Annotated in this window: 38 protein-coding genes and 1 pseudogene (1 of these 39 only partly in view); 11 read left to right on the forward strand and 28 right to left on the reverse strand. The window is 37.4% G+C overall.

Features of this window, described 5'->3' with window-relative positions; all coding sequences use genetic code 11:
* From AC6CHU_RS16530 to AC6CHU_RS16550, 5 genes are all read right to left on the reverse strand, one after another.
* Positions 1-3,005: the 5' portion of a beta-ketoacyl synthase N-terminal-like domain-containing protein gene (locus tag AC6CHU_RS16530; RefSeq protein WP_498122371.1), read on the reverse strand. Its footprint begins 1,231 nt before the window's first position; 3,005 of the gene's 4,236 nt are visible here — the first part of the coding sequence; it begins with the start codon at positions 3,003-3,005; its stop codon lies beyond the left edge, outside the window.
* A complete protein-coding gene (locus AC6CHU_RS16535; RefSeq protein ID WP_498122372.1) occupies positions 3,002-8,758 on the reverse strand; it encodes an amino acid adenylation domain-containing protein in 5,757 nt (1,918 codons plus the stop codon). The genes AC6CHU_RS16530 and AC6CHU_RS16535 overlap by 4 nt, the downstream gene beginning before the upstream one ends.
* A complete protein-coding gene (locus AC6CHU_RS16540; protein ID WP_498122374.1) occupies positions 8,742-9,467 on the reverse strand; it encodes a thioesterase II family protein in 726 nt (241 codons plus the stop codon). The genes AC6CHU_RS16535 and AC6CHU_RS16540 overlap by 17 nt, the downstream gene beginning before the upstream one ends.
* A 67-nt stretch (positions 9,468-9,534) precedes the next feature.
* A complete protein-coding gene (locus AC6CHU_RS16545; RefSeq protein ID WP_236566207.1) occupies positions 9,535-10,548 on the reverse strand; it encodes a fatty acid desaturase family protein in 1,014 nt (337 codons plus the stop codon).
* Positions 10,549-10,723: 175 nt separating this feature from the next.
* Entirely contained in the window at positions 10,724-11,749 is a 1,026-nt protein-coding gene (locus AC6CHU_RS16550) for a serine hydrolase domain-containing protein (protein ID WP_498122376.1), read from the reverse strand.
* Between the two features lie 272 nt (positions 11,750-12,021).
* Between AC6CHU_RS16550 and AC6CHU_RS16555 the strand changes: the two genes are divergently transcribed.
* The 5 genes and pseudogenes from AC6CHU_RS16555 (at position 12,022) to AC6CHU_RS16575 (ending at position 15,256) form a co-directional block, all read left to right on the forward strand.
* Positions 12,022-12,741 carry a 4'-phosphopantetheinyl transferase family protein gene (locus tag AC6CHU_RS16555; protein ID WP_498122378.1) on the forward strand — a complete coding sequence of 240 codons (720 nt, stop codon included), beginning with the start codon at positions 12,022-12,024 and terminating at the stop codon, positions 12,739-12,741.
* Between the two features lie 68 nt (positions 12,742-12,809).
* Positions 12,810-13,670 (forward strand): dimethylarginine dimethylaminohydrolase family protein, encoded by an 861-nt coding sequence (locus AC6CHU_RS16560; protein WP_498122380.1) that lies wholly within the window; start codon positions 12,810-12,812, stop codon positions 13,668-13,670.
* Positions 13,671-14,066: 396 nt separating this feature from the next.
* A pseudogene (locus tag AC6CHU_RS16565) lies at positions 14,067-14,308 on the forward strand (sigma factor); the annotation flags it as partial.
* 274 nt (positions 14,309-14,582) lie between these two features.
* Complete coding sequence (locus AC6CHU_RS16570) at positions 14,583-15,029, forward strand: YaiI/YqxD family protein (protein WP_159864551.1); 447 nt, start codon at positions 14,583-14,585, stop codon at positions 15,027-15,029.
* Positions 15,030-15,064: 35 nt separating this feature from the next.
* Entirely contained in the window at positions 15,065-15,256 is a 192-nt protein-coding gene (locus tag AC6CHU_RS16575; protein WP_159864554.1) for a hypothetical protein, read from the forward strand.
* Between the two features lie 505 nt (positions 15,257-15,761).
* On the opposite strand, the gene purU is transcribed toward AC6CHU_RS16575, so the two are convergent.
* Entirely contained in the window at positions 15,762-16,661 is a 900-nt protein-coding gene (gene purU, locus AC6CHU_RS16580; protein ID WP_251284122.1) for a formyltetrahydrofolate deformylase, read from the reverse strand.
* 920 nt (positions 16,662-17,581) lie between these two features.
* Here purU and sigJ point away from each other — a divergent pair.
* Complete coding sequence (gene sigJ / locus AC6CHU_RS16585) at positions 17,582-18,451, forward strand: RNA polymerase sigma factor SigJ (RefSeq protein ID WP_251284178.1); 870 nt, start codon at positions 17,582-17,584, stop codon at positions 18,449-18,451.
* A gap of 86 nt (positions 18,452-18,537) precedes the next feature.
* On the opposite strand, the gene AC6CHU_RS16590 is transcribed toward sigJ, so the two are convergent.
* The 7 genes from AC6CHU_RS16590 to AC6CHU_RS16620 form a co-directional block, all read right to left on the reverse strand.
* The gene (locus AC6CHU_RS16590) at positions 18,538-19,014 is read right to left on the reverse strand and encodes a carboxymuconolactone decarboxylase family protein (RefSeq protein ID WP_251284402.1); all 477 of its coding nucleotides are present in this window, start codon (positions 19,012-19,014) and stop codon (positions 18,538-18,540) included.
* A 350-nt stretch (positions 19,015-19,364) separates the two neighbouring features.
* Positions 19,365-20,306, reverse strand: coding sequence for a hydroxymethylglutaryl-CoA lyase (locus tag AC6CHU_RS16595; RefSeq protein ID WP_159864563.1), 942 nt, complete (start codon positions 20,304-20,306; stop codon positions 19,365-19,367).
* A 30-nt stretch (positions 20,307-20,336) separates the two neighbouring features.
* On the reverse strand, positions 20,337-21,545 hold the full coding sequence (locus AC6CHU_RS16600; protein WP_498122384.1) for a CaiB/BaiF CoA transferase family protein: 1,209 nt from the start codon (positions 21,543-21,545) through the stop codon (positions 20,337-20,339).
* Positions 21,546-21,621: 76 nt separating this feature from the next.
* Positions 21,622-23,559 carry a TRAP transporter permease gene (locus tag AC6CHU_RS16605; protein WP_498122386.1) on the reverse strand — a complete coding sequence of 646 codons (1,938 nt, stop codon included), beginning with the start codon at positions 23,557-23,559 and terminating at the stop codon, positions 21,622-21,624.
* A 15-nt stretch (positions 23,560-23,574) separates the two neighbouring features.
* Positions 23,575-24,552 (reverse strand): TAXI family TRAP transporter solute-binding subunit, encoded by a 978-nt coding sequence (locus AC6CHU_RS16610; RefSeq protein ID WP_498122388.1) that lies wholly within the window; start codon positions 24,550-24,552, stop codon positions 23,575-23,577.
* A 20-nt stretch (positions 24,553-24,572) separates the two neighbouring features.
* A complete protein-coding gene (locus AC6CHU_RS16615; protein ID WP_498122390.1) occupies positions 24,573-26,240 on the reverse strand; it encodes an L-aspartate oxidase in 1,668 nt (555 codons plus the stop codon).
* Positions 26,241-26,265: 25 nt separating this feature from the next.
* A complete protein-coding gene (locus tag AC6CHU_RS16620) occupies positions 26,266-27,039 on the reverse strand; it encodes an IclR family transcriptional regulator (RefSeq protein ID WP_159864578.1) in 774 nt (257 codons plus the stop codon).
* A gap of 352 nt (positions 27,040-27,391) precedes the next feature.
* Here AC6CHU_RS16620 and AC6CHU_RS16625 point away from each other — a divergent pair, with 352 nt between their 5' ends.
* From AC6CHU_RS16625 to AC6CHU_RS16635, 3 genes are read left to right on the forward strand one after another with little or no spacing between them, the layout of a single operon-like run.
* The gene (locus tag AC6CHU_RS16625; RefSeq protein WP_498122392.1) at positions 27,392-28,639 is read left to right on the forward strand and encodes a 3-isopropylmalate dehydratase large subunit; all 1,248 of its coding nucleotides are present in this window, start codon (positions 27,392-27,394) and stop codon (positions 28,637-28,639) included.
* A complete protein-coding gene (locus AC6CHU_RS16630; RefSeq protein WP_498122394.1) occupies positions 28,636-29,133 on the forward strand; it encodes a 3-isopropylmalate dehydratase small subunit in 498 nt (165 codons plus the stop codon). The genes AC6CHU_RS16625 and AC6CHU_RS16630 overlap by 4 nt, the downstream gene beginning before the upstream one ends.
* 27 nt (positions 29,134-29,160) lie before the next feature.
* Positions 29,161-30,339: an MFS transporter gene (locus AC6CHU_RS16635; RefSeq protein WP_498122396.1), complete on the forward strand. Its 1,179-nt coding sequence runs from the start codon at positions 29,161-29,163 to the stop codon at positions 30,337-30,339.
* A 71-nt stretch (positions 30,340-30,410) separates the two neighbouring features.
* On the opposite strand, the gene AC6CHU_RS16640 is transcribed toward AC6CHU_RS16635, so the two are convergent.
* The 12 genes from AC6CHU_RS16640 to AC6CHU_RS16695 all read right to left on the reverse strand — a co-directional run bounded on the left by AC6CHU_RS16640 (position 30,411) and on the right by AC6CHU_RS16695 (position 43,992).
* Positions 30,411-31,760, reverse strand: a complete 1,350-nt coding sequence (locus AC6CHU_RS16640; protein ID WP_498122398.1) for a purine-cytosine permease family protein — start codon at positions 31,758-31,760, stop codon at positions 30,411-30,413.
* Between the two features lie 96 nt (positions 31,761-31,856).
* Positions 31,857-32,186 carry a cupin domain-containing protein gene (locus AC6CHU_RS16645; protein ID WP_498122399.1) on the reverse strand — a complete coding sequence of 110 codons (330 nt, stop codon included), beginning with the start codon at positions 32,184-32,186 and terminating at the stop codon, positions 31,857-31,859.
* A gap of 1 nt (position 32,187) precedes the next feature.
* A complete protein-coding gene (locus tag AC6CHU_RS16650) occupies positions 32,188-33,936 on the reverse strand; it encodes a hydantoinase B/oxoprolinase family protein (protein ID WP_498122401.1) in 1,749 nt (582 codons plus the stop codon).
* Positions 33,937-35,982: a hydantoinase/oxoprolinase family protein gene (locus AC6CHU_RS16655; protein ID WP_498122403.1), complete on the reverse strand. Its 2,046-nt coding sequence runs from the start codon at positions 35,980-35,982 to the stop codon at positions 33,937-33,939.
* Between the two features lie 45 nt (positions 35,983-36,027).
* Positions 36,028-36,573 carry a helix-turn-helix domain-containing protein gene (locus tag AC6CHU_RS16660; protein ID WP_498122405.1) on the reverse strand — a complete coding sequence of 182 codons (546 nt, stop codon included), beginning with the start codon at positions 36,571-36,573 and terminating at the stop codon, positions 36,028-36,030.
* Positions 36,574-36,898: 325 nt separating this feature from the next.
* Positions 36,899-37,864, reverse strand: a complete 966-nt coding sequence (locus tag AC6CHU_RS16665; RefSeq protein ID WP_498122407.1) for an ABC transporter ATP-binding protein — start codon at positions 37,862-37,864, stop codon at positions 36,899-36,901.
* Positions 37,865-37,877: 13 nt separating this feature from the next.
* Positions 37,878-38,861 carry an ABC transporter ATP-binding protein gene (locus tag AC6CHU_RS16670; RefSeq protein WP_498122409.1) on the reverse strand — a complete coding sequence of 328 codons (984 nt, stop codon included), beginning with the start codon at positions 38,859-38,861 and terminating at the stop codon, positions 37,878-37,880.
* A 13-nt stretch (positions 38,862-38,874) separates the two neighbouring features.
* Positions 38,875-39,693: a creatininase family protein gene (locus AC6CHU_RS16675; RefSeq protein ID WP_498122410.1), complete on the reverse strand. Its 819-nt coding sequence runs from the start codon at positions 39,691-39,693 to the stop codon at positions 38,875-38,877.
* A gap of 20 nt (positions 39,694-39,713) precedes the next feature.
* A complete protein-coding gene (locus AC6CHU_RS16680; protein ID WP_498122412.1) occupies positions 39,714-40,589 on the reverse strand; it encodes an ABC transporter permease in 876 nt (291 codons plus the stop codon).
* 5 nt (positions 40,590-40,594) lie between these two features.
* A complete protein-coding gene (locus tag AC6CHU_RS16685) occupies positions 40,595-41,545 on the reverse strand; it encodes an ABC transporter permease (protein WP_498122414.1) in 951 nt (316 codons plus the stop codon).
* A gap of 46 nt (positions 41,546-41,591) precedes the next feature.
* Complete coding sequence (locus AC6CHU_RS16690; protein ID WP_498122416.1) at positions 41,592-43,241, reverse strand: ABC transporter substrate-binding protein; 1,650 nt, start codon at positions 43,239-43,241, stop codon at positions 41,592-41,594.
* Complete coding sequence (locus AC6CHU_RS16695) at positions 43,213-43,992, reverse strand: IclR family transcriptional regulator (protein WP_498122418.1); 780 nt, start codon at positions 43,990-43,992, stop codon at positions 43,213-43,215. The genes AC6CHU_RS16690 and AC6CHU_RS16695 overlap by 29 nt, the downstream gene beginning before the upstream one ends.
* Positions 43,993-44,229: 237 nt before the next feature.
* Between AC6CHU_RS16695 and AC6CHU_RS16700 the strand changes: the two genes are divergently transcribed.
* A complete protein-coding gene (locus AC6CHU_RS16700; protein ID WP_498122420.1) occupies positions 44,230-46,026 on the forward strand; it encodes a GmrSD restriction endonuclease domain-containing protein in 1,797 nt (598 codons plus the stop codon).
* Positions 46,027-46,146: 120 nt separating this feature from the next.
* Here AC6CHU_RS16700 and AC6CHU_RS16705 read toward each other — a convergent pair whose 3' ends face one another.
* The 3 genes from AC6CHU_RS16705 to AC6CHU_RS16715 are packed head-to-tail and all read right to left on the reverse strand — an operon-like array spanning position 46,147 to position 51,549.
* Positions 46,147-46,470 (reverse strand): pyrophosphohydrolase domain-containing protein, encoded by a 324-nt coding sequence (locus tag AC6CHU_RS16705; RefSeq protein ID WP_498122422.1) that lies wholly within the window; start codon positions 46,468-46,470, stop codon positions 46,147-46,149.
* A 41-nt stretch (positions 46,471-46,511) separates the two neighbouring features.
* Positions 46,512-48,992, reverse strand: a complete 2,481-nt coding sequence (locus AC6CHU_RS16710; RefSeq protein ID WP_498122424.1) for a DUF2357 domain-containing protein — start codon at positions 48,990-48,992, stop codon at positions 46,512-46,514.
* Positions 48,964-51,549 carry an MrcB family domain-containing protein gene (locus AC6CHU_RS16715; protein ID WP_498122426.1) on the reverse strand — a complete coding sequence of 862 codons (2,586 nt, stop codon included), beginning with the start codon at positions 51,547-51,549 and terminating at the stop codon, positions 48,964-48,966. The genes AC6CHU_RS16710 and AC6CHU_RS16715 overlap by 29 nt, the downstream gene beginning before the upstream one ends.
* A 1,285-nt stretch (positions 51,550-52,834) precedes the next feature.
* Here AC6CHU_RS16715 and AC6CHU_RS16720 point away from each other — a divergent pair.
* On the forward strand, positions 52,835-53,047 hold the full coding sequence (locus AC6CHU_RS16720; RefSeq protein WP_498122428.1) for a hypothetical protein: 213 nt from the start codon (positions 52,835-52,837) through the stop codon (positions 53,045-53,047).
* Positions 53,048-53,219: the final 172 nt, after the last annotated feature.

The following is a 53,219-nucleotide window of genomic DNA, read 5'->3' on the forward strand; positions in this document are numbered from 1 at the left end:
CCCTTAAGCATTTGATGTCGCTTTCCTCTATATGTCAAAAATTCAGCCAATTCCTTTTTGCTAAATTGTTTATCTTTTATATGGTTAATGCTTTTTGCAAGCTCATATGCAGTAGGAAATTCAAATAAATGATTGATTGTTATATCAAACTCTTTCTGCAGCCGTGTTACAACATTTACAGCGGTTAAGGAATCCCCGCCTTTTTCAAAGAAATTATCGAAGTAGTCAATATTCACTAACCCAGTTACATCCTTAAACGTTTGTAACACAATTTCTTCTTTACTGAATTTTGATCTAGTCACAGAGGATATGTTAATTTCACTGATGCTTTTAGAAACGACATCTGAATCAACATTTTTCTCCTTGCCTAAAACACTATAGTGAGTCCTATCAAAAGGATAGGTAGGTAAAGGGATTCTTGTTCGCTTCTCAGAACCGAAGAGTCTCATCCAATCTATCTTAATACCATTCACGAATAATTTCCCTAAATTTTGCAATAAAAAGGAGTCATCTGCCATTTTCATCTTTGAGTGACGTACAGTATTAATTATGAGAGGATGCAGCTCTTCAACTATATTTTGCATAAGCAAAGTGCTTAGTGTTCTTCCTGGGCCGACTTCAAGGTAAACATTTTCCTTTTCTTTCAATAAGACGCGAATGCCATCAGAAAAGAGGACTGTATGCCGCAAATGGTCAACCCAATATCTTGCGCTAGTCGCCTGTTGAACTGTAATCCAGTCACCAGTAACATTAGAAAGATAAGGTATTACCGGACTATTTAATTCAACCCTCTCCACAAAATCAGCAAATTCGCTTAAGATAGGCTCCATCATAGGAGAATGAAAAGCATGTGAGGCTGGCAAATCTTTATATTCGCAGCCCATTTCACGTAATAGATTTTTAAAAATGCTCATTGAATCGAAATTCCCTGAAACTACACAAGATACTCTGCTATTAACTGCCGCAATAGCTAATCCTGGTGTCAATAAGGGCTTGATCTGATCCGCGGAAGCTAAAACACTTACCATACTGCCCTGTGATAAACTTTGCATTAATGTTGCACGTTTGTGCACTAGCTTTAACGCGTCTTTTAAAGAAAGAACACCAGATAAGCAGGAAGCAACATATTCACCCAGACTGTGGCCAATCATTTTCTGGGGTTGTATTCCCCAATGCATTAACAATTTAGCTGTTGCATACTCAAAGCTAAACATAATTGGCTGAGTGTTTAATGTTTGATTTAATTCTTCACTGTCTATGGCTTTTTGGGCTGAAGGGTATAAGAATTTTTTAAAGTCAGTACCACTAATCTCTTGGAGAAGATGAAAACACCTATCTATTTCATTACGAAACACACTATATTGCTTATATAAATCCAGCCCCATATTTATATATTGTGACCCCTGACCGGGAAACATAAAGACAGTTTGTGAGCCGTTCCCCTTAGAACTGCCATTCATAACTCTTAGCGGGTCAAGAGTTTCAAGTACTTCACTGGCATCTTTCGCATCTGATGCAACAACTGCTCTTTTATACTTTAATTTTTTTCTGCCATTTAAAAGTGTATAAGAAACATCAGCCAGATTGACGTCTTGGTTATTCTTTAAATATATTGCAAGACGTTTTGTCTGACTTTCGAGTGATTCTTTTGTTTGTGCAGACAGACAAAGGAGTTGATCCTTTTTAATCTCGAGTTCAGACTCTTTTTTCGGTGCCTCTTCAAGTACAATATGAGCATTAGTCCCCCCCATTCCAAATGAGCTTACTCCCGCCCTTAATGGAGAAGGGCTATTCCATTCTATTAATTCCGAATTAACATAGAATGGGCTAGACTCAAAATTAATGTTTTTATTTGCTTTCTTGTAATTAATACTTGGTGGAATCATTTTATGCTTTATAGCTTGTACAGTCTTTATTACACCCGCTATACCCGCTGCATTATCCAGATGCCCTATATTTGCTTTAACTGATCCTAGCCCGCAAAAATCTTTTTCTTTAGAATTGAATGCAAGTTTTAGTGCTTCAACCTCTATCGGATCACCTAACTTAGTTCCTGTTCCATGAGCCTCTACATATGATATCGTTTCAGGTTCAACATCTGCCATTCTATGTGCAGCTTTAATAACATTTGCCTGTCCTTCTACACTAGGGGCTGTAAAACTGACCTTATCAGCCCCATCATTATTTATTGCAGACCCTTTAATCACTGCATGTATAGAGTCTCCATCATTAATAGCATCCTCTAGCCGCTTCAAGACAATGAATCCAGCCCCATTTCCGTTAACTGTACCATTTGCATCCTCATCAAACGGTCTGCATTGTCCATCTGGAGACAGAATCATTCCATCCTGATACATGTGCCCCCTTTTCTCGGGTAACGTTAGAGAGACACCACCTGCCAAAGATATATCACAATCTCCACTTAATAAAGCCTGGCAAGCCAAGTGAATTGCTACCAAAGAAGAAGAACATGCAGTTTGAACAGTATAGCTGGGTCCTTTCAAATTTAATTTGTGTGCAATCCTCGTACTAAAGAATTGAGATCCATTTAATAACTCTGCTTCCTTTAAATAATCTTTAGCATTATTAAAAACTGTACCCATCCAGTACAAATTCGTAGAAGCGCCTATATAAGTACCTATCAGGAACTGATGGTCGGCCGTTAAATACCCACTATGTTCCAATGCCTCCCATGCGCACTCGTGCAGTACTTTTAATTGCGGATCCATAACTTCTGCTTCGCGTGGTGAATATTCAAAAACATTTAAATCAAAGCTTTCAGTCCCTTCAATGGCTCCACCAGCCTTAACATATCTAGGGTCCTTTATAGTCTCTTCACTTATCCCTGAGTGAAGTAATTCCTCATCGGTAAATTTAGAAACAGAAGCTTTCCCAGCCTTTAAATTTTCCCAGAAAACATCAACATTTTCAGCTTCCGGAAACCTGCACGACATACCTATAATGGCAATTTCCAGGCCAGTTTGATCATTATTGGTTTGTATCATCTTCCCCCCCCCTTTCTTTGCCTTCTTTCCAATAATCTATTTCGGGCATTCATTCTGCCCTGCTCTCTATTCTTTATTTCATTCTCTGCATTAACATCAAATACATCATCTTTGTTTAACTCATTAGCAAGTGTGTGAATAGTGGTAAATCGGAACAATGTCACTACACTAATTTCTGTATTTAACTTTTTGTTTAGCTTTTCCGCAACCTGCACTATGGTTAAAGAATTTCCCCCTATTTCAAAAAAATGATCATTTACGCCAACTTCGGACAAGTTCAATACTTCTTTCCATATATCCGCAATCTCTTTTTCTAAGTTTGTTGCAGGTGCTTCATATGGTGTACCGGAAAAAAGGTACTCATTGTCCTCTAATTGCATTAAAAAGTTAATATCTACCTTATCGCTGCTTGTTAAAGGAATCCTTTCCAGCCTCACAAAGTGGGAAGGAATCATGTATTCCGGCAAATTTCTCATGAGATGCTGCCTTAGTTCCGTACTGGTCAATTTACGGTGAGATGTTAAATAAGCACATAGATATTCTTTATCTTCTCCACTTCTCTTAACCACCGCTACAGCATCGGTAATGTCCTCGTGCTGAAGAAGTTCGTCCTTAATTTCTTCTGGGTTCAGTCGCACTCCATTTAAATTCACCTGGTGATCTGCTCTTCCTATATAATCAACTTCTCCATTCAGCAGCCATCTTGCTAAATCTCCTGTTCTATACATCCTTGTATAGCCTTCAGAGCCAAATGGATTACATACGAATCTTTCTTGAGTTAAAGCTTCATTATTAAGATACCCTCTCCCTACCCCTTCACCCGCTATACATAACTCGCCAGTGACTCCAATTGGGACAGGCTTTAAATTTTGATCTAAGAGGTAAACCTTATAATTATTTAGCGGCCTTCCAATCGGTATAGAACTATAATAGCTGCCTTCACAAATATGGTAAGTTGTATTAATCGTTGTTTCTGTTGGCCCGTAAAAGTTTACGACCATTTCAACATCAGATGTCTTCACCAAAGCATTATAAAGACTCTTCGGTAATACCTCCCCACCTAAAAAGATAAATCGAAACTTATGCATTTTATCCATTTTGCTCATTAACATTTTTAAATGTGTTGGTGCAATATCCAATACCTTAATATTATTGCTGACTATATATTCCCAGATCTTATCAGGATCAAAGGTATGTTCCACTTTAGGAATATATAATGTACCACCTGTTGTTAATGGAAGGAAAATTTGTTGGACTGAAGCATCAAATGTAAATTTAGCTAGTAATATATGATGTAATCCGCTTTCTACATTAAAAGTATCTCTTAATCCAACTAACTGATTTACTACATTTTTGTGTTCGATCATCACGCCTTTTGGTTTGCCAGTTGTACCAGACGTATATATAACATAGGCTAAATCTTCAGGCTGGTTTATGTTTTCAATATAGTGGGAGAGTTCTTCTTTATAGGTAGTATGATTTAACAGCACAGTTCTAACTCTATCATCAAATTTATGTTCATTTTCCTGGTCTGTTAACACTATACTGCACTGACTATCTTTAATAAGATAATTGATTCTCTGTTGAGGGAATATTGGGTCTATAGGCAGGTATGCACCTCCAGCTTTTAAAATACCAAGCATCCCGACTGCCATATTTACAGAAGGTTCAGCCATTATCCCGACTACAGTATTCCGTTTAACTCCTGTTTTCCTCAAAAAACGTGATAACTGATTTGACCTCTTGTCTAATTCCTCATAACTAACAATGGAATTGTTATCCACAAGACTAGCCTCTGTATTACAAATGATAGCCTGAGAGATAAATAAATCTTGTATAGTTGTTCCTTCTTTAGTAAATGTTTTTGTATGATTAAAATCTGCTAATAATTGCTCTGTTTCCTCACGAGATAATATCTCAACATCCTTTATTGAGCTCTCAGTGTTATTAGAAATAAAAGATAGTATTTGCAAGTAATGCTGTGCCATTCTCTTTATTGTTTCTTTTTTAAAAAGTTGTTTAGCATATTTAAATTTCAGTTCTACCTTATTTTTTTGAACAAAGGTGTCTATTGAGATGTCAAACTGCGTCATATTACTTTCAAATGGATATTTGTAATAGGTTAATTCCTCATTTTCGCTTATAATATTTTCATTTTCTTCTATATTTTGAAGAGAGAACATTATATCAAAAAGAGGATTTCTTTCTGAATTACGTTCAACATCTATTTGGTCCACTAATTCCTCAAATGGATAATCTTCATGGTCAAGGCTTTCAACTACACAATTATTTACTTCTTCTAAAAATTCTCCGACGCTTTTTTCAGGATTAGGAAAATTCCTCATTACTATAGTGTTTACAAACATGCCAACAGCATTGTCCAAACCGGTATGAAATCTGCCGGAAGAAGGAGTGCCAATGGAAATATCGTCTTGTCCTGTGTATTTATTTAGTAATATATTTAATGCAGTTAACATTAAAGTGTAAAGCGTACTGCCGTTTTCAGCTGCCGTTCCTCTTAATTTAGCTGCCAAATGCGGTTCCAGAGTTAGGGTCATTTGATCAGAATATATATTCTGTTCTGTATTTCTGGGGTAATCAGTATTTAATTCAAGACGAGCACCTCCGTCTATGAACTTGTTCAACCAATATTCTTCACTGCTTTTAAAATTTTCAGAATTAAAAAAGCTTTCCTGCCATACTGCATAATCTTTATAGTGGATATTATTTTCTTCCAGTTTTTTATTGTTATATAAATTTATAAAATCATCCATGATTATATCCATGGATATGCCGTCAAAAATAATATGATGGAAGTCTGTCAATAACAAATGTTTGTTGTTTTCTATTTTTACTAACTTCACTCTGAATAACGGGGGTGTGTATAAATTAAATGGATTCATGAAACTTTTTAATTCTTCTTCTATATCACTATTTAGATTTTCAATAAATTCGACTTTTACTTGCATTTCTGGGTGAACCTTCTGAACTAAATCATTATTGACAAAAGAGAAGGAAGTTCGAAGTGATTCATGCCTTCGGACTAGTTCTTGAAATACGTTATCAATACGCCCGTAATCAAGTGGACCGTCCAGCATAGTCGCTGCAGGCAAGTTATAAGCTACAGATTCTTTATTTATTTGCCACATAATGAATTGTCTTTTCTGCTGGGAAGTTGCAGGATAATACTCCCTTGATTCCACAGGCTGGATAGCAGCACCAACATTCCTTTGCTGTCTATTTACTATTGTTGCAAGTTCCTTGATCGTCGGGTGTTTAAATAAGTCGCTTATCTGTAACCCTGCATTAAATGAATGATTTACCTTTAAAATAATGGCAGCGGCTTTTAAAGAATGTCCTCCAATTTCAAAAAAGTCATCGTTTATTCCTATAGGATTGATATTCAATATTTCTTCCCAAAGTTGAACGATGTACTTTTCTGCTTCTGTCTCAGGTGCAACATAATTAAAGTCTGAAGTGGGGTGATATTCCAATTTTGTCAGTGCTTTTCGATCAATCTTTTTATTTTGATTTAAAGGAAACTTTTCTAATTGAATAAAGTTATTTGGGATCATGAATTCAGGAAGCAGATCCAGTAAAAACTTTCTCAGTTCAGAAGCTGGGATTTTAAAATCCGATGAAAAAAATGCAGATAATGTTTTAGATCCAACTTCATCGGCAAGTGCAATCACCACTGCTTCATCAACATTTTGATGTTTTAACAATGCATTTTCAATTTCTCCTATCTCAACCCGATAACCTCTGACTTTTGTGAGATTATCTTTTCTGCCTATAAACTCAATATTGCCATCTGGCATCCATCGAGCTAAATCGCCAGTTCTATAAACTTTATTACTGTTACTGAATGGTACTTTAATAAACTTCTCGTCAGAAAGTCCTGGGTCATTGATGTATCCTTTTGATACTCCCGCTCCACCTATACATAATTCCCCTACAACCCCAATAGGTACCATGTTCATATTGTGATCAACTATATACAATTCTGTGTTATCTAAGGGCTTACCTATAGGAATACTTTCCCCTTTAGTAAAATCATGATCATTTATACGATAGAAGGATGCTAAATCCGTACATTCAGTAGGTCCATACGTATTTATCACTTCACAATTCAAGGCTGTAGAATCCATCAACGGTTTTATTTTTTTATTATTTATTGGCTCCCCACCGAGAAATATATACTTAAGTGCAGTCAATCTGTGGAAATCCGAACCCTCGTTATATGAAACAAGAGGATAAAAACCACTCGGTGTACTATTAAATACGGTAATTTTCCTGGAGTATATATAATCGGACATTTGGTTATAGTCATACACACCTGATTCATAAATATGTAATTTACCTCCGATAATTAAAGGGGCAAATATATTTTTATGGGCTGTGTCGAAACTTATTGGAGCTACTAATAAAACATGATCTGTACAATCCAGTTTAAATTCTGTCGTGTACCAATTCACCAAATTTACAAATGAATTCCTTTTAACCATCACACCCTTAGGCTCACCGGTACTTCCTGATGTATATAAGACATACATTAAACTCTCAGGTGATACCTCTAAATTAGGGTTTTCATGTGATTCATCACATTCCATAAAATGATCCATGTTAACAGTAGTCTGATCCGATATAATGTCTAACGAAATTTTATTATCTTTCAGTATGTAATGTATATTAGAATTCTGCAGTAAATACTTAATGCGTTCTTTAGGGTAGCTCGGGTCTAAGGGCATGTAAGCAGCACCGGCTTTTAATATTCCTAATGCAGCTACTGGTAATTCTAAAGAACGATCAATCATCAGTGCCACTACTTCACCTTCTGTAACACCGTTCTTTATAAAATGCTTAGCCAGCTTATTGGCCTTACTATTCAATTCCTGATAAGTTAGCTCTTGGCTTTGATAAACGACAGCTGTGTCATCTGGTGTTCTTAAAACTTGTTTTTCAAATAATTCAACAACAGAAGACCCTTTAGGATAAGGCTTAGATGAGTTATTAAAGTCATGCTCAATTAAGCGGCGTTCTTCATTAGATACAATTTCTATGTTTTGAAGCTTCTGATTTGGATCTTGAATCACTCTGGTAAAAAAACGATTCATCTGTTCCATTAAACGCTGTACAAACTCATCTGTATGCTTGTTATAGGTAACGTTGCAATGTATCCCGCTTTCATCCCAACAAAATTGGAATACGGCATCTGCGTACTCCTTATAACTGGAAACAGGGGCATTGATGTTTGATAGCTGGACAATTGTGCGGGGTCTGAAGATAGATCCTTCTTCTGTGCCGCTGCCATGTAATTTTTCTAAGGTATATTTGGATATTTGCTGGTTTTTATTGGATAATACCACATCTTCTTTAACTGAAAGGAGGAACTCTTTAAAACTCATGTTTTCTTTTATGCAGCTTTTAATTATAAGCGGATTGTCTTGATATGCGGCGCCTGCAGGAGATTTTATTACCGGCGTTCCAATTGAGATATCACTTGAACGTGTATATACAGAAAGGAGGTATTTTACACCAGTTATTAAAATAAGATATAACCCATACTCAGATTGATTACTCATAGCACACAATCCAGATGAGGTTTCATCTGGTAATTTATACGTAAGATACCCTTTTGAACGAATATTTCTACTTGAGTCAAATTGAGCAAAACTGCTTATTTCCAAACCCTTCGAAAATTTTGCAGCCCAATAATTCTCTTCTTCCGTTTTAAAACTATTCGTAGTAACCATAATATACCCCTCTTCTTAACAATGTTTTGTTCATCTTATTTACTATTTCCTTATAATGTTCGCTAATGAAGAAATGGTCACCTGGATATTTTAATACCTCCGTGTCATGATGAGTATAGTCAGACCACTTACTCATTTCTTGATCAGACATATTTTCATCACAACCATACATTACAGTGATTCCACTATTTAATTTCTTTATTTCGGAATTACAAACATACTCCTCCATCAACTTAAAATCAGCTCGAAGAATAGGAATAAAAATCTCCATTAACTGTTCATTATTAATAACCTCTAAAGGTGTGCCGTTAAATTTGTATAATTCTTCTTTGAACTCTTGATCAGGCAACTGATGAATTTTTTTTGTCCGGATTTTATTTGGCGGTTTAATACCTGACATGAACAAATGAACAGGAGGCTTATATCCTTTCTCCAATAGGCAGACACATACCTCATAGGCAATTAACCCACCCATACTATGACCAAAGAAAGCATAATCCCTTTCTTTTATCACAGGAATTATCTGTTCACATATATCCTTCACAGCTTCATTAAAATTGGAATAACACTTTTCATTGAACCTTTTTCCTCGCCCTGCATAGTGTATCGGCTGTAAATCAATGTTGGGTGAAAGGTGTTTTTTCCAGTTATAAAAGACCGCCTCAGATCCCCCTGCATACGGGAAACAAAATAAAACTACTTTACTCAAATTTATAACCCCTTCATTTTAGTGTTTAATTACACCATGTTCGTTAGATTAAATGTAATCTAGCATTCTATTGTTTATCTTTTAATTTATTCCAAAAAGGTATGTGCCCTTGAATATCATCTATAACAGAGGAGAAACCAGGGGCAAATGATAAAAAGAATCCTGTACAGTGATGAGCGTTACGGTAATCGGGATCTTCCAGTAATATCATGTGAGCCTTCTTAATATTGTAGTGTGGAACAGCGGGAAACAAATGATGAACTAAGTGGTATGAATTTCTATGAGGATGTAGTAACAAACGTTCGAGCCAATTTCCAAAGGAGTTTCTGGATGCAAAGATTTCTTTATCAGATTCAAGCCCTGCATGCTCAGCCATTTCAGCCCAATATTTCAAAATTTGAAAAGTAGTTATAAAAGGGACAAACCAGTATAAAATTAACTCTTGCCAAAAACCAAAGTAAATAGAACTCGCTAGAATTACACACCAAAACGAAATTCTAACAATTTGATCTATAAGCGGTTCACCTTTTGAATAAGCTGTAACCTTTATCATGCCTATTAAATAATTAGGAACGTGAACCAAAAAAACCGGCTTAACACAGTGACTTATAAAAAAAGAAATTTTATTCTTTGAAGGATTATCTAAGCCTACAATTTTGTATCTTTGTTTGTCAGGATCTATTTCACTCCATAAAAACCTGTGATGATTCATATGACTGCTGCAATAAGCCTTATAAGAAATGAATATAGGGTAAGCAGCAAAAATACTAGCCACCCATTTATTTAGTTTTTGATTTTTAAAAAGCATTCGATGACTCGCTTCGTGCATCATTATATCGAGCCCTCGCATTCTGCTGCCTATGATAAGAATTGCCAGCAAATACACCCAAATATTAGTGATGTATTGGTGGAGGGTAATGACTGAAGAAATAATTAACCAGTCAAGACCAATCGCAAAAAAGTTATACCAGTTATTTTTTTGTTGAAGTTCAAAAATCCTTAAAGTGATATCCTTAGTAAAACGGTGCTTCTCCAAGCCTTGATGAGGAATTCCATCTAAAACTCCAGCCTCTTTATTCAATTTTCTGACTCCTTTTTATATATTTTTACATTTCTAATGCATTTATATTTCACTAGGATTCAAGCTTGACAATCTTAAACTCCGAGATTCTTGATAAGAATCATAAAAAAGGGGGATTCGTCAATGACTAATCCCTTCTTCTGAATTTATATTACTTAAAATAAAGCTATCTCATTTATTTAGCAATTTGCTGAAAAAGGTCATCAATTTCTTTTACTATTGGATAGACACTTTGATCAATATTAGACAATATATGTGTTTGAATTTTAGATTTCATATTAACTGATGAATGCATTCTGACTCCAGGATCGAAGCCTAATACAAAATATTTCAATACATCATTTTGCTCCATAGAAATCCATACTCCATAACCATAAAAGATATTGTCATTACTGTTCACATAAGGTGTTAATAAGATTTTTCTATATTTCTCACTTAAGATTTTGTCATTCAAAAGCCCATTCCAGAATTTTTCTAAGTCGTTAACTGTAGAAAAAGCTCCACCATCGGGTCCACCTTTTACCGGAACAGAGTATATATTCGTTTTCCAGCCATCTTTATCATCTATGTACCCCAGCGCGACTCTATCTGGCAGTTGATCCATTCTGAAAAAACCAGAGTCTGTCATTCCACAAGGTTTGAAAATATGGTTCTCTACATATTCAGTAAAAGCCATTCCTGTAGTCTGTTCAACTATGAGTCCCAAAATAATATAACCCGAGTTACTATATGAGAACTTTGTTCCAGGGATGAACTTCATTTTTTCATTTTGAAATAGTGGTACGAAATCAACAGGTGATTGAACAGAATACATAGGCTTCTCGTTCCATATGCCTTCATAATCATCTGTGACTTCTTCATCAAAATAATCCGGTGCCCCAGATGTGTGAGTTAACAAATGATGAATTGTAATGTCCTCACTAAAGTTAGGGAATTGTATATCTAAACAATCCTTTAAACGTGTTTGAAAATCCAGCACACCTTTTTCTGCAAGCTGACAAATCGCTATAGACGTAAATATTTTACATCCCGATGCCATACCAAACCTTGTGTTCACATTGTTAGGAATACCCTCGCTGCGATTAGCTTGTCCATATCCTTCCTTTAGAAGAGTGTCTTGGTCATCCCGAACTAAGACAGCTCCTGAGAATTCTACCTCAGTATTCGAAACAATACGTCGCAGTTCATCGGTTTTGTTCATCCCCCATTCCCCTCCATTCATTTTTTGTAATATATGCAAAATAATGTTAACGCAAATTTCTCTTTAATATCAACAAAATTTAGAAAAATTTATCAATACCATTAAAAATGGTTATTTGTGCTTATATAGTTATAAAATTGTAGAAATAGTTAAAGAAAAGGTAAAGATTATTCAAAGTAAATTTTAATGTTGCAATTTCTTGACATCATTTCTTACAAAATATAGGCTGTATATGTATTTGTTAAAAAATTCAAAATTTTTGTGAGGTCTATATGGATTTAACAAATGAGAATGCAGAGGTTTATATTTTTAAAATAGGTCCCTTATTAACACCGGATGATATGCAAAAACAATTAGAGCAATTGCCATTATCTGAACAAAATAGAATAAATAAATATCATCACCAGGCAGACCGGCAAAGATCCTTGGCTGCTCAGGTTTTTATTCGAAAGAAACTAAAAAGGGCACTAAATTGTAACCTTGTAAATATTAAAAGATCTAGTAATGGCCGACCTTATTTGTGTCCATCCACCCATACATTTTCAGGAGATTTTAACCTTTCTCACTCTGAAGACAAGATCATATGCGGCTTTTCCTCAAATGGTAAGATTGGTGTAGACATCGAATCTATCAGGCCATTAGACCTGTCTATTATTGATTACTGTTTCACACAAGAAGAGAGGAAGTATTTTAACAGCCTGCAAGATCAAGAACGCCTTTTGTTTTTTTATAAAATCTGGACACTGAAGGAAGCTTATGTGAAGGCTATAGGGACAGGTATTACAGATTCTTTTTCACACTTTGGTTTTGATATGGATATGTGGAGATTAGGTGCCGTGGAAATGAGAGTTCATATGGAAGATGCTTCGGGATATCATTTTAAAATTATAGAACATTCGAATTACGCAGCTGCAATTTGCAGTGAACAGCCGTATACAAAAATTAGATTTATTGACGATAATCCATTAAATTGCATAGTGGATTTATCCTAACTAAATACAATACATAATACCCATAAAGCCAAAAAATCACAAAATCATATACAAAGTGAGGGATAATGATGAATGCAGATGCTGAACTTCTAAGATCTTGTTGTAATAATGAATACGATACTTTAAAGGAAGTTATTGTTTGTGAACCTAAAAATATAAACATAAATAGTTTAATAAATGAGACTCAAAAGCATTACATTTCTACAGGAGTAGATGTGCAAAAGGCTCGTATACAATTCGATCATTTCACAAAGATACTAAGGTCTAATGGTATAGTAACGCTTGAATTACCAACTAAAAGACTATTGAACGAACAGGTCTTCACCAGGGATATTGGCTTTACTATAGGAAATATGCTATTAGTTGGCAAGATGGCAAGTGAAGTAAGAAGAGAAGAGACATCAGTACTACAAAATTTTTTATCGAGCAACGACATCCCTTATTACAATATATTTAATCATTCTATTGAAGGCGGGGATGTGATTATTGATAATGAAATTGTATATGTAGGAATCAGTCAGCGAACAGATTGGAGTTCATATCTTGAACTTAAACATTTATTAAATGAACACACAGTAACCCCCCTACCCTTCTCACATCAATATTTACATCTGGATTGTGTATTTAATATCTTGTCGGAAAATCTAGCTTTAATCTATTCACCTGCCTTCTCAAGGCAAGAAATAAATCTCCTATCTGAAAAATATGATCTAATTGAAGTTGATCAAGAAGAGCAATTTTCTCTCGGCACCAATATCTTATCTTTAGGTAACCGCAGAATTGTGAGTTTGCCAAATAACAAAAAAGTAAATAACCAACTAAAACTCCACAGGTATGAAGTCATTGAAGTTGAATTTGATGAAATCATTAAATCTGGTGGTTCTTTCCGTTGCTGTACATTACCAATAAGAAGAGAAATGTCGTCCTAACTTCTCTATTTTGGAATACATAAGGGATTTTTATCCTATTAAACTCAGATAAATTTAGAGAGTTACCGAAGAAGATAGTAACACTCTTCCTTTTTTCATTTTTTTATAAATTTCCCACATCCTTTTGATTCTAAAAAATAGCGTCGGCCCTGTGGGCTGACGCTGAAAGCAATATTGTAATGTATTTCCTACAGAACTCCTAAAATACTCCCCATGCAGCCATTAACAATATCACTTCTAAACGGCTTTTTTTTCTTTCCTTTTTTAAGCAATTCCAGGTAATGATCAGCGTCATGTTACTGTAATGTTTTCTTTATAATGTCAATAATAAAATGTGAATGCTTTTTGTAAAAATCCCATGCTAACTTAACTGCTTGGATTTAATAGAAAGGATTCCTGTTTAAACTGGCCTATCAATTAACAGGTTATACCTCTGATGCAGAGGATGTTGTACATGATGTTTTTTAAAGTTATATGATGTCCCAAAGGAGAAGCTGAGTGATCCTAAAGCCTATCTTTGTAAAATGGTCACGAATCGGTGTTATGATATACAAAAATCGGCTCGCATAAAACGGGAGCAATATTTTGAGGAATGGCTGCCTGAACTGCTGTTTCATTCAAGTACTTGCGATAATACTGAACTGCAGATTCAGTGGACTTTTCAACTATCTCTTCTTTTTCTTCCTTAGACATATCATTACACCCCTGCAAAATTAATGCTGCCAAAACCAGTACCAGGATTCTCCTTTAATGCGCAATTGAACCACCATTTGCCAACACAATCTATAAAGTATAATATGAGGAAAGAAATTATAGCAAAAGAAAGAACTCTTGATCATTTCAAACAAAGTCACAAATCCCTTTGAAAAGGTAAAGTTTTATTAAGTAGAACTTCTTAACAGGAGGGAAAAGATGAAAATTTATGTGGATGCAGATGCTTGTCCGGTGAAAGAAGTTATTATTTCTGAAGCAAGGACTTTTGAAATTCCGGTTATCCTTGTTACAAGCTTTTCTCATTTTTCTAATGCAAAACAGCCATCCGGAGTGGAAACTATTTATGTTGATTCTGGAGCAGAAGCTGCAGATTATCGAATTGTGAAGTTAGTGGAAAAAGGAGATATTATCGTCACGCAAGATTATGGCCTTGCTTCACTAGGTTTAGCAAAAGGAGTGATCGTACTTCACCATAAAGGATTTAGATATACAAATGAAAATATTGACCAATTATTACAAACACGTTATTTAAGTGCAATGGCTAGAAAAGGCGGACAGCGAACAAAGGGACCAAAGCCTTTTACAGCAGAAGACCGGGAGCAATTTAGGGATCTTTTTAGACAGGTTATTTCTATTAAAAGTTAGGCTAAACTCAGAGATTCAGAAAGGAGATAAATATTTTGAAGTATATAAAATCGCAAATGCAACAACTAATTAAGGAAAATAAAGAATTGCATACACGCTTTAAAGAACTGAAGGTTGAGCATGGTCTTGAAAAAAACAATGCCCTAAAGGCCTTGTACCATTCAGAAGTTACGGATGGTGGAAAGTATCAGGCAGCTTACCAAGCACTTGAGCAGCCCAAGAAGTAATCACTTATATCTTATTTAGACTACTAAAAATTCCTCAAAAAAGAGGAGCTGTCCCTTCTTGAAATAACGTATTAACTTAACGCAACCGGCGTCAGGCCCTTTATACTTTGATAAATATCAACATTACCATATATTAACATATATAGTTTATCTGTCCAATTTGGTAAATGTTATTTCTGCTCAAATTTGATAACTCCCCCCACCAAAGCGCATCTAAAGGAAAATGGGGGATTTGTTCATGCACTTTTGATTCCATGGCTGCCTCAATCTCATTTTGCCTCTAAGCTATTCCTATTCAAATCGTTGTACACCTTTTTCCCACTACATTTCGGTAAAAATCTTCAGCAGAAAACAAAAAACACTTAAAAGTCCTTAGCCCTATGGGATATAGAGCTAAGGCTGCCTAAGGCTTTTTTATTATTTCCACTGTCTGCTTGACATGGGCAGATCACAAGAAAATGCATTACTAAACTGAGAGACAGGCGCTCATTACAGATCCTTTTTCTTAAAAAACAATTGTTTTATTTTCATGAACAATAATCCGGTCTTCTAAATGCCATTTAACCGCTCTGGCAAGAACACTTCGTTCAATAGAACGTCCGCTCTTTTTTAGATCATCTATATGATCCCGGTGGTCGACACGCTTGATATCTTGTTCAATGATTGGTCCTTCGTCAAGATCGTTTGTAACATAATGAGACGTTGCCCCAATTATTTTTACTCCGCGCTGATGGGCTCGATCATATGGCCTCGCACCAACAAATGCAGGAAGGAAAGAGTGATGAATATTAATGATCTTGAATGGATGAGCCTCTACAAAAACCGGCGTCAAAATCTGCATATATCTGGCTAAGATGATTAAGTCAATATCAAATTCTTTTAAAAGCTGCAGCTGTCTTTCTTCCACTTCCTCTCTATTTTCTTTGCTTGCTGGTATGTAAAAGAATGGAATATGCAAGGATTCTGCAATTTGTCTTGCTTCCTCGTGATTACTCACAATAAGAGCGATGTCGGTAAGCAAATCACCACTTTGCCATTCCCATAACAGCTCACGTAAACAATGAAGTTCTTTTGATACGAAAATAGCTGTCTTCTTCAATTCATAAACAAATGCTAATTTCCATTCCATTGAAAATGTTTCTGCGATTTCCTTAAATTGACTCTTCAACTCTTCTTCCTTCGACTGTAAACCAGGACATTCAAACTCGATTCGGATAAAAAAGGTGCCACCCTCTGGATTTGTCGAATATTGACTCGATTCGATAATATTAGCATCATACTGGAACAGAAACTGGGAAACAGCAGCCACAATACCCGGTTGATCAGGACAATTGATAAGCAGCCGCCCCCTGTTTTTTTGACTTTCTCTAAATACTTGAAGTTGATCTTGAATAGATGAAATCATATGAATCTCCTTTTTTAATTTTAATTACTATAATAGACTTATTGTTCTGGATTTAAAAGCATATTTTTTATAAAGTTATTTATTTGGGTTTATGGAATAGTTTAACATTGAGGAATGCTGAAACTTGGTGCCAGCCCTTTCAATGGAATGGACAGACAGGCACTTCTTCGAGTGAAATGTATACGAGAAAGAGCTGCTCGAATAAGCGGCATCGTTTTTATTTTACTTACATATGTTTTTTACTATTGGCCGTTGTCACTGGCTATGTAAGAAATTTTTGTAAATAAACAATTTAAAAAGTTGCCTGTCCCCAAGTATAGTAATGCCTATATAATTAGGGGACAGGCACACACCTTTATCATGATGTAAGATGTGTATGAAAAGAGCCTGCACTCAACTCGTCTCAGTGATTTATAAATTCTAAAAAATTCGTACACATTCTTATACCTGCTGGGCTTATTAGTTATTCTCTAATGCTGGAACTTATAGGTGATTTTTTTGGAAATGCATCTTAAGACAGCAAGCTCTTAGTCAAGAAATTTCCATCATACAGACGCATGTCAAAAACGGTTCCCTTAATTTTTCACCGAAAGCAAAAAAGTTCTATCAAGCAACGTGCCCCAGATATAATATATATAAAATCCCAAGTTTAAAATGAAATACATCTGTTTTTCAAAAAGTTTCCTTTGATTTTCTGCTATATAATTTGTTAAAATGCGGTACTTTAACTCCAAAGCTGTTTATAGTTAGTTAAAAAATAAACTCTTCCTAAGCCAACACTCATGTTAAGTAAAAAGAAGTTTGTGTAATAATTCTTGAACACCTCTCCTCTTTGTCACAAAAACTCTCCTTTACTCGTTTTATTTTTGGAGCCTTTGCTTTGTATCAGCATTTGGCCGAATAAGATTGGAAGTGAAATGATGCAGGAAATGTACATGCAATATAAAGGATTGCTGTTTAAACTGGCCTATCAATTGACAGGTTCTGCCTCTGATGCAGAGGATGTTGTACATGATGTTTTTTTGAAAATATATGATGTGCCAAAGGAGAAGCTGACGGATCCTAAAGCCTATCTTTGTAAAATGGTCACAAATCGGTGTTATGATATACAAAAATCGGCCCGCAAAAAGCGGGAGCAATATTATGGGGAATGGCTGCCGGAACCGCTGTTTCATTCGAATACTGGTGATGATTCCATCGAATCGGTTGAACGTGGTGATTTATTGTCTTATGCCATGATCGTACTGCTTGAACGGCTTACGCCAGCGGAGCGTGTTGTTTTTGTCCTGTGTGAAGCACTGGGCTTTGATTATAGGGAAATTGCAGAGCTCATCGAAAAAAGCGAGGCGAATTGCCGTAAACTATTCAGTCGTGCCCGTGCAAAAATGGGGATTTCCTCTGAAGAGCTTGATCATACGGAAACAGCCCCTAATGAACTGGTTACGGACTTTCTGGCAGCACTCAAACAAGGGAACATGAAGCGAATGGTATCCATGCTTGATCCTAATGTAATATTGGTCTCTGATGGCGGAGGAAAAGCAAAAGCTGCTATATTTCCTATTAAAACAAGTGATCATGTTGCCCGCTTTCTCATGGGAACTGTACACAAAGCATCAAGAGATGAAAGAGCAATGCCAATTGAAATCAGCATAATCAATGAACAGCCTGCTTTTATTCAGCGTTCTGATGATGGGATTCAGACGGTGGGCATCATTCATACTGAGGGAAATAGGATTCGGAATATATACATTGTCCGAAACCCGGACAAATTGAAGCCTACAGAGGTTTAATTCTTGAGACCGATAAGATGATTTCTTCCATCTTACCGGTCTTTTTTGTATGTTTAAGGTGAATGAGCTTTTCGTTGTTCTGCCACTCACAGTCCTGCTTTAGTTAATCCAAAAGCAGCGTCAGCAGAACCCGGCACATTTTTGAAAGCTATGCTGATACGGTTCCAGGCATTGATTGCCATTATGGAAAAGGTAAGATCAGATAATTCTTTTTCAGAAAGATGTTCACGAACACTGTCATAAACTTCATCAGGAACACCGTGTTCAGGCAGCTTAGTCAAAATCTCAGTCCATTCCAGCGCTGCTCGTTCGCGAGGGCTAAATAAAGTGGATTCGCGCCAAATCGGTATATGATAAAGACGAAGCTCACCCTCGCCATGAATCTTTGCCTGCTTGATATGCATATCCACGCAAAAGGCACATCCATTCATTTGTGAAGCTCTAATGTGAACGAGGTGTAGAATTTTCTCCTCAATGGAACTTTCCTTCTCAGCATTAGTCAGTGCCATCATCTTATTGAGGAATTCTGGTGAATGTTGCATGTAATTAATTCGTTGTGTCATTTTGGTTACCCCTTTTCTTTTATGAATTAGCAATGATTCTTGATCTAACGTTGAAATGTTTACTGTTTTTTAGCACTATCTTGGTTGAATCACCCTCCCTTGGCTGTGTTCATAAATAAAACGATGCAGGGGTTCTTTTTGTGACGCTTATAATTAAATTAGTTTATATCTTAAGTAAACGATTGGTTAAAGAGAGTTGGTGTAAGTATAGGGGCACCATAAAATAAGGGGAAAAAATAAGATTGAGGAACTATCAAAATGTTAATCCATCTGGTTACCCGATTTTAAATACCGGGTAACCGATAAAGAAATAACAAATTCGAGGATATTCTATTAATATGCTTTCTTGTTTATTCTCCAATTTTTACTTGTTCATTCGGTGATCTACTAAGGTCGGAACATTTCCCTGCTTTTAAGATGAAGCTGTTTGATTCATCCGGAAATCTTTCTTTTAACTCACTTCCAATTTTCATCACATTATCAAGCTGAATGCCTGTTCTGATTCCCATTTCCTCAAATCCGTGAACCAGATCTTCAGTAGCAATATTTCCGCTTGCATTTGGTGCATAGGGACACCCACCAAGACCTGCAGCAGAACTATCAAAATCCTTGATCCCTGTTTCCAGTCCGGCAACTGCATTAGCAAATGCCATACCTCTAGTATTATGCAGGTGCAGCGAAAAATGAAAATCTGGGAACTGAGACTTTAGTGTTGAAACAACGGTTTTTATTTTCACCGGATTTGCCATCCCGGTTGTATCCGCTAATGAGATATCCTTAATACCCAGTTCTTCGTATCGCCTGCAAATTTCAAGATGCCTCTCAATTGGGACATTTCCTTCATAAGGACATCCGAATGCAACAGAGATGGATCCGCCAATTTGAACAAGTGAATCTTCAGCAGATTTGACGAGACTTTCAAACGCCTTCATTGCTTCAAAGGTTGTGGTATTGGCATTGCTTAAACTATGAGAGTCTGTAGCAGACAGCATTAACTTCACTTTGTCAACATTGGCCGCTATGGCTCTTTCCATCCCTTTTACGTTTGGTACGAGAGCTCTTAATTTAACTCCTTGGACTCGTTTAATTTTAGTTAAAACGGCACTCGCATCGCTTAATTGCGGAATTGCCTTCGGGTGAACAAATGAAGTTACCTCGATTTGCCTAAAGCCGCAATCAATTAATCTATTTATATATTCAACTTTTTCTTCTGTCGGAATGACTTCTGACAAACTTTGAAACCCATCTCTAGGACATACTTCTGTAATGGTCACTTCATTTGGATATGACATTGTATAACCATTTCTCCTTTTTCTCTTTTATTAAATAACCTTCTTTTCTTTAAGTTCTCGAACTCTGTTTTCATCCAATTCTAAAATGCCCTTGAGAATTTCCTCTGTATGTTCCCCTAAATCAGGTGCAATCCGATAGACTGATCCAGGAGTCTCAGAAAACTTAGGAACAATACCTGGCATTTTGATTTTCCCTAAACGAGGATGGGCAACTTCGATAATATTTTCGCGTTCCTTTATATGCTCATCATTAAAAATATCCTCAATAGATTGGATTGGGCTTACTGGAACTCCATGCTCATCGAGCAGTACCTGCAGTTCTTTTCGGGTCATGGTCTTTACCCAATCGGCAACAATTCCATTCGTTTCTTCAAATCGTTTAAGGCGCTCTGAATTTGTATAATATCTCTCATCTTCGAGCATATCCTCCCGTCCCATTGCTTTAGCGAGACGATTAAATGTACGGTCCGAACTTGTTACGAGCACGAGCCAGTGGCCATCCTTAGTTTGAAAGGTTCCGGCAGGACTTGAATGTCCGCTTAATCCAGGTGATCTTTCTTTTATAACTCCATTTTGATCATAATCAGCGACAAGGAATTCCATCATTCTAAACATCGCTTCATAAAGTCCTATATCTGCATATTGCCCCGTACCGCTTTCTTGACTGTCACGGTAATACAACGCTGTAGTTGTAGCAAAAGCTACGTAAATGCCTGTAATATAGTCTAATAATGAAAATGAGGGACTGATTGGAGGGCGATCAGGATACCCATGAAGATACGTAAATCCGCTATAAGCGGTTGCTGGTGTGCCAAACCCTGCTTTACTTGAGTTTGGACCAGTCTGTCCAAATCCTGTTACTCGAATCATGACTAATTCAGGATTTACTTTTTTAAGCTGCTCATATCCTAAATTCCATTTTTCAAGGGTTTTTGGCCTGAAGTTTTCAATAATAACATCTGATTTCATTGCCAATTCTTTTAAGATTTGCTGACCCTCTTCTGTATGCAAATCTAAAGTAATGGATTTTTTATTTCTTGCAAGACCAGGCCAGCGAAGTGGTTCATCCCCATGGAATGGGCCCATTTGGCGAAGAGAATCTCCCTTGCCGGGCATTTCCACTTTTATTACTTCTGCACCAAAATCCCCTAGCAAAGTTGCCCCAAAAGGAGCTGCAATCATAGTTGAGAGATCTAATATTCTGATGCCCGCTAACGGACCATTTGAGTTTATACTCATAGAAAAACTCCTTTAAGAATGTAATTTATAGGGAGACTAATGGAGTTTGTTGACTCTATTAGTCTCACCATCCCGTTTAAACAACTAATTCCTGATCCATTTCTGCCCTTTTTTTGCTTTTTATAAGCCTAAATTGATTGGCCGCAACCAGTGCAAATAATGAGATCCCGATAATATCTGTTACTAAACCACTTTTAATAAGGCATAATGCTGAAACTGCCATAATGACTTGCTCTAGAATCGTCATTCGGAGCAGCAAATATTTTTCCATTACAGATCCCACACATAAAACTCCGATCAAGGCTGTTATTAATGAAGGCAAGAGCTCCAATAGGGTTGAATCTGGTGACCATAACAAGCTGGGAGAATAAATAAACATGTAAGGAATAATAAACCCGACGATCGCAAGCTTTAAAGCTGAGAATCCTGTCTTATTCGGGTCACTGCCTGCTATTCCTGCAGCAGCAAACGCTCCTATTGCGACAGGCGGCGTGACTGTAGAAAGAATTCCATAATAGAAGACAAACATATGGGCATAAATTGGCTCAATTCCCAAAGAAACTATGGCCGGAGCCGCAATGGCACTAGTCAAAATATAATTAGCTGTTGTAGGAAGCTCCATCCCAATTAATATGGCAAGGATCATCGTAAGGATTAAAGTGGTAACTAAATATCCGCCGCTCATTTTTAAGACGGCTGCTCCCATTGCCAAAATAGCACCGGAGAGGGATGATACACCGATAACAATCCCTATAACTGCACAAGCTGCGGCTACCGGAATCGCATTCAACGCACCCGATTGTAAAGCTTCTATTAATTTCTTTAGATTAATTCGGGTGCTTTTCCTGAATGAACTAAACACTATGGCCAACACAATTCCCCATACCCCGGCATACAAAGCGTCATATCCTTCAATTAAGAGATACACCAGCCCAACGATCGGGAAAAATAAATGCCCCTGCTCTTTCATGACACCCTTTAATCTTGGAAGCTCACTTTTTTCCAGCCCTTTTAAGCCAATCTTAGAAGATCTTAAATGAAGAATGACTAAGATACCTGAAAAATAAAGGATCGCTGGGATTAGCGCGTACCCAAGAATATGAACAAACGGTATTCCCAGGCTATCAGCCATTATAAAAGCGGCCGCGCCCATAACTGGCGGCATGATTTGTCCGCCTGCTGATGCTGCTGCTTCCACTCCGCCTGCAAAATGAGGTTTAAACCCGATCTTTTTCATCAAAGGAATCGTAAAAGTACCAGTGGTCACGACATTTGCAGAGGTGCTGCCGCTAATTGTTCCCATAAACGCACTTGAGATGACAGATACCTTAGCAGGGCCCCCTTTTGTGTGTCCTGCAATCGCCATGGAGACATCATTGAATAACTTTGACATTCCTGTTACTGATAGAAACGCGCCGAATAAGATAAAAAGGAAAATATACGTGGCAGAAACACCTAAAATCTGCCCATAAATGCCTTCACTTGTTAAGTAGAGATGCTGAACAATACGATCCAGTGAAAACCCGCTATGCCTTAGTGGCCCAGGAATCATAGGTCCCATAAAGATGTAGGCGATAAATATAAACGCAATAATAGGCAGTGCCTTCCCAATTGCCCTTCTGGCAGCTTCAATGACCATCAGGATATTGACTATCCCTATATAAGTATCAAGGGGGTTATGAAGCCCTCCTGTACTAATGTATTGAGGGTATCTCCAAACGAGATAAAGAGTACTGCCTGTGGCCAATAAGAGTAAAACCATATCAAAGAAAGTGATTCTGTGTTTAGGAGAGTTCTTGGTTGCAGGGAATAAAAGGAAGACTAAGGATAGAATAAAGCTTAAGTGAATACTGCGCTGGATTAATGGAGCGAACGTGCCAAATGCTGCTGTATAAAGCTGAAAAAGAGATAACAATATGGTCAATATAGTGATGGAGACTTTCCACTTTCCAGTGAATTTCCTTCTCTTGCCAGTTAACGTTTGAACTGTCTTTTCCGTATTTCCTTTTTGCATTTACTGCACCTCCGATCACTTAATCGCGCCAACTTCCTTCAAATACTTCTCAGCTCCTGGATGCAGATCCACTACCATTCCGTTTGCAGCCGTTTCTGTATTCATCTGCTTAAAATATTGGTGGGCACTAATTAAGTCTTCTTTATTTTCATATAATTGTTTCATTACACTATAAACGACCTCTTCATCTACTTCATCATGTGCGACAAGAACAGATGCACCTGCAACGGTTGGAATCTCTTCCTCTTGATTTTCATACGTACCTGCAGGAATTGCAGCTGGTCCAAAGTCAGGGTATGCTTCAACCATCTTGTCAATAGCTTCCTGGCTCATAGGCAATAATTTAACATCACCTGTACGAAGCAGTTCCGATACTTGAGCACTTCCTACCCCAGTTCCATAAATGTGAACGTCAACCTGGCCAGTTTGTAAACCATCAGTAGCCTCCTGTCTAGTGCCATGGACGGCTTTATAATCATCTGGCGTAATACCATATTGTTCTAACAGCTGATTCGTATTAATCTCAATGCCGCTTGCAGCAGGTCCTACCGCTACCTTTTTACCTTTAATATCTTCAATGCTATCAATGCCGGCATCCTTTCTCACTAAAATATGAAACTCATTAAAATAGATGGAGGTAAGGCCTCTCATATTTTCTATTTTCCGCCCCTCAAAAGCTCCCGTACCTGTAGTGGCTTCTCTTAAAGTCCCAGACTGGACTAAGGCTAATTCTACTTCTTTCGTTCCTAGGAAATTTGCATTTTCAGCGGAACCACCTGTTGCTTGTGCGCTTCCAACAAACCCATCAACATGATCAGAAATAATGGTTGAAATAGCACTTCCTAGAGGAAAGAAATTTCCTCCCATACTAGCAGTGCCAATTCTTAAAAACTTTTCTCCAGATCCATTCGCTTCAGAAGAAGATGAACAGGCAGATAGGAAAAGTGACATGACTACTACAAGGACAAGACCAATAAGTGAGCTTTTTTTCATTAATTATGTACCTCCTAATGTTAATTATTTATTAATAATCCATCCAAAGGACGGTAATTGATTACATCTCCATCTGATGATTTCGAATATTCAAAATTCCCAAGGAAGACTTCCCTCTCATTTGGATAATCTCTTCTCCAATGAGATCCTCTGCTTTCCTTTCTCTCGAGTGCCCCTTTGATGGTCAGCTTACCCACTGTAACCATATTGGATAATTCCTGATAGGAAACAACTTCCTTGAAGTTTCGAACAGCGATATTATCCAGGCTGGATTCTACTTTACAAAGCGATTTAAGTCCTGATCGAAGTGCCGATTCTTCCCTAACTACCGACGCACATCTCCACATGATGGTTCTCACTAATTCTTTCATTTCAGATAGGGGCACGTCGCCATGAGGATGAAGCTTTAATTCTTCCAATTTGCTGGTCAGATCCTGCGGGTTTATTTTTTCATGCTGGGTAACTGCTGCATATTCAGCTGCCGATTTACCAGCAATTCTCCCAAAAACAACAGTGTCAGCAATAGAGCTTCCGGAAAGTCTATTAGCACCATGTGTGCCTGTTGCAGCCTCTCCAGCTGCATAGAGGCCTGGTATACTGCTCTCGCAACTAGTATTAATTTTTACCCCGCCTAAAAAGTAATGAGTGGTCGGCGAAACGATCACCATATCTTTTTTAGGGTCTACACCTTTTTTCTTAAGCTGATTACAGAAATGAGTATACTTTGAATCCAGTACTTCTTCCGGAATGCCAGTGCAATCAAAATACACTCCCCCTTCGATTCCATAGCCCCTCTCTACTTCCTGAAATATAGCCTGGGCCATTTTATCCCTCGTCGCCGCCTTATCACCGCCTTCTACATACTTGTGAATAAATAATTCCTTATCTTTATTTCTTAATACTGCACCATCACCAAAAAGCGGGTTGGATGCAGGCATCTTCATAGGCTTAATCATCTGGGTAGGGTAAAATTGGACAAATTCCATATCCTTTAAGACAGCACCGGCTTCATAGGCAAGGGCATAGGAATCTCCGGTAATCCCAACCGTATTATTATTATGAGCGAACATGCCTCCTGCTCCTCCATTTGCTAAGATAATAGCTTTACAGGAGATCTCTATGAATTCGCTTTCATTTACATCAATGGCAATTGCTCCAGCAATCCTGCCATTTGCTGTAAGTAAATGAGTTACAGCTGTTTGTTCCAAAACTCTTATGCGCCTCTTGTTCACACTTTCGGATAAAGGTTTCATAAACGATAAGCCTCTAGCTAAATAGGAGTATCCATCCCATATTGTTGGGACAGAACGGGGATGAGAATGTCCTGGCGGCTGTCTTTTTACATACTGGCTATTTGTTTTAAAAAATTCCATGCCGCAGCTCTCCAGCCATTTTATCGTTCCCCCAGATAGAGAGGCCAATGTTCTCGTTAATTCCTTTTGATTTATGCCTTTTCCAGAGCGAATTAAATCATTAAAATAAGTTTCTTCAGAATCAGGGTTGCCCTCTTCTGGGACAACAACGGAAAAAGCGGATCCCGAAACGATTGTATTTCCGCTTCTTCCAGCCTTTTGTTTGCAAATAATCGTAATATCTGAACAGTGATTCGCTGCTTCAAGTGCAGCAATCAGCCCTGTTGAGCCTCCGCCTATAATGAGAACATCTGTAACTAGCTTCTTTCGTTCCATTCTCTCCCCCCTATGAATGTGGATATTAAAGCAGCTTATTCTTTAATTTGCCTTTCATAAATCCCATTTCTCTTGAAATCTTTTCACTTGCATCCAGAATGTCATGAATAAACTGTTCAACCTTTATTTCTGTAAATCTTACTAGAGGACCAGAGATCGTAATGCCTGCAATAACTTCTCCCGTGTAGTCCCTAATGGGTGCAGATATAGAGGCAGTTCCTTCCAGCCGCTCACTGAAGCTTGCGGCATAACCTTTTTCTCTAATATCAAAAAGCTCCAGTTTTAGATTATTTAAAGCAGATTCTTCCATTAATTCTTTTTGCTCTTTTAGTACATGTGTGATTATTTCGGGATCTGAAAAAGCCAATAATAGTTTACCTGATGCCCCTGCATGTAATGGAAGCAGTTTACCTACTTCAGATACTTTTCTAAGTGCCTGATTTCCATCAATCCGGTCAACACAGACCCGGTTCGTTCCATGAACAATATTAATATTGACCGTTTCCTGTGTTTTTTCAGAAAGTCCCTTCATTATTGGCTTCGCAACATCAACCAGCTCCAAAGAACTTTGTACGACATTGCCAAGTGATAATATTCGAATCCCAAGCCTGTATTCATGCGTATACGGGTTTTTTTCCACCATCCCTTTTGCCTCTAAGGAAGCCAATAACCTGAAAACAGTTGATTTGGTTAAGCCCGTTTTTTGGCTTAACTCAGGAACGGTTAAAGCGGGATTCTCCATTGTAAAGCTGGTAAGGATATCAATGGCTCTTTCTACAGAACGGACTGTTTCACTCATTTTCTATTTCTCCTCTATTGTTCAAAATGGAAAGGTGTATAGGATTTCAATCCATTGTACGAAATTGAAAATAAAAATTGTATATATTCAAACCGCTATACGGATTACAAATCCAAATTTATTTGATTTCATCGTAAAGGAGTTCAAGAAGACTGTCAATAAAAAATTCTGAAAAATCTAATATATATCTGCACAAACCTTGATATATCAATATTTGTAGAATGTATATTTTTCTAAATAATTTAAATAATCAAATATTATGTGTTGACTAACCGTTTTTCTATCCCGTAGAATGAACTTGCATTCCATTATACGGTTTGATTTGTTTTTATATTACAAAGGAGGGTTTATAATGGGTCAAACACTAATCGAGAAAATTGTTTCAGCACATGCTGATCAGCCCGTTTTCCAAAATGATATTGCGATCGTTGATGTCGATGCTGTAATGGCCTCAGACACCACAGCTCCCTTAACCATTAGGGGTTTTCGCGAAATGGGAGGATCGAAAGTCTGGGATTCCTCAAAAGTGGTTTTCGTCATTGATCATGCAGCACCGGCTCCAAATGAGCGGATTGCCAATCTACATAGTTTTATGCGTGATTTTGCGAAAGAACAAGGAATTACCCTATATGATGCCGGCAGCGGGATCTGTCACCAGCTAATGGTAGAGAACGGCCACGTAAAGCCCGGACAATTGGTGCTTGGAGCAGATTCTCACACATGCACCTATGGAGCTCTAGGGGCTTTTGCTACAGGAGTTGGCTCTACAGATCTTGCGGCAGTTTTACTGACGGGAAAGACATGGATTAAAGTACCTGAGACGATTAAAATTGAATTATCAGGGAAACTGCAGCCTGGAGTATCCGCTAAAGATTTAATTCTATTTTTGGTAGGACAGCTAGGAATTGACGGGGCCACTTATAAAGCCATTGAATTTACAGGGGAAGCTTTAACGAATCTAAGCCTGGACAGCCGTCTTACGGTTGCTAATATGGCAATCGAAATGGGAGCAAAGGCTGGGTTTGTTGATACCGAAGGATTGAACCTTCCATATGAATACAACGATATTAAGCCGGACAATGACGCCATTTATGAAAAAATCTATTCTTTTAATCTTTCAGAACTTGAACCTCAGATTTCCATTCCACACTCACCAGATAATGTAAAATCCATCTCAGAAGTTGAAGGAATTGCCATACAGCAAGCGTTTCTCGGAAGCTGCACAAATGGCCGGTTAGAAGATTTACATGCAGCGGCAAATATTCTAAACGGAAAAACCATTCATCCAGAAGTCCGTTTTATGATAGCTGCCGCTTCAAAAGAAGTTTACTTGAAAGCGCTTCAAGATGGGACTGCAGAAATACTGACACGATCTGGAGCAACCTTCCTTCCATCGGGATGCGGCCCTTGTGTAGGCACTCATCTTGGAGTGCCAGGAAATGAAGAAGGAATTATTTCCTCCACGAATCGAAATTTCAGGGGCAGAATGGGAAATCGAAACTCCAAGGTGTACCTTAGTTCGCCAGCTACTGTGGCTGCATCTGCTCTTTATGGAAAAATAACCAACCCTCTATCCCTCATAAAGGAGGCAATCCAATGATCCTGAATGGAATAGCCCATGTGTATGGTAATGACATTGATACAGACCGAATTATCGCCGGCAAATATACAAAGACACTAAATATGCAGGAACTGGCCGATCATGTATTTGAAGATTTGGATCCTGATTTCCGAACTAAGTTTCAATCCGGTGATATGTTGGTTGCAGGAACAAACTTTGGATGCGGATCTTCCCGGGAGCAAGCACCATTGGCTTTAAAAAAAGCAGGTGTTTCAGTTGTGATTGCCAGATCATTTGCACGAATATTTTATCGCAATGCGATTAATATTGGTCTGCCAATCGTTGAAATCAAAGATCATACGATTAATGATAAGGATCATCTGCACGTTGATTTAAGAACAGGAGAAGTTCACAACCTTACAAAGTCAATAATCTATAAGGGGGCGGATATGCCTTCTGTCATGATAGATATCATTAGGGATGGGGGATTAGTAGAGTACTTAAAGAAAAGAGGAACCTATCAGTTATCCTAATAGGTTTCTAAAAAGTGGTGGAGTAAAATGAAAATTGTTTTAATCGTTTGTATATCTGGAATCTATATGTCGATGATTATGGGAACTCGGCCAACGGTTTCTCTCTTTGCGCATGATTTGGGTGCAGGCATAAATACCATTGGGCTCATCACCAGTTTATTTTCGTTGTTCCCTCTTCTATTCGCAATACTCCTAGGAAGACTCATAGACCATTTAAATTCCAAAAAGACACTGCTTGCTGGAGGTTACCTTGGCATTCTAGGCATACTCTTGCCAGGGTTGTTTCCTAATTTTTTGGGGCTGATCGTATCACAGCTCATTGCTGGCTCCGCTCAAACGATCTTCATTTTAGCTGCCCAGGATTATGTAGGAAGAATATCAACCAAAAGAAACAGAAATCAATATGTTTCTTGGTTCAGCTTTGGTGTTGCTATTGGAACCTTAATAGGCCCCTTATTGAGCGGAATCCTGTCAGACTACTTTAGCTTCTCCATTACCTTTTATGCCATGGCATTTATTGGATTTATGGGCTGCATTCTAGTCCATTTCGTTCCAAATCAAGAACCCGCCACGTTAAAAAAAGGAGAAAAAGCACCTGAGAACGGGCGCCCGTCTTTTGTGGATTTGCTGAATATTCCCGGTCTAAGACTGGCGTTGCTTTTTAGCACCTTAATCTTATTTTCAAAGGATCTATATTTAACCTTCTTTCCCCTTCTTGGTGTGCAGTTTGGCTACAGCCATTTAACGATCGGCTTTCTTCTTTCGATAAACGGAATTGCGAGTGTAATCATTCGTTTTTATCTAAATCCATTGACTAACCGATACGGTACATTTTCTGTATTTATAGGTTCTATGATTGTTACATGCGTTTCCTATGTTGCTTTGCCCTTTTTCCCTCAAATCATCATTGCAGGAATAATAGCATTCATACTGGGAATTGGACTAGGTATTGGCCAGCCGCTTTCCATTTCACTCACCATTCAAAACGCTCTAAATGGACGTGTGGCAGAAGCATTGGGGATCCGCTTGACTGTCAATCGATTAACCCAAGTTTTTACCCCTATCTTTTTAGGTGCCTTAGCAAATATCATTGGCTTAATAAATATTTTTATTGTCAGCTCAGCAGTCATCGCTTTAGGAACTGGCATAGCTCATCACAAAAGAAATAAAGCAACAGTCACAGGAACAAAGCAAAAGCCAATGTAAAATAAAAAAAAGGAAAAATCCATTTATGAGGACTTTTCCTTTTTTTATAGAATTATTGCAGTTTCTAAAGTTTATTGAGCTTTTAAATTCTCAGAAGTAATAAGTTCTGATTGGTTAGTAATCTCTGTAAAGTGATCAGGGGCAATTCTTGCTTTAACTTTCATAGCAATCATATACACAATTCCTGCAGCAACAATGGATTGAACGGCAGGCAATCCAAATGAATACACGTATTGTGTGAAGTAACCAACCAAAGTTCCTACTGCTAATGCGATGGTTGCCATCCAGTTCCATCCTTTATTGTCGATCCACTGCTGTTTTCTTATAAAGAAGAAGTCAGCCATCATGACACCAGCTATGGCTGGATAGATTAAAGCAGTCATATATAAGAAGTCCATAAAATAATCAAGGATTCCCGCCAAGGCAATGCCTATGGAAACAATCGTACCAGCTAATGTAAGAAGTGCTCTTCCCTTATTCGAGTTGACATTCAGCATGTTAGCTAAAGCCAATCCCATACTATAATTATTTACTAATTGACTCGTCCAGGTTGCTAACCATAAAATGAGAAAGCCCCAGATGGGAAAACCTAAATTCATCATCACATTGACAATATCAGCATCGCCCACTCCTATTGACATAATGGCTCCAACATAGAATAGCGGGAAACCTACTGCAATGATTCCTAATGGAATGAGTACATTGTCTTTTACTTTCGGTTTTGCATAGCGGGTATAATCGGAGGCAATAACCCATTGAGAAACATTAATACCGATGACTAAACTAACGGCAGCAAGAAAAGTCATTTGCGGTTCAGGGTTCCAGGAAGAAATCTTTTCCCAGCCGATATTTTTTAAAGCATAAAAGATACCTCCCGCAATTAATAGAAGGCCAGCAGGGACAGCTAAGTAATCAGTCCATTTCATAGATGAATAGCCAATAATGGACGGAAGTGCAAATAGCAGACCAGCTACGATTGTAACAAGAGCCCATAGGAACCACTGCGATTTATAGTCAATTCCAAACATTGCTGATATGGCATTTCCGGCAACTGCTGTCTGCAAAGCCCACCAGCCCATTGAAACGATAAAGATAGTCAATCCTACGATAAACCGTGCCTGGGTTGAACCAAAGCTGGTTCTGGCAATTACGGAAGAAGACCTGCCAGTCTTAGCTCCTATGTAGCCTGCGAGGGCATTACCGATCCATTGGAAGACAAATAGAGCTGCTGCCAGGATCCAAAATAGCTTTCCGAGTCCAAAACTGGCTGTTAACGTGGCACCTACCATTAATACCGGAATGGTAAATTCCAATCCCCCAAATATAACAGCTGGTGAGATCCAGTGCTGCCTCTCATTCATTGGCACAGATGCAAGAGCTTCATCTTTTCCACTGCTTTTCCTTAGAGATACATCTTCCATTTCTATTCAACTCCTATAATTTTATATCGGAATATTCTGTAAAATTTCTTTATAATAAAGACCTTGCAAATAGCAAGGTCTCTATGGTGAATAATGCTAGCCAACCAGCACCCAGACAATTTCACAATCCTCTGCCCTGTCATTATAGGCAATATGCTCCTGCCCAGCGGGAATATAAGTTGCTTCCCCACTTGACACCCGATAAGTTTTTCCATTGGTTTCTGTTACAATGGAACCTTTTACGATAATGGAATACTCATTCTCTCTATGATTAGAAACACCAGTCAGAGGAACTCGGCTTCCTGGTGGAATAACAACTGTACCCACTTTCAAGTCACCAGCCAGTGCTTTTTGTGAGAATACCGTTTTAAGTGGAACAGCCGCATTTGGATCGGCTTTAATACTTTCTATATTTAATACCTCCACTTTATTTCCCCCTCCGCTGACGATCTTCTGTTAAACCTTCAACTTCATATGTTTTCTCATTTACTATGACCCCATAGCTTTCATTTGCCTGTGCAGCAGTGATATAGTCATTTTTCACATCTAAGGCTACTTTCTCTGCAGGGCGTTTATATGGGTCTCCATAGCCGCCGCCTGTAGCGGTTACCAATTTAACGACATCCCCTTTATTCAAAGGATACCTAGGATAAATTCCAAAAGGACCATCGACTTCTCCATCGGCTTTTTCAATATATACCTCATTTGATGAACCATCCTGGCCATCCTTCATTCCCCAAGGAACAAACTTATTGCGTCCGAATGTTACGGAAACCATTTGGTTGTCACTTAATGCTTTATAGGAACGAATGACACCAGAACCGCCTATATATTCCCCTGCTCCGGCACCATCTGTATGAAGGCTGTACTCGTCAACCATTACACCATACCTGGTTTCTGCCACTTCCACCGGAACATTATAGGTCTCTCCATCACCAATACAGAATTGTCCTCTGGCGCCATCCTGACCTTCAGAAGCACCCCAGCCTCCAACTGATGGTTCAACAATTAAGAAAGGTTCATTTGTATCCTGATGCTGCCCTGATAAGACAACTGAACAAACAGATAATAAATGTCCCGCATTAAGCCTATGAGGAATAACCGGAGCAAGGGCTTTCCATATCAAATCTGCTCCCGCAAGCATACTCTCCCAATAGATTGACACAGGTGCAGGACGTTCGGCGGAAAGAACCGACCCCTTATCTGTAATAACTTCTAATGGGCGGAAAACTCCATCATTCGCATCCTGCGAAGGATTCGTAATCGCCAGGAAAATTGTTCGAACAGCAGAGACCAGTGCAGTATAAGAACAGTTAACAGGACCTGGAACCTGAGGGTGACTGCCTCTAAAATCTGCAACGAATTGATCATCGGTTATGGTTACTTTCACTTTAATCTTGAAAGGGCCGTTTCCAAAACCATCATCATCAATAAACCCTTCTGCGTTAAAAGTGCCTTTTGGCAATTTACTTAATTCCTGACGTGCAAGCTGTTCGCCATGATCAAGCAGATAATCTACTGAAGATAAAAATAATTTTTTCCCATGCTTTTCACATAATTCCTTGACTCGTTTTTCACCTGTTTTCAGTGCGGCAACCTGTGCCCACATGTCCCCTAAAGATAATTCAGGAAAACGCACATTGGCTTCTATAATATCGACAATCGCCTGGTTTATTTCACCTTCATTAAAAAGCTTTACACTCGGAAATTGTAAGCCCTCCTGAAAAATATCTGTAGCATCGTTACTGAAGGAACCTGGATCTTTTCCGCCTACCTCCGTCCAATGTGCTTTATTGGCCGAAAAAGCAACGATTTCTCCATCAAAGAATATTGGCATGACTAATCCAACATCCGAAAGGTGTGAACCGCCACCGCCGTATGAGTCATTAATGATAATGATATCGCCCTCTTTTAACTTACTGTCCCCAAACTTTTTGAGTGTTTGTTTGACCATGTCAGACAGCATCCCGATAAATCCGGTTACACCATTACCTTGTGTCAATAGCTGTCCCTTTGAATCGGTCAGACCGCTGGCGTAATCCAATACCTCGTAAATAATCGGGCTCATTGAGGTTTTAGCAAGGGCAATAAACATCTCATCTCCAATGGCAACCAGTGAGTCTTTCACAATCTCAAGTGTAAATGGATCTACTTTACTCCGAACAATCTGTGTCATTTATTCCACCCCTGTTTCAATGATTAAATTCCCATACTCATCTACAGTTAAGGATTGATCAGGATAGATAACTGTAGAAGCTGACGGTTCCTCTACAATGGCAGGTCCAGAAATTTTCATGCCTTTACCAAATAAGCTGCGGCAGTAAACCTTTGTTTCCACCCATCCGCCGTCCTCGAAATAGACTGGACGGGTTTCTTTGTATGCCTCTTGTGCATCGCTGCTAGTAGAAGTTAATCTTTTTAGTTCAGGCTTTAATACCTTCCCGAATGCTGTTAGATGCAGGTTGACAATCTCGGTTGGAGTCCCATCAAGCTTAAAGGTGTAATGCTGCTCGTGCAGATCTCCAAAGCGTTCAACTACTTCTGAAATGGTATCTTCAGACCATTCCCCATTCGGAACAGGAACCTTTACAGTATGTTCTTGACCCAGATAGCGGATATCCGCAAATCTTGTGAATAACACATCTTCTTCTGAAACTCCCTCTTCTTGATATTGCTTGAGTGCTTGAGTCTCAATTGAATTCCATTCTTTATTTAGCTCACTAGGATCTAATTGGTTTAATCTTCTAATGTATGTCTGGATATAATCATGCCTTAAGTCAGTCATGAGCATGCCCCATGCCGAAAATACAGAGGACGCAACTGGAACAATAACCTTCTTAACACCAAGCTCCTTAGCCAATGCCGGTGCATGCATCGATCCTCCACCGCCAAATGCCACTAGCGAGAATTCACGAGGGTTATGACCCTTTCGAACCGAAATAAGCTTCAAGGCATTTAGCATATTGGAGTTTGCAATTCGAATAATACCTAATGCAGCCTCTTCAACAGACATGCCAAAATGATCGGCAACTTTCTCTTTAATGGCAGCCTTCACTTTCTCTAAATCTACTTCATAATCAAAGTTTTCTGGAGAAAGTCTTCCCGTAATCAGGTTCGCATCAGTGGTTGTTGGCTCCGTGCCACCTTGACCATAGGCCACCGGTCCAGGCAAAGCTCCTGCAGATTGAGGACCAACCTTTAAAGAGCCCGCACCATCTATCCATGCGATCGAACCGCCGCCATTTCCAATCTCAACGATATCTACAACCGGCACCTTGATTGGATAGCCCGCACTGCGCTCATTTTTTTCAATGAAATAATCAGTAGAAACCTTTACCTCTCCCTGATTAATTAGGGAGCATTTTGCTGTAGTTCCGCCGATATCAAAAGCTATAATATTTTTTTCATCCAGGATTTCACCAAGTACAGCAGCCCCGTATATCCCCGCAACCGGCCCTGATTCTACCATATTAATAGGCGTTTGCTTTGCACTATTAAAGGTCGTTGTACCACCATTTGACTGCATAATGTAATTTTGGCTATCAGTCTCGTTTTCTATTAATTTATTATGTAATTGGTTCACATAGGACGCAGCAATCGGCTTTACATAGGAATTAAGAACCGTCGTACTAGTTCGTTCATATTCCCGCCATTCTTTTGTTACCTCATGTGATGCCGTAACAGCGACTTCTGGCCACAGCTCTTTTACCAAATTTACTGTCTCAATCTCATGAAATGGATTTACATAGGAATGCAGATAGGCAACAGCTATCGCTTCTACTTCTTGTTCCTTGAAATAGTGAATAATCTCTTTTAATCGTTCCTTATTTAACGAAGACAGCACTTCTCCCTTATAGTTTAAGCGCTCTTCTACTTCCTGACGTAAATACCGCTCAACAAATGGAACCGGCTTTTGATACCTGACGTTAAATAAATCCGGACGATTTCCACGTGCAATTTCCAGTACATCCCTGAAGCCTTTAGTTGTAATGAGACCTGTCTTTACACCTTTTCGTTCAGTAAGGGCATTAATGATAACAGTGGTGCCATGAATAAAAGTCTGGATAGCTGTTTGATCTATCCCGCTTTTCTCAATAACATCGATAACCCCCTTTTCAAAATTAGGAGGTGTGGTATGGCTTTTGGCAACCCCAATCTCACCTTCTTCATTGACATAAACCAGGTCAGTAAAAGTTCCGCCAATATCAGTAGCTACACGCATGATACTCCACCTTTCTGTATTTATAGATTTATTTATAAAGGCCAATTAAAAAATAACTGGCGTTAAAACACAAAGTAATTTTGATTCTTCACTTATCGGATTTTCAACTGTATGCGGGTAGGTAGATGGGAAATGAATAGAATCACCTTCCCGGATAACGTATTCCTTACCATCTACGTGAAAAATAACAAGGCCCTTTAATACGTAATAATATTCCTCGCCAGCGTGGCCAAATTGCTGTGTCTGTTTTTGGTTGGGTGCTAATGTAACCAAAAGCGGTTCCAGGCTTCTGCCTGGAAAATCACCATTCACTCGGACATAAGTAAATTCCGACCCCTTGATATTAAATGGCTTATGCTCGCTGGACTTCACCATAAAATTCTGATTCGGTTTCTCATCTTCGAAAAACTCAGAAATTTTAACATTCAGTGCATCTGCTATTTTTTTCAATGAAGTAATAGCCAGGGAAGTTGTTCCTCTCTCGACTTGAGAAAGAAAGCTGATGGATAAATCAGTACGTTCACTTAATTCTTTTAAGGTATAGCCATTCTGAAGCCTTAAATCTTTAATTTTCTTATAAATTTCTTCCATAATGAACTCCTTTGAAGCAGTACTGAAAAATTATAGTATGGGTGTAAAATAATTTAAGTATTACTGTAATTAAGAGTATAATAGCATATTAATTTTTGAATTGAAAGAAAATTTTTAATAAACAAGAAATGATTATTTTTTGCTTTTATTTTCATTCTTTGGAATGCCCGATGGTCAGCTAGATTTAACCTACTCCATTTGTGATAAGGGAATTTCCATAAACAGGAATGTTTCTTTATTTCCTTCTCCACTCTAAAAGTATAAATATAAAAAAGCCTGCTTCCTGAAGATAATATTTTCAGGAAACAAGCTTTTTTTATTCACTTTATATTAAATGACATGCTACTCTATGATGTTCTTTCTTTATTTCAAGAGCGGGTACTTCTTTTCTGCAAATTTCTTGCGCGCTAGGACAGCGTGTGTGAAACTTACAACCAACCGGTGGATCACTTGGACTTGGTATTTCTCCCCTTAAAACGATTCTTTCTTTTTCCTCATCAGGGTGTTCTTTTGGTACAGAAGAAATTAAAACTTTCGTATATGGATGCAGGGGGTTATCAAAGAGTTCATCCTTTGACGCTGTCTCTACAATGTTCCCTAGATACATAACACCTATTCGATCACTTATATGCTTAACAACACCTAAGTCATGAGCAATAAAAAGATAGGAAATGCCTAAATCTTTTTGAATATCTTTTAATAAGTTAATAATTTGCGATTGAATCGAAACATCAAGTGCGGAAACAGGCTCATCGCAGACGATTAATTTAGGATTTAAAGATAGGGCTCTAGCAATGCCTATACGCTGCCGCTGACCGCCACTAAATTGATGTGGGTATCTATTTGCCTGGTTAGCGTTGAGGCCCACACGCTCTAAAAGTTCTTCAACCATTTTCCTCTTTTTATCTCTACTAAGGGACTTAAAGTGAATATCTAAAGGTTCCATTAATATGTCGATGACTTTTTGTCTGGGATTAAAGGAAGAGAATGGGTCTTGAAAAATCATTTGTATATCTCTTGTATATTGCATATGTTCTTTTTTACTTATTTGCGTAATGTCTCTTCCGTTAAAATAAATATTGCCTGACGATGGGTTTAGCAATTTTACTATCAATTTACCCAATGTACTTTTACCGCACCCGCTCTCACCTACTAATCCAAACGTTTCTCCTTTTTCAATATTGAATTCAACACCGTCCACTGCCTTTAAAACTTTATTGTTTTTTTCAAATAATCCTCTGCTTATATGAAAGTTCTTTTCCACTCCTGATAATTTCAGTAATGGTTCCAAAGCCTACTTCACCTCATTCCTTCTTCAGCACCTTTTCTATATGCCAGCACCTTACTTTGTGTTTTTCTTCCACTTTTTCCAAAGGCGGTTCTTGAATTCTGCATTTTTCTATGGCAATTGGACAGCGAGGATAAAATCTACATCCATTAGGCATCTCTTCTGGAGAAGGTACATTCCCAGGAATAGAATGGAGTATATCATTCGAAGAATTGATTTTAGGTACTGATTTAAGAAGTCCCTGAGTATAAGGGTGTGCTGCATGATCAAATAGATCCCTTATATTTGCTTCTTCAACTATTTGTCCTGCGTACATAACAATTACTCTATTACAGGTCTCAGCAACAACGCCAATATCATGAGTAATCATCATAATTGAAGTATTAAATTGAACTTTTAACTCATTCATTAAATCTAAGATCTGCGCTTGTACTGTGACATCCAAAGCTGTAGTGGGTTCATCAGCTATTAATAGTCTAGGATTGCAGGCCAATGCCATTGCAATCACCACTCTTTGTCTCATCCCGCCTGAAAGTTCATATGGGTACTGATAATATCTTTGCTCTGGACTGGGAATACCTACCGACTTTAACAATTCAATAGACTTATTTTTAATTTCTTTTTTACTTAAATTTGTGTGTAATTTGAGAACCTCTTCTATTTGGAATCCTACTTTAAAAGCAGGATCAAGAGTACTCATAGGGTCTTGAAAGATCATGGCAATTTCTTTTCCACGTATTTTCCTTAAAGCCTTTTGTTTCTTTTCTAATAAGTTTTCTTCATTAAAAATAATTTTCCCAGAAGAAACCTTACCAGATGGGGAAGGAACTAGCCCCATAATTGCCAGTGAAGTAACACTTTTGCCACAGCCGCTTTCTCCTACAATACCAACGGTTTCCCCCTGCTTGATATGGAAACTAAGATCTTTAACCACTTTATTTGAGTTTGATTGATTTTTGAATTCGACTGTAAGATTTTCAACTGTAAGTAAATCGCTCATCGAAATTACCCCTTTATAAGTGGTGATTCACCCTTGGGTTTATTTCCCTTCCCCTGAAAATATCTAAAAACTCTACTAATCCTTCTACTGCAGCGGTCATGATCCGTTCGCCCTTTGCCTTCGTGGACATTGTAGGATCACCTAGAGTTCCAGTTTCTGAGATCGTGCTCCAGTATGGCATGATTGCAACCATTCTTCCTTCACCATTGCCAACAAGATCAAGCCAAAAATATTTAGATGTTTTAAATTTGTCTAAATCTCTAACGGCTTTATCCATTTGTACTAATTCTTCCTTAATTGCCAGATACATGGAGGTTTCATATTCGCCAGCGTGATTAATACCTCCAGGATTCTCAGAATCTCTTATTTCTTCCATCAAATCGACAACTGGCTGTAAATCCCAATGTGATAAAGAAGCACACATGACCTCTGGATATGCAAGCATTACCTGTCTTGCAGCAACTTGAAGCAAAGAAACATTGCTTCCGTGGCCATTAAATAACAGAATTCTTTTATACCCTTGGTGAGCCAAACTTTTCCCAATATCTACAATGTAATGAATAAATGTATCACTGCTAATCGAAATGACTCCAGGAAAATCCATCTGATGTGGAGCATATGCATGATTAACAGGCGGAACAACAACTACTTTTTCGGGTATCTTTGTACCTGCTCTAACGCATATTTCATTAGCTAGTACAACATCAGTCTCTACTGGTAAGTGATGTCCGTGTTCCTCGATCATACCGATGGGAACAATAGCTATTCTCTCTTCCTTAATTGTTTCTTTTATTTCCGGCCAAGTCATTTCACCAAATAAAAATTTACGCATTCTTATCTCTCCTTCTACATTTAATCTAAATTAGGATCCAAGTAATCTCTTAATCCATCACCTAATAAATTTAAGCCAAGAACGGTTATCCCTATTGCTATTCCAGGAAAAATGGTAATCCACGGAGAATCAATCATATACTGTCTTCCATCGTATAGAATATTACCCCAGCTTGGTTCAGGCTGAGGAACACCAAGTCCCAAAAAGCTCAAAGACGCCTCCGCTAAAATGGCATAAGCAAAGTATGTGGTCATCTGAATTAGTAGCGGTGAAACGCAATTGGGAAGGATATGTTTAAATAAAATCCTGATATTGGAACCACCCATAACTTTAATTGAATCGATATATTCTTTTTCTTTAATAGATAAAACACAACCTCTTATAAGCCTTGCAAACATAGGTGTATATACAATGGCTAATGCCAAAATAATATTCTTGATGCTGCTTCCAAGCGCCGCCATGAGAGCAATTGCAAATAATAATGGAGGAAAGGACATTAAACCATCAACCAGCCTCATTAAAAGCCCATCTATAACTCCTCCAAAAAATCCAGAAATAAGGCCCATCACTACACCAATTGATGCTGATATTAGGATAGTAAAAAAAGAGATTTGGATAGAGACCTTCGCTCCGTATATGACTCTGCTAAGAATATCTCTACCGTAGTCATCAGTTCCAAATAAGTGAGCCATACTAGGTGCCGCATTAAGATTGGAATAGTTCACATCATTCACTGGTTCATATGGTGCAATCAGAGGGGCAAATATTGCTACTAGTAATATTGTGGTGATTATGAATAAACCCGCAATCCCTTGCTTCCTTTTTGAAAAGTTTCTAAAATGCACAAAGAATGAACTCGAAAAAATTTTCGGCTTTTTTATGACATTAATACTCAAGTTTTTCACCCCTTGCTATATTTAATTTTAGGGTCGAAGTACGTGTATAAGATATCAACAAATAGAGTAATAAAAACATAAATCGCTGCAATAACCAGGATAATGCCTTGTATGACGGGATAATCACGGTTCAGTACAGATTGAATCATTAATTGGCCAATACCATTGATGCTGAAAATAGATTCAACAACAACTGTTCCGCCCAAAAGCAGCCCAAAGTTTATCCCAATAATCGTTATTATTGGAATCATGGCATTTTTAAGAGCGTGCCTGAAAACCAAGGTAAAGGGTGAAGCTCCTTTTGCCTTAACAGTCCGAATATAATCCTGTCTTAAGACATCTAACATACTTGACCTTGTCATACGAGTAATGATACCCGCTTGAATAAACCCCAGTGAAAATGCAGGTAATGTTAAATGTTTAATATTTAATAACAAGCTTTCTGAAACCGAAACATAACCAGTCGCTGGAAACATCTCAAGATTCAAAGCGAAAATCATGATTAAAAGCAGAGCTGCCCAGAAATTTGGAATCGATATACCTATAAGAGCTATAATCATCGACGCATAATCAAGTCCAGTATTATGTTTGACAGCTGAGATAACACCAAGAGGAATAGCAATTAAAATAGAAATTGTCATCGAGTAAATAATTAGATTCAAGGTGACTGGAAGTCTATTTGCAATTAAAGAAAGAACAGTTTGGTCAGACACTAATGAACTGCCCAAGTCGCCTTGCAGCAAGTTAAATAGCCAAAGCGTAAACTGAATGAAAAGAGGTTCATTTAACCCCATTTTTTCTCTCATTTGCGCAAGTTGTTCCTCATTTGCCTGTGATCCTAGCATCGCAGCAGCAGGATCACCTGGGATAAAGTGAATGATCATAAAAACAACTGCAGAAACTGTTAATAGTACCGGTATTAAAGCCAACAGCCTTTTAACCAAAAAACTAGACATGCAATTTAGTTCCTCCTTTTGAGAAAGGGGCCATTAGACCCCCTTTCTATTCTGAAATCCACACGTTCCATAACCGAGGGTAACCTGCACTCCATGTTTCATACCCTTTTATGTTTGGTGAATGTGCTTCAATTACAGGATAGTAATAAAGTGAGGAGAATGATAAATCTTCCTGCAGTAATGATTGGACATTATTATAAATCTCTTTCCTTTTACTCATATCAACTTCCATGATTCCCTCTTCCAGCAAGGAATCCATTTTTTCGCTTTTATACCCGTTATAACTGGTGCTGCTATGCAAATACGCATAATAGATTTGATTTGGATCGGGTCTAGGAGTAATATGACCGTTTAGCAAGTGGTAATCACCAGTTACCCATCTATCTGAAATGAAGGACGCCCATTCTAATGCTTCAATTTCAACATTAAGTCCAATCTTTTTAAGCTGGCTTTGTATCACTAATGCGGTTTTTTCGTGGTGATCATAGGCAGTACTTGTAGAAATCACGATGGGTTCCCCATCATATCCAGCTTTCTTTACAAGTTCTTTTGCCTTTTCTAAATCCTGTTCGTAATCATCTGCATGTACATCTGAAAACCATTCTGTTTCCGGAAAAACAGCTGAAGGCGCAGGTTCTCCTAGTTTACGAGTGGCAACATCCACAATTTCTTGTTTATTCAATGCATATGCAACTGCTTTTCTCATATCAAGGTTATCAAATGGCGGCTTATTCATGCCGTACTGCAGCATACCCCAATTCAAGGAAGGCTTCATTGCAACAACCACATTTTGTTTTTGTTTTAATCTATCGTAATCGTTCGGAAGAACATCCAGCACAACATCAACCTCACCTGTTTCAAGAGACGTTAGTCTAACAGATGCTTCCGAAATTGGTTTAAAAACGATTTCATCTACATAAGCAACCTTTTCTCCCCCAAATCCTGTAGGTTCACCTTCAATAGACTTATAGTCATCAAACTTTTTAAGAACTAGCTGTTTACCTTGTTCCCATTTGTCAAATTGAAAAGGTCCAGTACCAATTGGATTCTTAATTTCTTCACCATTTGCACCTTCCCCTTTTGGAATAATCACAGCTGGATTATAGGGATTAGCTAATGAACCTAAAAATACACCAGAAGGACTATTTAAATGAAAGGCGACCGTATAGTCATCAATAACTTCTATTGAATCAACCATTGAAAATTCAGCATTTCTAGGCGCATATTCAATAAACCGTTCGATAGAATACTTCACATCTTCTGCTTTCATTTCGTTTCCATTATGAAACTTAACACCCTCACGCAAATGAAAGGTGAATGTTTTTTGATCTTCACTAATTTCCCAATCTTGCGCTAACATAGGAATGATTTTCATGTTTTCATCGATCGTCACAAGCATTTCCTGTACATGTAAAAGAGGGATGCGATCTGAGAGGACTGTAGAAGTATGAAGATCAAGCTTTGTTAAATCAGCTCCTGTAGCAACAGTTAAACTACCTCCGCTTTTAGGTTCTGACTCAGCTGTATCGGTTCCTGAATCTTGTGCAGTATTTTGTGGTTTTGAAGACTCCTGGTTATTTTGACTGCATGCAGCCAATGAAAATACTAAAATAACGAAAAGGAGTAACATGTAAAAAGGTCTTGTTTTCTTCAAACTCATCATCTCCTTAATATGTGTTAGAACTTTTGTATCCAAGTTCCTTTGAAATTAGAGTTGCAGCTTTCTTCAACTCGTTTAATAGCTCCCCCTCCTTCTCTTTTTTTAGGAATATCCCCGGTCCCGAGATAGCAATTCCCGCTGCTAATTTATTTTCATAATTAAAGACAGGGTATCCGAAAGCCTTTACTCCTAAAGTCAGCTCACCTTTAGAAAATGAATATCCATTATTCCTGATTTTTTCTAACTCACTCAGCAATACCTCTTTTTTAGCGATTGTTTCTGGTGTAAATAACTCTAAATCCTGTGAAATAATTTGCTGAATCTCTTCTTCGCTTAAGTGTGCAAATATAACTTTTGATAAAGCTCCAGCGTAAATAGGCAATTTTTGCCCTACTTTAACTTCATAACCAAATTTGTGATAGGACTCTATATTGATCAAACAAAGAGCTTTCCCCCTATCATAAACACTCAAGTTCACATTCAATTCAGTAACCTTAGCTAATTCTTCTAAGAAGGGAGTAGCCACACTGACCAAATCAACTGACTGAACTACTATCCCCCCTACTCGAATAAACTCCATTCCCAGCTTGTATTTACCAGTCTTTTTATCCTTTTCGATATAACCCCTTTCCATAATGGTGTGTAATATCCTGTGAACAGTCGCAAGAGGAAGTCCAGTTCTTTCTGCAACTTCAACCAAAGACAAAAGAGGTTCCTTAAAAGTAAATGTCTCGATAATATCAAATGCTCTATCTAAAGAACGGATACTGGTGCTTTTTGTTGTCACGAAAGTCACTCCTCTTGTTTCCACCTAGTGAAAACTGCTTTTCATTTTCTATATTCTTATTGATGAAAGTCACTAAATATTACGACTTTTTAACTCGCCTTAAGATATGAGTGGACCAAAAAACAGCACCCACAATTATGGGTGCTGCTACTTCTTATTTATCAAATTTTAATTAATTGGTTAACAAATCCATTTACGTTATAATTCAATTAATATTTAGAAAAAGGGTGGAGAGATTTGTCAAACTATAATGTAAACAATAGTACTGTTGAATCAATTATCAGTTGGATTAAAAATAACATGATTGCTATTCCAGAAATACAAAGACCATTTGTCTGGGATGCTTCAAAGGTAAGAGATCTAATGGATTCTCTTTATAAAAATTATCCAGTTGGTTATATAATCACTTGGCAAAACCCAGATACGAAACTTAAAGATGGGTCTGTTTCTAATGGAAAGAAGATATTAATTGACGGACAACAAAGGATTACTGCTTTAACTGCAGCTATAACTGGACAAGAAGTTGTAGACTCGAATTATAAAAAGAAAAAAATAAGAATCGCATTTAACCCGTTGGAAGAAAAATTTGAAGTTCGTAATCCCGCTATATTAAAGAATTCCAAGTGGATACCAGATATTTCAGAAGTATTTGCTCCGGAATTTAATTCGTTTAGCTATATAAATGAGTACTGTAGAGTAAACCCGGAAATGGACCATAATAGAATGAATCAAGTACTACAAAAGCTTGTACAAATTAAATACAGCAGTATAGGTATGATAGAGTTATCGCATAACCTCGATATAGAAACAGTCACAGAAATTTTTATCCGTATTAATTCAGCTGGAGTAGTTTTAAGTCAAGCAGACTTTGCAATGTCAAAAATAACTGTAAATGAAGCATATGAAGGTCCGGTTATTAGAAAAACAATCGATTACTTTTCCCATTTAATTAAAAATCCTTCAGATTACTCAAATATTGAAAACAACGATACTGAATTTGCTTCATCGGTCAATTTTCATAGAATCAAATGGTTAAAAGACTATCATTCATCTATTTATGAACCTAGTTATTCTGATGTGTTGAGGGTTGCTTTTACTTATAAATTTTTAAGAGGTAAGCTTTCAAACTTGGTGAGCCTTCTTTCAGGCCGCGATTTTGAAACTCGTGAATATAAAGAGGAGATTATAGAAGATTCTTTTAAAACCTTAAAAGATGGTGTATTAGAATTTGTCAATGAGACAAATTTTAAGCGGTTTGTGATGATTGTTAAATCAGCAGGAATTATAACTCCTAAATTGATACGATCAAAAAATGCATTGAATTTTGCATATACTTTGTTCCTGTTACTACGCTCCAAAAAACTAGATGGAAACAAGATAAATCATATTGTACGTAAATGGCTTGTACTGTCTGTACTTACAGAACGTTATTCTAGTTCACCGGAAACAATGTTTGAGTTTGATATTCGCAGATTTAATAATGCTGAAACACCAGACATATATTTAAAAAGTGTAGAAGCCGGGGAGCTCTCGAGTGCCTATTGGGAGAATATTTTGGTGGCTAATTTGGATACGTCTGTCACAAGCAGCCCATATTTTAACCTGTTTATTATGGCTCAAATTTATAATAAGGATTATGCCTTTTTATCCAAATCGGTTACTGTAAGTAATCTCATTGAAGAACGCGGAGATGTACACCATATCTTTCCAAAGAAATACTTACAAAAAAACGGGATAAAAAACAGAGGTAAATACAACCAAATTGCAAATTATGTTTACACAGAACAAATTGTAAACCTTGCAATAAAGGATAAGGCTCCGTCAGTTTATATGGATCTGATCAATAAGCAGTGTAATGGTCATGAAACTTCAATTGGAGAAATTATTGACCATGAGGAAGTAAGATTAAACATGGAAATGAACTGTGTTCCACAGTCTTTGTTTAATTTGGATTATACCAAGTACGATGAATTCTTAATTGAACGAAGACAAATGATGGCAGCTAAAATCCGAAGATTTTATGAGAAACTATAGATTAACTAATACATTTATTCTATCGTTTCTAACCATTTGTATAGCAATGGTTAGAAACGATGTTTACGAGGACTCTTCATTTTTAGAGTCCTCACTTTTTTTAATAGTTGTTCTAAAATATCACTTTTCTACCTCGACTAAAAAGATCTTCTCCTTAAATTTACCCCGTTTTTCAGCCTTTAGTTTTCTTAGTTCCTCCACCTTATCAAATGATCTCCCATGAATCTCTGCAAGTGCATGGATTATTTCAAGCAAATCAGCTAATTCCTCAAGTGCTTCTTCACGATTATCCGCTCTCATATACTCTTCAAGTTCTTCCAGAATCTTTCTCCTAAGTTCTTTAATGAATTCTGATTGATCAAGAGTTTTTGTGGAACACTTTTTACCTGTCCCTGCAATAATTTCTGGTATACGATCACGAACTAGTTTGTTGTAAGTAGGCATTTATAATCCTCACCTTTATATGAATGTCAGCATAAACATTATCAATGTGCACGGGCTAGCATCTCAATCAAATCTTTAAAAACAGCAGACAAATTTCTTGGTATTGTATCAAAGGGTACAGTTTTTTGTTCACCTTCACCTATCAAATTAACTTCTCTATTATCTTTATTAATTTTTATCAAAACATTCTTGATCCTATATTCCTCAACCTTAGTAGCAACATCAAGATTAGCTGAGTCAAGTTCAATAGATATTCTGTCTGAGACCCTTCTAAGCATTCTCCATAACGTTTTTTCTTCCTTTGATTTCATAAACAATTCAGGCAGCTCGGTGGACTCCTTCAGATTGCTCAATGTGGTATGCACATATTCAGCAATGCCATATCCAACAGGTTTAATTATTGGATTACAGTTGATCCAATGCTCCACTTCAAATTGCATGTATTCATCATATCCAGATTTCACTGGTCTAATATCTTTAACCCTGCCATAACAAATGACTCCATTATGTTCTAATACCCCATTCTTCACATAAAGGGCTACATGCTTAGTCTCTTGCCATCCCGCTTTTAATTTTTCAACCAGAACACCGTAACGGCCCGTCTGTTTGCAGCTAATATATTCCTCAAAATCTTTAACAAGCCCGACTAGAACTTTCTCGTCAAGGCTAGAGTTCCAATCTTCAAGTGTACCCCTTGGCAAGATTCCTTCCTGCTGGATTTCCTCAGGGCTTTTTTCAATAAGCCTCTCCACAAACATTTCGACAAGGTCCGTTGCATTCGGAAGAAAAGGAAGCCCTCCAATATTGACTTTATCAATACTTTTATAGAAGTGATGATCCTGGTAAAGCTCTTCATAGGACCATGGAAAAAGCACATACGCTCCAAAAGCGGTTCTTTCATATGGCCCATCATTATAGGCAACAATAGAATCTCGATAACGGTGCATGGTGTTAATATCATCTTCAAGCGGTCCGGGTTGCTTATATCGATTTTGATAATAACTTCCTTCCTGGGCGTAATCAATTCGATACTTGGCATCAAATACATAATTATAGGTAAAGTCTTTCCCCTTTTTAGAGATACTGAGCATGGTATCGGGCTTTTGAGGAATGGTTGGCAAACCAGTTTCATACTTTTGATAGGTTAGAATAATGTCTTCTTTGGTATATGGGTGTTTGTATTTTCTTGTCGCTGAACGGTTAGTCTGAAGATTTACAAACAGTCCTTCACGGTTTACCTGGATAATGTCCTGGCTCACAAGATGATACTTTTTATCAAGGATTTGGCCCAGCTTCAAGAATGTCCAATATTCATAAAGTGTTGCAACATCTTTCACAGACATTTGATAAAGCTTTCCTTGAAGCATTAATCCCTTGGACACGGTCAGATAGATTTGGAAAGCATCCCGATAGCCTGGTGCCATCTGCAGAACTAAACTAAGAATAGAGCGATCCAGCTTCTTTATTCCCTTCCAAAAACGACTTTTAAGCTTACCCTCCAAATGCTTAATCATTTCGAGCATCTTGTCTAAAAGATCAGAATCAGGTTCTACGTCCCACCTGGAGTTTCTATTTCTTAATGTCTTCAGCAAATCATAAAGCTTATGTGTAACCCGCTTCATCATCCATTTCACATATCGATTTTCTAATGTATCAAAGGTAAGCTCCTTTTTAACACGAAGACCTTCAACTGGCATGAGTGTTTTGTTATTGATATAGATACCATTTGAAACCTCTGTAAATAGATGAGGTCTTTTTTGCAAATAGCTCCTGCTTCTAGTGTCAAGCTTATTTAATTGGTCTCCTCTAACCTTTTCATACGTTTTCTGGAGGAGGTGATGTGGCTGCATTTCAATGCGATTAACAGACTGAATGAACTGATCAAAATGCTTGCTAATCAAACGGTAAAATTCACTTCTTGATGGCTTGCCGTCGAGCTTCACACTAGCTCCTAAATAGGTTTTCCGGATAAAATGAAAGGCAAGATTATAAATTTCATCGTTAACTTCTTCTAGTAGTCTTTTATAATCATTTTTGTAGTCAATCTTTGCTGGGAAAATCTCTAACGTTACCTCTAGCAGCTTTTTGCTGCCGTCTCTAATTTCAAAGGTCGTTAATCCCACTTCATTCTGGAATTGTAAGTTTCCCATTAACATATAAGTGTTTGGGATTTCCACTTTAGATATTGATTGCCTTAAACCAGGATGCTCATGATAAAAGGATAAGTCTCGGCTTGTTTTAGGTATGACAATAACCTGATAAACTCCATTTTCGAAAAAGATAGGCCTTAATTGAGTAGATTCCTGCAGCAGCTGTGTTTCAATATCATAGATTAATACCTGATTTACCAAATCCCCATGAACAGAAAACTGCATGACATCGTGCATATCCATTGCACGATACTGTTTTAACCCCTCATACCTTTCATGATACGGCTTTCCTTTCACCACAAGAGAGAAATCATCTGTTTCAATCTTAACCAATTCAACTTCGTTACGAGATCCAAAAGGATGTAAAGCCATCTGCTTGTAACCTCCTAAGCATCTCCACCACTTTTCGAGCACTCTTAGGGTAAATAGCACTTTGCTCATCTAACGGAGAATCCTCATCCCCGTTGTATTCTGTATTAGTAAAGAGCAGATACAACTCCCTAAGAAGCTGATCAATTCGAGAGTCACTTCCAGACAAACGCGGCAATATCTTTTGCAGGATACAATGATCAAACGCTTCCTCAAAGGTCATTAGATCACCCTCTTTGTTATAAGCAAGATAGTAGCAGATCTCATCTCGCACACGATATCCGATATGTGCATTAATTAATTGAAGACTTTTATTGATCTTTACCAGCTCAATTGTTGCCTTTTCAATAACCTCTGCATCTACCTTGTATAAATCCTTAAGGTGCAAATACTTTAAAGATAGCTGACTTTGTCCAATTATTAATGAATCTACTTCCTCAAGATCTTGCAGGAAAGATAAATGATCTAATTCAACTCGATTAAACTCAATTGTATTAGCACGGTCTAACACCTTTTTACTAAAAGGGTGCGTCGTTTCGTCCATATTAACGGTTCCAATGACATAGAGGTTATTAGGCAGTGTGATTTCTTCACTTGCGATCTCCTCTGATAACAAAGTAGAAGAAACAACCTTCCCATCCTCCCATCTGCGACTTTCCATCACACTCAGAATATCACTGAAGTAATATTCAACCCGCGCCAAGTTCATTTCATCTAAAAGGACAAAGTAAGGTAAATCCGGATGCTCATGTGCTGCTTTTATCGCTTTAGTCAACGGCCCTTCTTTAAAATCCCCTTTGATATCCACGTACCCTAATAAATCAGAACCGTCACTCCAATCAGGACGAACAGGAATCAATGTGAACTGCCCATTTTTCTCAGTCGCGCCTAAACTCTCAGCAAACCATTGCACCATTTTGGTTTTTCCTGTTCCAGATATGCCTGATAGGATCACAAAGGGTTTGGTTTTTAGGGAAATAAATAAATTAATGACTTCATCTTTTGAGTAATAGAAGCCTTTGCTTTTTATGTATGAATAAATGTGATTAATTAAGTCCTTAGATGGTAAATAGGTGTTCCTAGTTTCTCTTACCAATTGGACCTCACCTTGGAGCTGCTCATTCTCATATCCCGTTCCCTCATTCATGGATATATAATTCTCATAAATATGTATCATTTCTTTTAAATCATTTACGATGACGGTTTCTTCAGGTATATGGTCAGCAGCATAGTGAATGTAAGCTGCAGTGGATAAGGCATAATCCCTTGCCTTTTTACTTTCTCCCAGACTAATTTGGTCATCTTTCTTTACCTTGCTAGTGGCGGGGATAGATTCTCTAATCTGTGCCTTAACCCGTATCATTTCTTCCTTCGAAGTCTCTGTAACACCTTGTGCTAATGTAAGATAAACACTTTGCATATCCTCACTAAACAGATACACAATATAATATCCTCTTTGAGTAGAAACGGTAATTTTGCGATTCATGATGGCTATCCAGGGTACAGAAGCCCAGTTGCCTTGGCCTACTGAACCAGTCACCATATATTCGGAAGGATCTATAAATGGTAGGTTATTAATTTCAGCCGTCACTTCATTTCTAACAAAAGGTCCTAGAGGATGGCCCCCAAAAGGTTCTCTTTTTGCAGATAGGTATTGATTCATTATTTTTATTAGTTCTTCTCTTAAGTGGCTAGACATGACCTGCTCCTTATTTTGTAAAGTGTCAAAAAAATTTTCTGAAGGATTCCAGTTGTTATCGATTAAGTTTGTGCTTTGTAACCACATTAAAAGATTGTGCGTTCTCTCTTTAGCTACCGATTCAACCATTAGGTTTTCGCCTCTGGAATTTCGTACAATTAGCATCCCAAGCTCTTCAAGCGCAATTTTTTTCTCTCTTTTAGGTAGTTTTCTTAAAAGATCTAAGCTAATTAATGCTACTCTAAAATAACCTTGATTAATGATGATCTTTCTAATAAAACCTTCTTTATCTTTATCATTTTTATAAGCTTCAAACTGACTTATATTCATTTCATTAAACTCATTAACAAAGCCCAATAATCTTGCATCCTGCCTTAATCTTGACTTCACTCTATATAAGTTCCCATCAACTTGGCTACTTAGGGTTTTAGGATCATATTTGTCAATTATAACTTCCTCTAAGAAGTCCTTTACTTTTTCGTACTGCTCATTAGGTAAATTATCTGTCTTAAATTCCTTTAATCTTATTGCAGTCTTACTATCTTGAGAAAATACCTCCACAAACGGCAATTGAGCAAAGTAAGACATGATAAAGGAACTTCTTCCTCTTACTTTTATGAAATTATTCGAAGCGGCAACTCTCTTACTAATAAATTCTTCCCAGCCTTGTAAAATTAAACTGTAACTAATTTCTTCAGAAGGAGACGTTTTTTCACTACTATGATATTTTTCTCTAGATGACTCTGTTTCAATATATATACCTTTACAGTCAACAGTGTTAATTTGATGAATTTTTTGTGCATTCAAGGTTTTTATGTATTTAATTCTATTGGCAAGTTCAATAACAACTTTCTCTATCACTCTTCCCACTCCATTTACAAATAACTCCAATTGTTCTTATGATACCATAATAAAAAGCCATTCAAAAAAATGTATGACTCTTAAAGGTTAATATATTTTATCTGTTTAATAATGTGAAAAATTGTTAAATTCTTATAAAAATTACACTAATCTTATTACAAATACAATCAGATTAGTGTTGTAGAAATTTTCACCTGAATGTTTAACTAGCTTGCAAAGATAACACAAGAGGTTTTTAAGTTAGCTGGCACCTGATTTTCTAGTATCTTGCTGGTTGTGGAATTACCTTTATATCACGCTACCTTTACGTACTTTTTTGTGTATTATAATTTTAAAAAATGGCACCAAGCTCAGTACCTACTATCCAAAATAATTAGTGTTTGATTCCTCCGATTTAACAACAGTGTTCTTATAGATGTCTATTCAATATTGCTCCCCCTTCAATTCATAAAGTTTTACGTACTACAATATAAATAGTTTCAGCATTATATCCTTTTTCCTTTAATAGAGACATCTAAAAACTATACCCACTTAAGAATAGACTCTTAAATTAAAGAATATCTCTAAAGTTCTTACATTGTAAAACACAGACACTACGAGAGGTTATGAGGGAATGGTATTTTTATTGAAGCAAAAAAATAGAAGTATCCTCAGTAGATTGCTCCTAACCCTTTACTTTTTTCTACCTAAATTACTTAATCTAGATCTTGCTTCTTTTTTATCTAGTACATTAATCAGTACTAGTACTCGAATTTTTTTCTCATCTTTCTAAAATGTAAATATATAATTTATTACTTTTATCTCTAAAAATAAAAAGGTATTCTTTAGAATAATTCTCTTCAACATTTTATTTGTTCCTCTAAAACAACTAGCTGGTTGTTTTAAGTCTGTATATACTTCTGCACCATTAGCCATTCAAAACAAGGGAATGTAATATACAATCAAAGAATAAAATTTCCAATTGTTACTCATCCAACACCTGTTTGTAAAAGAAGATATTAATTAGGTTCCCCATTTTCTGTAATATTAGTAACAACAGAACTACATAGAAAATGATATGGGACGCATATTCCTATTTTATCCTTAAGGGAATTCAAAATAACTCATATATAAACAGAATACTATAGGTATATAGCAAAGTGATTTTTTTACAGTTTTTTCAGTACACTTTATAATAAAAACCATTACTAGACAAAATTAACAGGAAGAAGGAACTGCTATTTCACAATTTAGACACAAGGACTTTTAAACTATACATCTAATCTTATGTAAGGGAGGGGTAGTTATGGAGAAAAAAGTTAGACCACATTGCCATGTCTGTATGAAAGAAATGAAGCTGGGACAAAAAGTGGTTATGGATGGCACTTTAAAAGGCATCATGCATGCAAATTGTAATTACTTATCGGCAATAGAAATTGAGGACGTAGGGTTGTTTGAAGAAGTTATAGGAAGAAATCAGAGATGGTTCATGCAGTTTAACTACTTGATTACACATTAATTGATATAGAGGCTGGGACAAAACTAGCTTCAGATAGTAAGAAAGGTGAATTTGAGTGCGCTCAAATTCACCTTTCTCTTATTTCAGGGTATTAATTCTTTAAATTCTTATTTTTTGGCAGTGAATTTCCTTAAATTCACTGCCATTAACGCGAGACCCATTTCGTTTTCCA

It is taken from the genome of Cytobacillus sp. GQ23, assembly GCF_059758675.1.

Coding starts and splice junctions, on each gene's coding strand:
- AC6CHU_RS16615 (WP_498122390.1), bottom strand. CDS start 26,240: ATGGAACGAAAGAAGCTAGTTACAGATGTTCTCATTATAGGCGGAGGC.
- AC6CHU_RS16620 (WP_159864578.1), bottom strand. CDS start 27,039: ATGAGTGAAACAGTCCGTTCTGTAGAAAGAGCCATTGATATCCTTACC.
- AC6CHU_RS16595 (WP_159864563.1), bottom strand. CDS start 20,306: ATGTCATATCCAAATGAAGTGACCATTACAGAAGTATGTCCTAGAGAT.
- AC6CHU_RS16685 (WP_498122414.1), bottom strand. CDS start 41,545: ATGTCTAGTTTTTTGGTTAAAAGGCTGTTGGCTTTAATACCGGTACTA.
- AC6CHU_RS16550 (WP_498122376.1), bottom strand. CDS start 11,749: ATGAACAAAACCGATGAACTGCGACGTATTGTTTCGAATACTGAGGTA.
- AC6CHU_RS16710 (WP_498122424.1), bottom strand. CDS start 48,992: ATGGCTTTACATCCTTTTGGATCTCGTAACGAAGTTGAATTGGTTAAG.
- AC6CHU_RS16605 (WP_498122386.1), bottom strand. CDS start 23,559: ATGCAAAAAGGAAATACGGAAAAGACAGTTCAAACGTTAACTGGCAAG.
- AC6CHU_RS16660 (WP_498122405.1), bottom strand. CDS start 36,573: ATGGAAGAAATTTATAAGAAAATTAAAGATTTAAGGCTTCAGAATGGC.
- AC6CHU_RS16590 (WP_251284402.1), bottom strand. CDS start 19,014: ATGACACAACGAATTAATTACATGCAACATTCACCAGAATTCCTCAAT.
- AC6CHU_RS16650 (WP_498122401.1), bottom strand. CDS start 33,936: ATGACACAGATTGTTCGGAGTAAAGTAGATCCATTTACACTTGAGATT.
- AC6CHU_RS16670 (WP_498122409.1), bottom strand. CDS start 38,861: ATGAGCGATTTACTTACAGTTGAAAATCTTACAGTCGAATTCAAAAAT.
- AC6CHU_RS16640 (WP_498122398.1), bottom strand. CDS start 31,760: ATGGAAGATGTATCTCTAAGGAAAAGCAGTGGAAAAGATGAAGCTCTT.
- AC6CHU_RS16600 (WP_498122384.1), bottom strand. CDS start 21,545: ATGAGTATAAACTCAAATGGTCCGTTAGCGGGCATCAGAATATTAGAT.
- AC6CHU_RS16655 (WP_498122403.1), bottom strand. CDS start 35,982: ATGCGTGTAGCTACTGATATTGGCGGAACTTTTACTGACCTGGTTTAT.
- AC6CHU_RS16535 (WP_498122372.1), bottom strand. CDS start 8,758: ATGGTTACTACGAATAGTTTTAAAACGGAAGAAGAGAATTATTGGGCT.
- AC6CHU_RS16675 (WP_498122410.1), bottom strand. CDS start 39,693: ATGCGTAAATTTTTATTTGGTGAAATGACTTGGCCGGAAATAAAAGAA.
- sigJ (WP_251284178.1), top strand. CDS start 17,582: ATGCAGGAAATGTACATGCAATATAAAGGATTGCTGTTTAAACTGGCC.
- AC6CHU_RS16555 (WP_498122378.1), top strand. CDS start 12,022: ATGGATTTAACAAATGAGAATGCAGAGGTTTATATTTTTAAAATAGGT.
- AC6CHU_RS16560 (WP_498122380.1), top strand. CDS start 12,810: ATGAATGCAGATGCTGAACTTCTAAGATCTTGTTGTAATAATGAATAC.
- AC6CHU_RS16720 (WP_498122428.1), top strand. CDS start 52,835: ATGGAGAAAAAAGTTAGACCACATTGCCATGTCTGTATGAAAGAAATG.
- AC6CHU_RS16570 (WP_159864551.1), top strand. CDS start 14,583: ATGAAAATTTATGTGGATGCAGATGCTTGTCCGGTGAAAGAAGTTATT.
- AC6CHU_RS16705 (WP_498122422.1), bottom strand. CDS start 46,470: ATGCCTACTTACAACAAACTAGTTCGTGATCGTATACCAGAAATTATT.
- AC6CHU_RS16610 (WP_498122388.1), bottom strand. CDS start 24,552: ATGAAAAAAAGCTCACTTATTGGTCTTGTCCTTGTAGTAGTCATGTCA.
- AC6CHU_RS16635 (WP_498122396.1), top strand. CDS start 29,161: ATGAAAATTGTTTTAATCGTTTGTATATCTGGAATCTATATGTCGATG.
- purU (WP_251284122.1), bottom strand. CDS start 16,661: ATGATTTCATCTATTCAAGATCAACTTCAAGTATTTAGAGAAAGTCAA.
- AC6CHU_RS16630 (WP_498122394.1), top strand. CDS start 28,636: ATGATCCTGAATGGAATAGCCCATGTGTATGGTAATGACATTGATACA.
- AC6CHU_RS16625 (WP_498122392.1), top strand. CDS start 27,392: ATGGGTCAAACACTAATCGAGAAAATTGTTTCAGCACATGCTGATCAG.